Annotated in this window: 44 protein-coding genes and 1 pseudogene (1 of these 45 only partly in view); 27 read left to right on the top strand and 18 right to left on the bottom strand. The window is 44.2% G+C overall.

All coding sequences use genetic code 11. The features are described 5' to 3' along the window. Both PY364_RS21400 and ltrA read right to left on the bottom strand, forming a co-directional pair. A pseudogene (locus PY364_RS21400) lies at nucleotides 1–21 on the bottom strand (IS5 family transposase); it reaches 1,474 nt to the left of the window's first position. Nucleotides 22–520: 499 nt separating this feature from the next. Then, complete coding sequence (gene ltrA / locus PY364_RS21405; protein ID WP_275526082.1) at nucleotides 521–2,317, bottom strand: group II intron reverse transcriptase/maturase; 1,797 nt, start codon at nucleotides 2,315–2,317, stop codon at nucleotides 521–523. Nucleotides 2,318–3,692: 1,375 nt separating this feature from the next. Here ltrA and PY364_RS21410 point away from each other — a divergent pair. The 7 genes from PY364_RS21410 to PY364_RS21440 all read left to right on the top strand — a co-directional run bounded on the left by PY364_RS21410 (nucleotide 3,693) and on the right by PY364_RS21440 (nucleotide 11,081). Then, nucleotides 3,693–3,884, top strand: coding sequence for a hypothetical protein (locus tag PY364_RS21410; protein ID WP_275526084.1), 192 nt, complete (start codon nucleotides 3,693–3,695; stop codon nucleotides 3,882–3,884). Between the two features lie 203 nt (nucleotides 3,885–4,087). Next, nucleotides 4,088–4,489 carry a mobilization protein gene (locus PY364_RS21415; RefSeq protein WP_275526086.1) on the top strand — a complete coding sequence of 134 codons (402 nt, stop codon included), beginning with the start codon at nucleotides 4,088–4,090 and terminating at the stop codon, nucleotides 4,487–4,489. A gap of 50 nt (nucleotides 4,490–4,539) precedes the next feature. Then, nucleotides 4,540–6,303, top strand: a complete 1,764-nt coding sequence (locus PY364_RS21420) for a relaxase/mobilization nuclease domain-containing protein (RefSeq protein ID WP_275526088.1) — start codon at nucleotides 4,540–4,542, stop codon at nucleotides 6,301–6,303. 137 nt (nucleotides 6,304–6,440) lie between these two features. Continuing rightward, a complete protein-coding gene (locus tag PY364_RS21425; protein ID WP_275526090.1) occupies nucleotides 6,441–8,039 on the top strand; it encodes a BRO family protein in 1,599 nt (532 codons plus the stop codon). A 78-nt stretch (nucleotides 8,040–8,117) separates the two neighbouring features. Beyond that, nucleotides 8,118–10,187: an ATP-dependent DNA helicase RecG gene (gene recG, locus PY364_RS21430; protein WP_275526157.1), complete on the top strand. Its 2,070-nt coding sequence runs from the start codon at nucleotides 8,118–8,120 to the stop codon at nucleotides 10,185–10,187. Nucleotides 10,188–10,344: 157 nt separating this feature from the next. Next, nucleotides 10,345–10,761: a XisH family protein gene (locus PY364_RS21435; RefSeq protein WP_275526092.1), complete on the top strand. Its 417-nt coding sequence runs from the start codon at nucleotides 10,345–10,347 to the stop codon at nucleotides 10,759–10,761. Next, complete coding sequence (locus PY364_RS21440; RefSeq protein ID WP_275526094.1) at nucleotides 10,749–11,081, top strand: XisI protein; 333 nt, start codon at nucleotides 10,749–10,751, stop codon at nucleotides 11,079–11,081. The genes PY364_RS21435 and PY364_RS21440 overlap by 13 nt, the downstream gene beginning before the upstream one ends. Before the next feature lie 124 nt (nucleotides 11,082–11,205). Here the strand turns inward: PY364_RS21440 and PY364_RS21445 are convergent, their stop codons facing one another. Together PY364_RS21445 and PY364_RS21450 are read right to left on the bottom strand one after the other, a co-directional pair. Continuing rightward, on the bottom strand, nucleotides 11,206–12,252 hold the full coding sequence (locus PY364_RS21445) for a Fic family protein (protein ID WP_275526096.1): 1,047 nt from the start codon (nucleotides 12,250–12,252) through the stop codon (nucleotides 11,206–11,208). Nucleotides 12,253–12,578: 326 nt separating this feature from the next. Then, nucleotides 12,579–13,592, bottom strand: a complete 1,014-nt coding sequence (locus PY364_RS21450) for a hypothetical protein (RefSeq protein ID WP_275526098.1) — start codon at nucleotides 13,590–13,592, stop codon at nucleotides 12,579–12,581. 65 nt (nucleotides 13,593–13,657) lie between these two features. On the opposite strand from PY364_RS21450, the gene PY364_RS21455 reads away from it, so the two are divergent. Beyond that, a complete protein-coding gene (locus PY364_RS21455; protein ID WP_275526100.1) occupies nucleotides 13,658–13,840 on the top strand; it encodes a hypothetical protein in 183 nt (60 codons plus the stop codon). Beyond that, nucleotides 13,840–14,484 carry a siphovirus Gp157 family protein gene (locus tag PY364_RS21460; RefSeq protein WP_275526102.1) on the top strand — a complete coding sequence of 215 codons (645 nt, stop codon included), beginning with the start codon at nucleotides 13,840–13,842 and terminating at the stop codon, nucleotides 14,482–14,484. The genes PY364_RS21455 and PY364_RS21460 overlap by 1 nt, the downstream gene beginning before the upstream one ends. Nucleotides 14,485–14,553: 69 nt before the next feature. Here the strand turns inward: PY364_RS21460 and PY364_RS21465 are convergent, their stop codons facing one another. Next, nucleotides 14,554–14,766 carry a hypothetical protein gene (locus PY364_RS21465; RefSeq protein ID WP_275526104.1) on the bottom strand — a complete coding sequence of 71 codons (213 nt, stop codon included), beginning with the start codon at nucleotides 14,764–14,766 and terminating at the stop codon, nucleotides 14,554–14,556. A gap of 473 nt (nucleotides 14,767–15,239) precedes the next feature. Between PY364_RS21465 and PY364_RS21470 the strand changes: the two genes are divergently transcribed. Together PY364_RS21470 and PY364_RS21475 are read left to right on the top strand one after the other, a co-directional pair. Further along, nucleotides 15,240–18,761 carry a hypothetical protein gene (locus PY364_RS21470; protein ID WP_275526106.1) on the top strand — a complete coding sequence of 1,174 codons (3,522 nt, stop codon included), beginning with the start codon at nucleotides 15,240–15,242 and terminating at the stop codon, nucleotides 18,759–18,761. Nucleotides 18,762–18,961: 200 nt separating this feature from the next. Beyond that, the gene (locus PY364_RS21475; RefSeq protein ID WP_275526107.1) at nucleotides 18,962–19,216 is read left to right on the top strand and encodes a DUF4926 domain-containing protein; all 255 of its coding nucleotides are present in this window, start codon (nucleotides 18,962–18,964) and stop codon (nucleotides 19,214–19,216) included. A 186-nt stretch (nucleotides 19,217–19,402) separates the two neighbouring features. Here the strand turns inward: PY364_RS21475 and PY364_RS21480 are convergent, their stop codons facing one another. The 4 genes from PY364_RS21480 to PY364_RS21495 all read right to left on the bottom strand — a co-directional run bounded on the left by PY364_RS21480 (nucleotide 19,403) and on the right by PY364_RS21495 (nucleotide 20,920). After that, nucleotides 19,403–19,648, bottom strand: a complete 246-nt coding sequence (locus PY364_RS21480) for a hypothetical protein (protein WP_275526109.1) — start codon at nucleotides 19,646–19,648, stop codon at nucleotides 19,403–19,405. A gap of 79 nt (nucleotides 19,649–19,727) precedes the next feature. Continuing rightward, the gene (locus tag PY364_RS21485) at nucleotides 19,728–20,273 is read right to left on the bottom strand and encodes a hypothetical protein (protein ID WP_275526111.1); all 546 of its coding nucleotides are present in this window, start codon (nucleotides 20,271–20,273) and stop codon (nucleotides 19,728–19,730) included. Between the two features lie 2 nt (nucleotides 20,274–20,275). Beyond that, nucleotides 20,276–20,710 carry a hypothetical protein gene (locus PY364_RS21490; protein WP_272035423.1) on the bottom strand — a complete coding sequence of 145 codons (435 nt, stop codon included), beginning with the start codon at nucleotides 20,708–20,710 and terminating at the stop codon, nucleotides 20,276–20,278. Nucleotides 20,711–20,725: 15 nt separating this feature from the next. Further along, nucleotides 20,726–20,920 carry a hypothetical protein gene (locus PY364_RS21495; RefSeq protein ID WP_272035421.1) on the bottom strand — a complete coding sequence of 65 codons (195 nt, stop codon included), beginning with the start codon at nucleotides 20,918–20,920 and terminating at the stop codon, nucleotides 20,726–20,728. Nucleotides 20,921–21,406: 486 nt separating this feature from the next. On the opposite strand from PY364_RS21495, the gene PY364_RS21500 reads away from it, so the two are divergent. The 15 genes from PY364_RS21500 (at nucleotide 21,407) to PY364_RS21570 (ending at nucleotide 45,928) form a co-directional block, all read left to right on the top strand. Continuing rightward, nucleotides 21,407–23,857 (top strand): hypothetical protein, encoded by a 2,451-nt coding sequence (locus PY364_RS21500; RefSeq protein ID WP_275526113.1) that lies wholly within the window; start codon nucleotides 21,407–21,409, stop codon nucleotides 23,855–23,857. A gap of 253 nt (nucleotides 23,858–24,110) precedes the next feature. Continuing rightward, a complete protein-coding gene (locus PY364_RS21505; RefSeq protein WP_275526115.1) occupies nucleotides 24,111–24,734 on the top strand; it encodes a hypothetical protein in 624 nt (207 codons plus the stop codon). A gap of 337 nt (nucleotides 24,735–25,071) precedes the next feature. After that, nucleotides 25,072–28,275 (top strand): hypothetical protein, encoded by a 3,204-nt coding sequence (locus tag PY364_RS21510; protein WP_275526117.1) that lies wholly within the window; start codon nucleotides 25,072–25,074, stop codon nucleotides 28,273–28,275. Between the two features lie 78 nt (nucleotides 28,276–28,353). Continuing rightward, entirely contained in the window at nucleotides 28,354–29,349 is a 996-nt protein-coding gene (locus PY364_RS21515; protein WP_275526119.1) for a hypothetical protein, read from the top strand. A gap of 23 nt (nucleotides 29,350–29,372) precedes the next feature. Beyond that, nucleotides 29,373–30,458 carry a hypothetical protein gene (locus PY364_RS21520; protein ID WP_275526121.1) on the top strand — a complete coding sequence of 362 codons (1,086 nt, stop codon included), beginning with the start codon at nucleotides 29,373–29,375 and terminating at the stop codon, nucleotides 30,456–30,458. A 57-nt stretch (nucleotides 30,459–30,515) separates the two neighbouring features. Then, on the top strand, nucleotides 30,516–31,229 hold the full coding sequence (locus PY364_RS21525) for a hypothetical protein (RefSeq protein ID WP_275526123.1): 714 nt from the start codon (nucleotides 30,516–30,518) through the stop codon (nucleotides 31,227–31,229). A gap of 209 nt (nucleotides 31,230–31,438) precedes the next feature. Continuing rightward, complete coding sequence (locus tag PY364_RS21530) at nucleotides 31,439–33,499, top strand: hypothetical protein (protein ID WP_275526125.1); 2,061 nt, start codon at nucleotides 31,439–31,441, stop codon at nucleotides 33,497–33,499. A 68-nt stretch (nucleotides 33,500–33,567) separates the two neighbouring features. Then, nucleotides 33,568–34,314, top strand: a complete 747-nt coding sequence (locus tag PY364_RS21535; RefSeq protein WP_275526127.1) for a hypothetical protein — start codon at nucleotides 33,568–33,570, stop codon at nucleotides 34,312–34,314. A 382-nt stretch (nucleotides 34,315–34,696) separates the two neighbouring features. After that, on the top strand, nucleotides 34,697–37,060 hold the full coding sequence (locus PY364_RS21540) for an ATP-binding protein (protein WP_275526129.1): 2,364 nt from the start codon (nucleotides 34,697–34,699) through the stop codon (nucleotides 37,058–37,060). A gap of 200 nt (nucleotides 37,061–37,260) precedes the next feature. Further along, a complete protein-coding gene (locus tag PY364_RS21545; RefSeq protein ID WP_275526131.1) occupies nucleotides 37,261–38,016 on the top strand; it encodes a ParA family protein in 756 nt (251 codons plus the stop codon). Beyond that, complete coding sequence (locus PY364_RS21550; protein ID WP_275526133.1) at nucleotides 38,013–38,954, top strand: ParB/RepB/Spo0J family partition protein; 942 nt, start codon at nucleotides 38,013–38,015, stop codon at nucleotides 38,952–38,954. The genes PY364_RS21545 and PY364_RS21550 overlap by 4 nt, the downstream gene beginning before the upstream one ends. A gap of 155 nt (nucleotides 38,955–39,109) precedes the next feature. Next, entirely contained in the window at nucleotides 39,110–39,373 is a 264-nt protein-coding gene (locus PY364_RS21555; RefSeq protein ID WP_275526135.1) for an HNH endonuclease, read from the top strand. 66 nt (nucleotides 39,374–39,439) lie between these two features. Beyond that, nucleotides 39,440–40,141, top strand: coding sequence for a hypothetical protein (locus PY364_RS21560; RefSeq protein WP_275526137.1), 702 nt, complete (start codon nucleotides 39,440–39,442; stop codon nucleotides 40,139–40,141). Continuing rightward, the gene (locus tag PY364_RS21565) at nucleotides 40,138–40,899 is read left to right on the top strand and encodes a DUF1822 family protein (RefSeq protein WP_275526139.1); all 762 of its coding nucleotides are present in this window, start codon (nucleotides 40,138–40,140) and stop codon (nucleotides 40,897–40,899) included. Before PY364_RS21560 ends, PY364_RS21565 begins: the two co-directional genes overlap by 4 nt. Nucleotides 40,900–40,957: 58 nt before the next feature. Further along, a complete protein-coding gene (locus tag PY364_RS21570) occupies nucleotides 40,958–45,928 on the top strand; it encodes a CHAT domain-containing protein (RefSeq protein WP_275526141.1) in 4,971 nt (1,656 codons plus the stop codon). Between the two features lie 95 nt (nucleotides 45,929–46,023). Here PY364_RS21570 and PY364_RS21575 read toward each other — a convergent pair whose 3' ends face one another. The 4 genes from PY364_RS21575 to PY364_RS21590 all read right to left on the bottom strand — a co-directional run bounded on the left by PY364_RS21575 (nucleotide 46,024) and on the right by PY364_RS21590 (nucleotide 48,123). Then, a complete protein-coding gene (locus tag PY364_RS21575) occupies nucleotides 46,024–46,290 on the bottom strand; it encodes a type II toxin-antitoxin system ParD family antitoxin (RefSeq protein ID WP_275526143.1) in 267 nt (88 codons plus the stop codon). Nucleotides 46,291–46,376: 86 nt separating this feature from the next. Then, nucleotides 46,377–46,712, bottom strand: a complete 336-nt coding sequence (locus PY364_RS21580) for a XisI protein (RefSeq protein WP_272035051.1) — start codon at nucleotides 46,710–46,712, stop codon at nucleotides 46,377–46,379. Continuing rightward, nucleotides 46,700–47,113 carry a XisH family protein gene (locus PY364_RS21585; protein WP_272035049.1) on the bottom strand — a complete coding sequence of 138 codons (414 nt, stop codon included), beginning with the start codon at nucleotides 47,111–47,113 and terminating at the stop codon, nucleotides 46,700–46,702. Before PY364_RS21585 ends, PY364_RS21580 begins: the two co-directional genes overlap by 13 nt. Nucleotides 47,114–47,148: 35 nt before the next feature. Then, complete coding sequence (locus PY364_RS21590) at nucleotides 47,149–48,123, bottom strand: tyrosine-type recombinase/integrase (RefSeq protein ID WP_275526145.1); 975 nt, start codon at nucleotides 48,121–48,123, stop codon at nucleotides 47,149–47,151. Between the two features lie 738 nt (nucleotides 48,124–48,861). On the opposite strand from PY364_RS21590, the gene PY364_RS21595 reads away from it, so the two are divergent. Further along, the gene (locus PY364_RS21595; protein WP_275526147.1) at nucleotides 48,862–49,059 is read left to right on the top strand and encodes a hypothetical protein; all 198 of its coding nucleotides are present in this window, start codon (nucleotides 48,862–48,864) and stop codon (nucleotides 49,057–49,059) included. A 577-nt stretch (nucleotides 49,060–49,636) separates the two neighbouring features. On the opposite strand, the gene PY364_RS21600 is transcribed toward PY364_RS21595, so the two are convergent. The 5 genes from PY364_RS21600 to PY364_RS21620 form a co-directional block, all read right to left on the bottom strand. Continuing rightward, nucleotides 49,637–51,622 carry a DUF3987 domain-containing protein gene (locus PY364_RS21600; protein ID WP_275526149.1) on the bottom strand — a complete coding sequence of 662 codons (1,986 nt, stop codon included), beginning with the start codon at nucleotides 51,620–51,622 and terminating at the stop codon, nucleotides 49,637–49,639. After that, nucleotides 51,592–52,674: a bifunctional DNA primase/polymerase gene (locus tag PY364_RS21605; protein WP_275526151.1), complete on the bottom strand. Its 1,083-nt coding sequence runs from the start codon at nucleotides 52,672–52,674 to the stop codon at nucleotides 51,592–51,594. Before PY364_RS21605 ends, PY364_RS21600 begins: the two co-directional genes overlap by 31 nt. A gap of 357 nt (nucleotides 52,675–53,031) precedes the next feature. Beyond that, nucleotides 53,032–53,361, bottom strand: coding sequence for a hypothetical protein (locus tag PY364_RS21610; RefSeq protein WP_272035037.1), 330 nt, complete (start codon nucleotides 53,359–53,361; stop codon nucleotides 53,032–53,034). After that, complete coding sequence (locus tag PY364_RS21615) at nucleotides 53,358–53,594, bottom strand: hypothetical protein (protein WP_275526153.1); 237 nt, start codon at nucleotides 53,592–53,594, stop codon at nucleotides 53,358–53,360. Before PY364_RS21615 ends, PY364_RS21610 begins: the two co-directional genes overlap by 4 nt. 531 nt (nucleotides 53,595–54,125) lie before the next feature. Continuing rightward, nucleotides 54,126–54,953, bottom strand: a complete 828-nt coding sequence (locus PY364_RS21620; protein ID WP_275526155.1) for a glycosyltransferase family A protein — start codon at nucleotides 54,951–54,953, stop codon at nucleotides 54,126–54,128. Nucleotides 54,954–55,253: the final 300 nt, after the last annotated feature.

A 55,253-nucleotide genomic window follows, 5' to 3' on the forward strand; every position in this document is an offset into this window, starting at 1 on the left:
AAGCTCAGCTTTTCTATACACGCTCGCAGGTGGTGATGCACGGGTTTTGAGTCATTATACCTGTTTTTCTTGCACCCTTAGTACTTTTTTGGTCGGAAAATCCATACACTGTTTACTTTTCTCACTGATTCAGCAAGCCCTACTTAGCTTGATTGACGCACTGAGAGTAGGTCGAGTGCGGGAGCAACCTTTGGCAGAAGGCGAACTTAAAAACAGGCTCCTCACTGTATGAACCCGCAGATATCTATGCTGGAAACAGTCGTACCCAATGTAATAGAACACCAACAGGCTTGGTGGATGGCTGCAAGAGCAACTGGAGCGCACAAGCCAACTGAACTACAACTCTTGCTATAAAATGGCTACCGCCCTTGTTCCGAAGATTGATACGAATAGCTGCATAGCGAATAACTGGGTTAGAGTCGATTAAGGAGTTACCCCCTTAACCTCTCCTTCAAAACCGTGCTTGTAACTTTCGCTACACACGGCTCCTTGATAATTCCACCCTTGTTATGGGTACGAGTTATAACGGTTTGTCATCATGGTTTTCGCACCTTTCAATCCTACCTACACGGTCTTTATCAGTAGAGCCGTTAGTCCGGTTCTGATAAGTGTCAATGTTAGGGCTGACCTTGGGGTAACTTGACCCGTCTTTAGCCGTTTTTGAGTCGTGGCAGTGTCTGTGTAGAAGTTGAAGGTTATCGTAGGTATCTTTACCGCCTATACTTTTTGGTTTAATATGGTCAACTTCTACAATATCTGCACTGGTAAAGTACAGACCACAGTGAGAACAAATACCCTTTTGTTGCTTGATTAATTCTGATACTCGTTTAGGAGTATCTGGGTATTCTCCCCTTCGCTTACTCCAGTAAGACCAGTCACCATTGTAAGGACTAGCTTCGCCTTTCACCTTTGTGTGCCGTACAATTGCCGTGTCAGCGTGAAGGGTTAATGTTATCCCGTCTTCGGTTCTGAAACACCATTTGCGGTTGCCTACTGGTCGCCAGTATTTATCCACGTTGATGTCCCCTTTTCCCCTCGATTTTGCCCAAGCTCTTAATTTTTGCCACGTTAGGCTATCAACCTTCTCAAAGGTTGCCTTGCTAACTTTAGTTGAGTAATAGTTTGACCATCCCCTAATAATTGGATTGAGCTTGCTAATTAAAGCAGCTTGAGGGGCGGTTTTGTGGGTGTCTATTACCTCAGCAATCTTGGCTAGATGCACCTTTATTTTGGCTTTCGAGGGTGTAATTAGTGTGTTAAAACTGAGCGGTATTCCTTTTGTATTTTTGGCACATCGATATGTGCCAGTTTTAAATTGCTGTACATGGAACCCTAAGAACTCAAACCCGACATTACCTTCAATCTCAATGAAGGTGTGGGTTAATTTTGTTTTACTTGGCTTTAATTCCAATCCCATATCACTTAACCAGTCTGCAATTATCTCTTTACACTTCATAACTACACTCAAATTTTCGTGCATAATTACGAAGTCGTCAGCATAGCGAATTAGGCTAAGGGCTTGGCGATTATCTCGTTTAGTTCCTTTTAGTGTTTCCGCGTACTTTTTTACTCTTTCTTCCATACCATGTAGGGCAATGTTCGCCAGTAGCGGAGATATTACCCCGCCTTGTGGTGTACCCTCAAAAGTAGGGAATAATGAATCCTGCTCACAGTACCCTGCTTTTAGCCATGTCCTAATTTGACGGCTCAAGGTAGGGTATGTGTGTATTTTTGTGAGTAATGCTTTATGGTCTATACGGTCGAAGCATTTAGCAATATCAGCATCCAGCACATATTTTGCTTTTTGTTTGATACCGTCAAATATTGCCTCAATCGCATCGTGACAGGAACGCCCTGGTCTGAAGCCGTAAGAATTAGGCTCAAATTTTGCCTCCCACTCAGGCTCAAGCGCAGATTTTACTAACGCTTGCAAAGCGCGGTCTTCCATTGTAGGTATTCCCAGAGGTCGCTTTTCATCACTACCGGGTTTTGGAATCATTACCCGTCTAGTGGGTTTGGACTTCCCGGTAACTCTCAACCGTTTAACCAGTTTTACCCGTTGCCTGGGTGTTAGGGATTTTACCCCATCAACCCCAGCAGTATTCTTTCCTTGGTTATCTTGGGTAACTCTACGTACCGCTATACACTTTGCAGACCAAGACCTAATTAGGGTCTTTTGAAGTTTGCGAACTGCTTTAACGTCACCTCGTTCACTCGCTTGGAATATTCTCTTTTGCAACTTGAAAGTTACCCGTTCTAGCTTGCGCCAGTTGATATCTTTCCATTCCACCGTCAGATTTTTCTGCGTATTAGACATATATATTGCTACTTGGATTATTCCTTTGAAATTACCGAGTATCTGTCAGCATATCTCTACCATTACAGTAGAGCATTCGCTTCTGATACCATCCCGCTCTTAACTATCATTCGTTTAGCTACTTACTGGATTTCGACCTCTCCAGAGGTAGTTAAGAGTTACTTCGTTCCGATTACACATTTGATTGAGTCTTTAGCGCGATGCTCTCCACCGGGTTTATGGGCGGTGCTTATAAGTCGGAGCTACAACCGCTTATGCCCTATCCTTGCCTTTTGGCTTGGTGTTTATCAAGTCTTTACCGTACTTTTTTTTTCAGCGGGTTTATTCTTGATTCAGTCTTTTACACCATCAAAAGTTACGATGGTTCAAACGCATCTTTGCTTACGCTACGCATGGACTCTTGCTAGACAGGTTTCTGGGTTGACTCCCGAAAGTTCTGCCGTTTAACCCCGCTTTAGCCTAGTGGTTGCTACCCAGTAAACTAGGGGTTATGCTTTCACCTCTGCACTTGAGGGGTAGGACTTGACTCACGGAGCCTCACCTACAAATGTAATCAGTTGTCACTAACTGCCTGAGCAGCTAGGCTAACCGTCCCATAAGGGTTTGAATCCTTATTTTAGGTTAAACGAATCGCACGGGGCAATCTTTTAGGCAATCTTAACAGTCTATTCGATTAATTCGGCTTACTCAAGACAGTCTATTCAATTAGTTCGGCTTGCTCAAAACAGTCTATTCAATTAGTTCGGCTCAGCGAGAGATTGAGAGCAAATTATCAATCTTGAGCCTGTTTTGAATCAATTGCAATTTCCATTGCTTCAATTCAGGATTGCAGAGTTTGTTGTAAAAATCTTAAATAATTCTTAAGCGTACCAGGACGTGAAAAAACCTCAAAATTCACTTTTTTGGAGTGAGTTTTTTTGAGTTTTTCTGCATAAATTTGAGTTTTTTTGAATAAATTTGTGCAAGCTGCAAATTGAAGTGTTCGCTGTTTTTGGCTTAATTAGCAACAAAAAACTCATAAAAACTCAAATTTATGCAAATTTATGCAAATTTATGCAAGGTAGAAAGCTTGCACAAAAAGCAGAGATGGATGGTAGCAAGCAATGTTTTTGTGATCACAAATCTGACTGTTAAGTGCGGAAAGAAAAATAATGCACCCTCCTTTTACGGAAGCCTAACCGCAAGGTCGGGTTTAATACTTTTTTAAGCTTTAATGACAACTGTAACTGTTTGTACTACAAGTTAACTGAATATTGTCTCGACACAATAATGCTCCGTTTTTTGGCATAAAGCGATGCCTGCGGCTGGCTACGCCTACGCGTAGTCGGCTCCGACTGCACAAAAATTACCATTCTGACCCCGGCATAGATAATGTATGCTCGCATTATCGGCTCGCGCAACATTGAGCGGTGGGACAGTTGTTGCCATACCCATAGATCATCTCAACTTGGGACAGTGCGGTGAGTGTACTGACTTCAAAGAGAGCTACTACGAATCGACTTCCCGCGATCGCAAGAGCCTCGCGCATAGAACCCACCACTACCACCAGCTTTTTGCTCGCTTGTGACTACCATCGCCGGAGTCAGAGGGCACGCGATCGCACCTCAATGAACAATTTATACAATTAAAGGAAATTATCGTAGTCAATCTCTACTTTAATAAACCCTAATAGCCCTCTCCAATTGGGGGGGATAAAATCACCAGAATAGCGGGGTTCAATTACAGTTGTTAACTTGTATATTTACAAACAGTGATTACCGATTAAAAGCTATGAAAAATTTACCGAAAGTCAGACCCAGAGAGCAGCTATCAAGCCATATCCACATCCGCTTGACTGACTCCGATTACAGCCAAATTCAAACACTAGCTCACCAAGTAAACTTGAGTATGAGCGACTTCATGCGTCGTGCAGCTTTGAGGAGAACTATGCCACACCCTCTATCTGTATTTGATTTGAAAGCCTATCAAGTTTTATGCCAAATTAATGCTCAACTTAAAATGGCAGCAAACAACCTCAATCAGATGAAGAAAGCTTGCAATAGTGCTCTGGTATTGGGAGAACCCGTTATTGTTAATAGAGGACTCTTAGAAAATGTACAGCAACTTATTCGAGAGAACCAAACTGCAATTAAAACAATAGTTGCCAACCTCACCAATTCTACAGTCCGCTAATTCTTAATAAACCTCAGCAATTGATGTAATAAATCTACTGTGAAACGGCTATGATTGGCAAACAAATCAAAGGTACAGGCTTTCGTGGCTGTCTGAACTATGTGCTCGGCAAAAAAGATGCCGATTTAATTGGTGGTACTATGTGTGGACAAACACCTGAAGAACTTGCTGCTGAATTTGCCATTGCCAGACAACTAAGACCTAACCTGAAAATAGCAGTATTTCATGCTACTTTATCTGTCGATTCTACCCAGAAACTAGAAGTAGATGTTGACAATGACCAGCGCTGGCTGGCAATTGCAGCTAACTACATGAAAGCGATGGAATTTGACAATAATCAGTATGCAGTTGTCAAACACAGCGATACAAACCATGACCACATTCACATCGTTGCCAGTCGCATTCGCCTAGATGGAAGTGTCGTTGATGATAGCTGGGATTATTACAGAAGCCAAGAAGTAATCCGCCAGTTAGAAAGAGACTACAATTTAGAAGCTGTTACACCTAGTTGGGAAACATATAAGCGAGCTCCGACTACTGGAGAACACAGGTACTTACAAAGCAAGGGAAACAAGAGTGTCAGAGTGCAATTACAAGACCTAATTGATGAAGTCACCCAAGATCAGCCAACTATGCCAGAATTTGTTGAACGGTTGCAGCAACAAAGCGTAGAGGTGCAAGTAAAAACAACTCAAAGTGAACTAAGTCAAGGCATTTCTTACAAAATAGATGGAGTTGCTTTTAGCGGTACTCAATTAGGGAAAGCCTACACTTTTTCTGGATTGCAGAAGTATCGAAATGTTAGCTATGATCAAGGGCGAGATAACGCCCTAATTGATGCTTTAATGCAGCCACAACACTTAGAAATGGCTGGGGATGAAAAACAGGCAAATGAGTTAGAGTCGTTACAATCTGAGGTAGAAGCAACTGTACCTAAAATTCTGGCAACAGCAAATGAATTAGAGTTGCCACAATCTGAGATAGAAGTCACCGTACCTGTAATCCCTGCAACACCAAATAAATTAGAGTTACAACTATCAATGCTGCCAGAACAAAAGTCTCAGAAACAACAGAAGCAAGAAGAACATAAACCCCACCAATCATGGGGAAATGAAATTGCCCCAATCGTACTCGCTCTACTTGATTCTTATCAAGCAGATAGCCTTGAAAGTAACAACAAACGCTATCAAATCGATCGGCTTCCCGAAAGTTGCGATGTTGTAGTTCAGCGTGTAGATACCCTTGAACCCGTACCGAATTGTACACAGGTACTCGGTTTTAATTACTCCAAAAAAGGACTAAAAGTTTGGCACAACCTGCTAACTCAAGAGGATGTAGAACACTTTCAGGCCGTTGACCAGCAGTTGTCCGACAACCAGCAACAACTACAACAGCAACAAACACCGCAACAGCAAATTTTAGAAGCTCAACAAGAAAACCTACAAAACCGCACCATAGCTGAAGAGATCGTTCCCATTGCCGGAGCAGCATTAGAACACACACTACTTACTACTAAAACACCAGCACCAGCAATAGATTGGAACCAGTATCGCATTAGCTGGAATCGTCAAGAGCTAGAACTTGCCATAACCGTTTCTGACGGTAGAGGCGAGATTCTTCGAGCCAGTTTTGAAGACGACGGAACCTATCACTTACCAGCTTGCTCCGTTACACCAGAAGATGTGAAAAACTTTCAAACTTTGCGCCAAGAATTGCAGGAACAATTGCCCTACAAAGCACCTCAACTACAAAAAAGTTTATCCAACCAGCTACAGCGACAACCGCCTAGCCGCAAACAAATTGAACTCGACTGAACTTATCCCCCCAATTGGAGCGCTCCGATTTTACTGTTAAGATTCACTCTCTTAGCGGTAGGCAAAAGTCCATTTAATATTTTACAATCGTCGAAAGTTACCAACCATTATTCCACTTTACGCTGCAAAATCTTACCATGAAACTAGAAGAAATCACACCAATAATCACCCCCTACCGCTCCCTCCAAATTGGCGAATCTTTAATCGAAATTCTCAAACTAGAAGACGAATATTGCCTATCTCAGACTCAAGCAGAAAGAGCCATTGGCAAACAAGATAACTCTACTTTAAGATACCAGCTCGAACGAGCGCAACTGTGGAAATCACCTTGGAATAACTCTCTCAAAGTTAAAAAACAAGCCCCCAACGGCAAACTCGATCAAATCCGTACCATTCATCCCATCCCTCTCGAAATGGTCTATTTATATTGGCAGCTTCAAGCCCAAACCCGGCCCCAAGCTAAAGCCCTAATTGAAACACTCGGAGAAAATGGTCTTGAACAGTTTAAACAAATTGTTGATAGTGCTTTCAGGAGTTCTGAGCAATCACAACCCTCTATTTCCTACCAAATTAATCCGCCATTGAAGCCAGAAAATATCACGCCAACACACTCGCAAACGGAAACCAAAATCCAAACACAGCAACCAGTGGCTTTCACAAATATAGACTATACAGAGGAAATTCCTTGTGGTAAATTACTCAAGTTCAACAACTTTGAGATAGAAGTCTTCAAGTTCCATAACATCTACTGCCTTTCTCAAAAAGAAGTGTTTAAGACCATCGACAAATCACCTGCGGGAGCCGACATAGAATATTGCCTCCGACGATTTAAACTTTGGCACTCAACCTTACCAGAATTCATTATTATCAAAAAACTCTGTTGTCCGCCTCCTAAATATTTTTTAATCAATTTCCGCTTAGAAGCTGAACGCAACAATCGCATAAAACCTGTTCCTTTAAACATGGCTTACCTTTACTGGAAGGTTCAAGCTATTAACGGTCAGTTTCCAGCTATCGAACTAATAGAAGCTTTAGGAGATAATGGTTTAGAACGACTCATGGAATTAGCTGATGCTACTTTTAATGCCACTGTTGAAACCAAAGTAAAGAACGCCTTAACTCCCCAATCTAGCTATTCAGAAATAGTCACATTATCAGCCATTGACAAACCTGAATATCCGACCGTTCAACAAACAAGCCAAACTCAGGAAATCCATGAATGGCAGCAATTTAAGTTTGAAGGAAAACAAGTGCGGATGGTAGGAACACCGGATACCCCTTCATGGATAGCTCAAGATGTTTGTGATGTCTTAGGGATTGCTGAAGCCAGATCCTCAATGCGGGATTTTGATGAAGATGAGAGAGGCGTGCATACTATGCACATCACCGAAATCACTGGAAAACAACGGTTACAGCCAATGCTAACTGTTACCGAACCTGGAATGTACAGATTGCTCTTAAAATCTCGCAAGCCAATAGCAAAGCGCTTTAAGAGGTGGGTGTTTCACGAAGTGCTACCAGCTATTCGTAAAACAGGCTACTATAGTACCGATCGCTCCCGCGACAATTCTGAATTCTCTGAACTTGAACAGGACTTAGAGAGAGCAAAGCATGAAATCAAACAATATCAAGCAGAAAGCTACAAATTGAGACTGTCAATCGAGCGAACCAAATTTTCTTTTAACCATTTAGTTCAAGAAACAACCCACGTTTTCTCTCTCTTAAATAGCCTATGAGATATTGAGGGTAATTGTAAAAACCGCTGTCCATGTCCGTGAGGGAGCCGCTTTCAGCGGCTTAGTAGAGCTCACTCAATCCATCAGGAAATGAACCTAGCTCTCACCCTAAAACACCTTCCTGGTCTTAGTCCAACTGAAGTTGAAAAACTGAACCAAATTGGAATTCGCACCATTAGCGACTTACTCTACTATTTTCCCACAAAGCATCTCACCTATAAACGCACTCGCATTACTGAAGCAGTAGCAGGAAGTTACGTAACAATTGCAGGCAAAATTGTCAGTCACAGCATCTTCAACTGCCGAAACAACCCCAAACTCACTTTACAAAAGTGGATAATCCGTGATAAAACGGGTCGAATCACCTGCACTCAATTCTACCACCATAGCTATTACCAATCCCTGGCATGGCGTTCCGAGCAAATCGAACTTTACACCTCTGGTTCAATTGTAGTAGTGACTGGCCTCGTTAAAGAAGACAGCTATGGCAAAAACATCAACAATCCCGCTGTTCAAGTATTAAGTCTAAGTGATGCTAAAGCCAGCACAACTTCCATTGTACCTGTCTATAAACAATGCAAAGGGATTGCGTCAGAAACAATCGGAAAATGTACCCGCATAGCAATTAACTGCGTTGGTGAAATTACCGATCCGCTACCCAAAAAACTTCGCGCGAGTTTACAACTTACCCATTTGAAGGAAGCGATCGCATATATCCACTTCCCCCCTGACCATGAGGCGTTAGAAAGGGCAAGGCGGCGCTTAGCCTTCGATGAATTTTTCTACTTGCAACTGGGACTATTGCAGCGCCGATATGCCTTGCAGCAACAGCCGGGATGCCCCTTGGCTGCAACAGTCGAATTGCTAGGCAATTTCTACAAAACGTTACCTTTTGCCCTCACCAAAGCGCAGGAACGAGCCATTCTTGAGATTTTAACAGACATGGAACGCCCTGTACCCATGAATCGCCTGCTGCAAGGGGATGTGGGTGCTGGCAAAACTGTCGTAGCCACAGTTGCTATGCTGGCTGCCGTTGAATCCGGCTATCAAGCAGCACTCATGGCACCAACAGAAGTTTTAGCCCAGCAGCACTACCGCAAAATTAGGCAGTGGTTAGAACCATTGGGGGTAGAAGTCGCCCTACTCACTGGTTCCACTCGGACTCAACAACGCCAATACCAACTGAGGCAATTAGAATTAGGGCAAATTTCCTTGCTAATTGGTACTCATGCACTGATTCAAGACACTGTGAACTTTAAGAAACTGGGAATGGTTGCGATTGATGAACAACACCGATTTGGTGTCCAGCAGCGGCTCAAATTGCAGCAAAAAGGCGTTAGCCCTCACATCCTGACAATGACAGCTACACCCATTCCCAGAACTTTAGCACTGACACTACACGGCGATTTAGACATCAGCTTGCTCAATGAACTACCACCGGGGAGACAGCCAATTCAAACTCGGCTATTTACAAGTAGAACTCGCCGTCAAGCAGATCAGATAATTCGGCAACAACTCCAACTCGGCCATCAAGCTTATATCATTCTCCCTCTTGTCGAAGAATCTCAAAAGCTTGACCTCAAAGCAGCCATTGAAGAACACCGACAATTGAGTGAAAATGTCTTTCCTGATGTTAATATCGGGCTACTGCACGGCCGCATGAGTTCAGCAGAGAAAGAAACAGCGATCGCCAATTTTAACGCCAATCACACTCAAATTCTAGTATCCACCACCGTCGTTGAAGTAGGAGTTGATATTCCCAACGCCACCGTTATCTTAATCGAACACGCGGAACGATTTGGTCTGTCGCAATTGCACCAACTCAGAGGTCGAGTAGGACGAGATACTGCACAATCTTACTGCTTACTGATGAGTGATTCCAAGTCTAGCAATTCCAGAGAGCGACTTACGGTGATGGAGACTTCGCAAGACGGCTTTTTCCTAGCTGAAATGGATTTGAGATTGCGAGGCCCTGGTCAAGTGCTGGGTACTCAGCAAACCGGTCTTCCTAAATTTGCTACTTTGGATTTAGTCAAAGACCAAGCAATACTAGAACAAGCTAGGAAGGCAGCACAATTAGTTACTAAAAAAGACCCCACTTTGAAACGATGGCCTGAACTCTCGAAAGAATTGTTCCGGCGACAATAGGTTATTAAGGCGAGGGGGGGAGGGGGAGAATTTAACTCTGACTTCCTACTCCCTTCTCCGCCCTCACCTTCGCCTTCCCCTTCCTTTTTTAGATGAATAGCGTATATACTTAAAATACAACTATCCAAGATATTAAACACCATGAGTCAGTACAGCCATGCCTGCTAAAGATGCTTTTCACGAAGTCGTTAAAATTGCTCTCCAGAAAGATGGATGGCAGATTACTCACGATCCTTACACTTTACAAGCAGGAACTCTCGAACTTTACATTGACTTAGGTGCAGAAAAAGTAGTTGCAGCCCAAAAAGATGGACAGAAAATTGCCGTTGAAATTAAAAGCTTTATTGGCCCATCCAAAATCTCCGAATTTTACACAGCTTTAGGACAATTTATTAGTTATCGAGCAGCTTTGCAACAACAAGAATCTGACCGCATTTTATACCTGGCAGTACCCAGCAATGTCTACGATAGTTTTTTCACAATGGGCTTTATTCAGTCTTTACTTAAACAAAATCAAGTCCATATAGTTATTTATAATACAGCGGAGGAGGCGATCGCACAATGGCAAATGTAGACCTTTATAGGCAGCACATTCAAAATTTACTCTCTCAACACGCCAGTCTGGTTTGGGATGAGCGAATTCAGGCTCAAACTATCTTTGATACCGAACACGATCATTATCAATTAGTATATGTAGGCTGGCGCAATCAGCAGCGAATTTATGGCCCAGTTTTACACCTAGATATTATCGACAATAAAATTTGGATTCAGCAGGATGGAACCGAGGTAGGTATTGCCAATGAACTCGTAGAATTAGGAGTTCCTAAACAAGACATTATACTAGGTTTTGACCCCCCTAATATGCGACAATTCAGTGAATTTGCCATCGGATAAATCAGGTTTAATTTTTAAAATAATTAGCTTTTAAAAAAGCTACTTCTTTTAACATTCAATCTCTTTTATCAGTTGGCATAATTTTAACAACTGGCTGTTAAGTTTTTCCCACTCCCACTCCCCGCTATTGCTTTCGCCAACGTGCATCAACCCCTCGTCCCTGACATTGCAAACGTCCAGCATCCCTCTCCCGTCGTAATAGACGACGAATCAAATCAATTCCCACTGTCGGACACCGTTCCTGCAATTCCCTAACAGAAAATTCTTGAGGCAAATTGTTAATCGCATCCAATACAATTGCCGTTTTAGTTCCTTTTGCAGAAGTAACATATCCCACCCGTTGCTCAAATTCTCGATAGGCTGATAGCAGCATAACCCCCAAAAAATACTCCCACCAAGGTAATAAATTATGCTGCCCTTCATGCCATCCCTGGGAAGATTGATAAAGCGTATCGTAATAGCTTTCCTTCGTTCTCTCCACAATCCGTTCCAAACTAATAAATCGCCCCACCTCATAACCGGCTTTGTATAGCAGCAACAAAGTGAGTAACCTTGCCATTCGCCCGTTTCCATCTAAAAATGGATGAATACACAAAAAATCCAAAATATAAGTTGGAATCAGCAATAAAGGTTCTATCTCACCAGATTCCCAGAGGTGATTAAACCGTTCTTGCAAACGTTCCATTGCTGCGGGAGTAGCATAAGCTGGAGTAGGTCGAAACCTCACCAATTTAGTCCCATCAGGATAAGTAGCGCTAATTTCATTATCCACACTTTTCCAGCGTCCACCTGTATTAACAGCAAATTGGTAAAGGTCCCGGTGCAGTTGTAAAATGACTCCTGTACTAAAAGGAATATGAGTATAACTGGTGTGAATTGTAGTTAGCACATCCCGATAACCCGCAATTTCTTGTTCAGAACGATCGCGCGGTGTTGTTTTTTCGGCTACTAACTTCTTGATTCGTTCCAGGGGCACTGTAATACCTTCAATGCGGTTAGAAGATTCGGTACTCTGAATAACCGCCGCTTGGCGCAAAGTGCCTAAAACTTGTGGGGCCTGTTCTTTAAATAACTGTTGCTTTCCCTTGTACTCTCCAATTAGGCGAATTGTTTGAAGCAACCGTTGGTTAAGGGGTTGCTTTTCTATTAAACCTTCTTCAAATGATTGCATATTAATTTCACCTTTTTGTGATAATTATACTGCATAAAAAAGCTTGTCGAAGGGGAAGGGGAAGGGGAAGGAGAGAATTTAACGCTTATCGCAACCAAGGCGGTTAGGACACTCGCTCATTGATGAAACTCGCTTATTCTATTCACTTCTTTGTAATTTTGAGAATAAGGGGATGGTTGCTGAATCCAAGTGAACTAAGGAAGGATAAATTTGCGCTTTTCTTTGTTCAATAAAAGCTAACAATAACCTGGATTTTTTCGTTCCTTTACCTTCCTAAGTAATCTGCTTTTTCTACCCTTCCCCTTCCCCTTCCCCTTCCCCTTCCTTCAGCTTAAATAGCTAAGGCGATAATTAGTTTTAGCCATCTTCCTAGCTTCTGCTGTTGTCCAAGGTTTAACCGGAAGCAAATCAGGTTCAGATTCTAACAGCTTATAGGAAAAGAGATCGCCCGTTACTTCAGCAATGACAAAAGCAATAAACTTGCAACAGCTTAACGGCGCTTGTACTACCTGCTTCTCAGTAAACCTAACCACAATCCAATTCCACTCTAAAAATAATTGATTGCGGCGGATATCGGCCTCAGTATCACAACAGTGAGTCGGCTGCTTAGACTTGCCCGCATAAGGTTCATCAATCTCCACATCAATTCCTATCCCCGATGGAGTGTGAATTACAATAAAATCTGCTGAATAGCTTCTTCGAGATGACGGAATTTTAAACTCCGCTGCCTGTACAACTCCCTTAAAATACCGCTGCAAATATTGCAAAAAGCGTTCTTCACTTACCCCTTGTCGAGCTTGAGAACTGCCAATATAACTAACCCGAATTGACATCAAATCCTTGAGCAATCTATTTCTAGAATCAAAGTCAACTTTTACACTTTTTAAAACTGTATTCAACCCTTCTTTTTCCTGCTTAAAACTAGACAATTCTGGCTGTTTTTTTGATAATATCTCTTGTTGCTTATACTCCAAAACCTGCTGCTTATATCTAGATAATAGTTTTTGACGGCAACTAAACACATAACTATAAGCAGCCGCAATTAAACATGAATAAGCCGCTACTACCAACAGCATTTCCCACCATAGCCAACCCCAGGATATAGCAATCAGCGGGAGAGCGATCGCACCATAGAGCCAAGACACCCAAATTAACCACAGTAGCTTGACAGGTAACACTACAGGCGGTTGAGGCGGAGTCAGCAAAACAACAGGTTGTCGGAATTGTTGAGGTTCTTCAACTTGGGATGAGGTAGCACCACTAGAATTTACCTCGGACAAAGGATATTGATGGCAGAACTGCATTACTATTTTGGGGTAAAAAACTATGGGGTAATTCATCTCTTTAAATCCTCTTTTTTTAAGAGCGCTATCGCGCTATTTGTCAGAAAATATTTTTGACCTGTATGCCCAAACCACAAGCATCAAATTCCCAAAAAACAACTGATTTTCCACCAGTTATCAAGATTAAAAACTACAAACAAGATAGGCATCTTGCTCTTGAATCTGACCCAGAAACAATAGCTGCACTTACTCAAATTGAAGCTCGACATGATTACTACCACACCTGCATCAACGGAGGATATTGATGAATCTCGCTACCCAATCTCTCGCTCAAACCTCCCTAGCTGCTGCTCAACTTTGGCATCAACTAGAATCAATAGAAACTCCTGAAGAAATTGACCAACTATTGCAATCCCTTTGGCAAACCCAAGAAAGCCAAGAACTTGCTGTTGACACCCACGCCGACTTAGCTGACCAAATTGATGCCGAAATTGCTGCAATCAAGGCTCGGATGCAGTATTTGATAGAACTGCATTCCACAGCTATCAACAAACTCCAGGGGTGGAGAGAACGCTTAGACAAAACCGTTCTCTACTTCAACGAGTGCGGCGTGTTAACTTCAGAAATTATCGGTAAACACCACCGCATTACTGTGAAGGAAAATCCCCCTACCTGTGAAGTTTTAGTTGATGCTTCTCAACTACCAGAGCCCTATCGCCGCACCGAGACAAAAATTGTAATCTCGGCTGACAAAAAAGCGATAGCAGATGCTTGGAAACAAGGACTGCCTGTAGATGGCACTAGGGTTTTCCGTAAACGCCGAGTTGTTTATAGCCTACTTAAAGGCAGTAACTTGAACGCCTACCCAGCTAATTTAAACTCCCAGTTGCCAGCCGCAGCATCGACCACTCAACCAAAAGCGCAACGCCAAAAGCGCCACTCCCCTTAGATAGGAAAATGGGAAGTTAGGAGGACACAGAAATTTCATTCGCTGCGCCTTTTTCTTCCCTTTCCTCAGCTAAACCTCGCTCCAATAGCTCAAATCATCAAGCTCCTCTTCTGTTGCACCAAAAGTATTAATCCACCTCATAGCTCGCTCAAATAAGTGGCTATTTAACCGCCGCTTATCGGCATCAGACTGAGGCGGATTAGACCCCTGCCAACAATTATCACCCAGCTCAATTTTATCAAGGCATTGAGGGGACTGTGATTCAAATTTATTCTCTTGCATTCTTTAACCCTACCTAATTGTTACCTTCAGTTTAACCCACTTTATAGGGAGTGGGGGAGAATTTGATGCTTACTTCCTAAGCTGTACGGCATTAAAATGGGGTATTTTTTAATGCCAGATAAAAACTCGTCTAATCCTCTCCATTTCTCCCACTCCGCCACTTTCCCCACTCCCACTCCCCCTCCAATTGAGCGGGTAACTATCCCTCAATCATCGGATGTCTTTTCACCTCCAAACTTGTACAAAAGAAATTGAGTGTACGGGCAAAAAGACATAAATTTACCTACTCTAACTCATGGTTTCACGCTTCCATTGATTAACCATCCCTCTTTTCTCACTTTGAGCAGAGAAAAAGATTTATCCTTGTGGCCTCTCGATTTTAGCCACTATTCCCCCCTCCCCATTATTCCGGTACAACCGGAATTGATATCAATCATCACCACTAACTTTTCAGGTTTCAGGAGATACTCATAATGACCAAAAAGCATTCTCAATCACTAGAGCCTACCTGCCAGTATACTGAGCTTCTAGCAGGAGTTGGGCTAAAAATCCCTGTCTTTGATATGTCCTTAGAAAACGGCAAAGAAAAAGGGCGCTACCAAATAGAACCGGAAATCCTCCGAAATTCAATGCTTGAACTACTCTTTCAACCCGAAGAATTAGCAACACTAACCATCGTCAAACCCGACCCAGATGATAGCAGCCTTGACCCTCTCAAAAACATCGACTTTGGAGACGGTATTGCTAGAAGAGTTGCCTTTAGTTCTGGCAAAAATGTGTACTTTGCTGACAAAGAACTCTCCGCCAAACTGTTAAGCGTATTCACAACTCAACCAGACCACTCCTGTCGCTACGGCTCCCTGCTAGTCAGCAGTTGCACTCAAGGAGTCCAGTTGTTAGACTGCTCTGTTAGTGGTGAAACATTGCGAGTCAAAATTGTTGATTCCCAAAGTGACGACCCTTCTGAAAAAGCTTTAGCTCAACGATATCAAACCGGAGACTGTCACGGCAAGATTTCACCAACATTAGCCCAACAATTAGATGCCATTCACAACCGCCCTTTTCAATTTCGATTTGCTTGGCTTTCAGACTGGGAACAAGAGAATTGTGTGACTCCCCAAATTAACTTCCTTGCTAAAGGAACGCTACTTCCCGATGACCAATTAACTGATAAATTAGGCTATGATATCATTATGGATCGCTCTTCCATCAAAGGAGTTGCCGCATTGCAATTAGCTGAATTGATTCCTTGTGGAGATTACGAATTTCCCAAAGCGGTACTAGGAAACCGAGGTAATGCCAAAGTAACTGAATACGAAAATTCCTGGCAATTTTCGATTTGGTACTCCGAAGCAGCTATTCAGACTGACATCGCCACCCCCACCAAACTTGAAGCCCACAAGTTAGCTGACTTGCAAAACAATCGGTTGCAACTTGCTAAATACTTAGTAGAGCAACATGACAAGAAAGTGGCTTTTCAATCTAACATTCACGAAGACAACAACGGATTAGAAGATGAAACCGATGAAAAAGCTCAACGCAATGAATATCGACTCATCTCTATTTTGAGAAACGACAAACTTGGTCAACTCCTTGACTTTCCCAAAGTCGTCGATTTCATGCAAGAACAACTAGCTAAAAAGTGGCGAGACTTAGCAATTAAAGGAGCAATTCATCATGGTTCAGCAATGGCTCAACCCTGTGAAGATTTACAGCCGGGGACAATTGTTGCTCCCCACTTGAAAAACGGCACAGAAGTTATCGTTACCCGATACCCAATTGTCAGTAAAGATAACATTCGCCGCTACACAGTAGACAACAAAAGCCATCCCGAATTAATGCAGTACAAAGGATGCGCCTTCATTCGTCCCGACCAAGCTATGCAGCACCACCAGTGTGATTTTGATGGAGATCAATTAGTAATTACTCCCGCTTCAAAACTCCCCAATATTGCCTCTGAAACCAGACACGCTAATGAAGAAAACGAGTACGAAGCTATTTCCAAGCGCAGCAAAATTGATTACACCAAAGCTACTGATGAAGAGGGCAACCGTAAGTATACCAAACTGCGGCAAATTGCCGTAGCGATCGCACACAACAAAATCGGCTGGGTTGCTACCTTAATTGGACGAGTACAGTCTTCTGTACCCCAACCAAAACAACCTACAAACTTATTTAACCACAAGAAGCAGAAACTACTCGGTCAACTGTTTGATGCCCTACAAATTGAAGTGGACAGCCCCAAAAGCGCTACTCGCACAGAAGACTACCACCCCAATTTGCTAAATCTTGCTAAGGAATGGTCGAACGAATACCCCTCTTACTTGTTTGACTTCAAAGACGACCCCCGGCTTTACAAAACAGTACCACTGCCCGCAGAAGACAATGCTGCTATCAGTTGCATCGCTCGCAGTGCGGTTAACCCTGAGTGGGAACCCACCCGCTTAACCAGCCGCCACCGCGACGAATTTCGCTACCTGTTCCCTTCTCCTAAAGATTTAGATGAGAGAGAAGATTGGGAGAAATACTACGTGACATGGGCCAAAGATACTAAAGAACGATATCGAGAACGGATGGCAGAAATCTATGAGCAACAAGGCGATGACCTCAAAGCTATTAGAGAAGCTGTTGGCAAATTGTATGAGAGTTTAAGAACCGACGTAGCTGACGCATTTCCTCACCCCAAAGAGCGGATGTTAGCTGCTAGCGCATTGTGGCACGTAGAAACTACAAATCCCAATTTAGACGTGCCTCGCAAAGCTTGTCTTGAACTGTCGCACCAACTGAAAATTGAGTTCCACCTCGAATCTGACTATGAGCGCCTACATGAAGCTCTGCCCAAGGATACTTACATTTTGAGCGTCCCCTTTCAAAAAGTAGTAACAGATGGAAACGGTCAAATTAAAAGGGATAGCAAGAGACAGCCAATTGCCATTGACTTAGCTGGTGAATGGAAGGAAAAGCTAGACAATAAAGGCATTAAATACGAAGCTACTTTACACCCCAGCTTGCCGATGGTTAACTTTGCCTTGCTAGACCCCAATGAAAAATTGGTAGAAGTCCTAGCTCAGGAATTTGGCAACAATGAAAATGACATCGACTCTCTCAATTTAACTTACCGAGATCGCTTGGGTCGAACCCAAATTGCCAGTTCGCGCATTGTAGCCCCTGCCAGCTACAATTGGGTTGAATCTAAAGACAGCCAAACCCCCAAAGCTGCATTGGTTCTTAACTTGTTCTCCGATGAAATTTGCCAGCAATTGCAGACTTTTCAGTTTGAAACTGTTGAACTAATTGGTCAAAAGTACAACGATTTCAAAGATGTTGATTTTAGCACCGAGAAGTGGAAGGGAAAAAGATTGAGTTTTGAAGTCGATGCTTTTAAAAGCGACACTGGTAATTACCGAGATGGCAGCCCAATTGTCAAGCTCAACGACCGTCAACTAGCCATGTTTTCGCCTAATTCTCCTAAACTACCTATTGGTGCAACCTTTGAAGCAACTATCGAATCTTCACCCAAAAGCAGTGCTCTCATTTTAAACATCGAGCCGGCATCGGTGAGGTTAATTGAAGAAGCGGCTGAAGTGGAAATTCTGTCAGTAAAAGGCAAATCTGCGCCCAATAGAGAGGGCTTCGGCGAAGACATTCGACCGGGGAAATCGCTATCTCACAGTTCCCAACAGCAACAGTCCCAACCTCAACAAAAAACTTGCGATTCCGCAACTATTTCTGAATTAATGCAAGCTGCGATTGGCAATGCCTATCAGAAAACAGGCGCTATTGAATTTCCAGTTGGTTCTTGGGGTGTATTCGTCAACAGCAAAACCCAAAAATGTACCGTTGAGGATGAAAGTGGCGCTATTATTTTTGCTGCTGATTTGAAAAGTGAGCGAATTATCAAAGGATTATCTGAAGAGAACAGCGCTAAGTTTCTCGCAGAAATCTTAGAAAACCCTAGTCCTAAACGTCATTCGTCTGTTGCTGTCCAACTTTAAATGATGGGGAGTAGAGAAAGAGGTATAGCCGAGATTAACGTCAGTTGGACGCGATCGCGCTTGGTAAGAGTCCCAGTATACTACGTCTGCTAGGATACGAAGAGAGCGATCGCGTCGAACTTTTCATCGCCGTTCAAAAAAGGGTGAAAATTTCCCCAGATTAACAAATTGTTATCCGATCAAAAAGTGAGGCGAAAACAATGAAAATAATTAAAGATTTAGATATTGTTGCTTTAACAGAAGACGTAGAAGCAACCCATTTTGAAACCAAAGAAATCATTAAACTATCTAAAGGACAAGTAGGAACAGTGGTGATGGAATTTGACGGCAGTGCCTTTGAAGTAGAATTTTCTCATCAAGATGGCAGAACTTATGCAATGGAGACGATTTCCACCAGAATGTTAATGCTTTTACATTATGAATTAGTAGAATCTGTAAGTGCGCGATCGCGATGAATTTTGCCACTCACCAATAATCTTGATAAACCCGCCCCCACCCAAATGTGAAACTTGCTACAAAAATACACGCGATCGCCTTTCTGGAGGGAGAGGGCGATAGAGTAGAGCTACTTTCTTCGGCAGAATGGCAATATTCACAAAGAAAACTAGCTCTACTTCTTACTAAATTTGGAGTGGCACGGTTTATGGACATGAGGCTGCTATAACTTTAGCGTTAATTAAGGTAAAAATTCGATCCAGTTCTAGTAAACTTGCTAGTTCTATAACCTCTCCTGAAGTTAAAATATTAGCCTTTTTCCCCTCTACCAGTTCTTCTAATCTAGCTTGCAGATTTTCGGTAAATTTGAATAAGTAAAGATTTCTGACCTTCTCAATCGAAATATCACTATCAATCCAGTAGGAAGGTTGTACCATAAGTTCAGCTATCATGGTGATTCAATTACTCAATTACTACATGGATAGTCTTGATTCTATCATAAAACCAGCCCCTCCACTTTAACCATAGATGTCATGCGCTGACTAACTCTCCACTTACAATATTTAAACAAGTCGGGCTTTCATCCATAAAATTAAGGTATAATTTTTCTCCTTCAACAGCAGTTTGGGTAATCAAATCTTTTCCGTACCTCCAGAGTTCTTTGCCTGACTCGGTTATAGCAGTTACATCCACTTCTTGAACAATCAATACAATGCCCCGCTCTTTGAGGTGTAAAAAATAATAAAAAAGGGAATCTAAGGGAATTTGAAAAGCTATTTGGCGAGTGTTAATGTTAACACCTGTTACTTCCTGGTTATAACCGAATAGGATGAGATCCCACTCTGGCTGGATTAATACATGGGGTTTCAATCCATGCCCTTCAGAGCATATACCAATGCAGAAAGGTTTACTGTTATCAGATTGAAAGTGGACTTTTGCTAAATAAAACTCTAAGTTATGCTCGGCAATTTCTCCTAGTAATAAACTTTCTGGGTTGCCTTCGAGTATTTTTACCAGTTCGGCTTTATTTGCTAATGATTGAAGAGAGATTTGGTTGCTTCCGAAGGTGATAAACATAGTTATGACTCTTTGCCAAATAAGATAATTGTAATCAGTTTGTTACTATCCCAAACGGTCTTCATTTTTAATGCACCTATTGGCCCCATCAGTAATGATTCTTTGATAATACGACCATTAACTTGAATGGAGGCAATATTGGTGCGATCGTGGAAGATACAGTACAAGTGAGCGCTCAGATAAGCTCTGGTATCTGAAGTGTCTCCCAAACCAATTGCGCCGAGTTGCCTCCTCATGGCTTGGCTTCTATCAATGGTAGCGCGATCGCCTGTTGCTTTGCCTAAAGGGTATAAAATTTTTCTACCTAGCTTAACAGTCCCAGTTAGGGTAAGAATAGTTAACACATTGGCAGTTAGATCGTTACTTAAAAAAGTTAATAAAAACTTAGGCTTATGAGGTTGCATCGATCGCTGCACTATGCTTGTAAGCGTATCCAAATATCTCGTAAATCTTCAGGGGTTAGACGTTCCATAATTTTGTTCTAGCGTTTCTGTCCATCCTTGGCTTGAATCTCTTTGCCATAGATAGGGATGTAGAATTTGGTTGACATTCTCTTGTGCTGTCTTAGGGTCTTGTGCCAGAAGTACCTGACGACGCTTAATTTTGGCAACTGCTAGATATTGGGAGTTAGGTGAATGTTCTGACATAGTACACTTGATAGTAGGAGCAATATTAACTTTGATACCGACTATTTACTAATATTTTAGCATAATAGTAAGTACGAAAGAACCGGCAAGGTTTCTTGCAGCATCAGTAGTAGCTTTTCCCATAATTCTACCTTCTTTGGGTTGAGAGCCTTAACATGAGTGAGAATGCGATCGCTTCTCTACCTTCTCTTCTGTTTCCCCTCCCCCCCCCAATTGGATCGATCCAATTGAACCAGTAAAAAACACCTGTTGTCAGGAAGCCAGAACTCATGGAAATAATTTAGGTTTGAAAAAGGAAGGGAAGGGGAGGGGAGTGGGGAATGGGGAGTGGGGAGTGGGGGAGAATGGGAGAATTTGACACTTACTTCCTACGAATGCTTGTCTAACTGTACGGCAAAGCCTTCCCACTCACCCCCTCTCCCTCTCCCCCTCTCTCCCCTACTCCCCCTCTCCCCATTCCCCTTCCCCTACAAATGGAGGAATTAAATGGTTACTTACGCCCACAAAAAAAAGTCAAACCAATACATCACGGCTGACACAGAACAGGGAGAGAAAATACTAAAGTACCTTAAAAGTCGGTGTGAAAAGGCTTTAAATTACTGCCAAGAACAAGGCCTGACTGCTGTTGAAGATTTTGCCGAAGCGGTCGAAGAATTGACTGAAGCTGACGGCAAACCTGGTATCAGCGTTAAAGTCACACAAGGTGGCTTCGTCCTCTCCCTCACAGACAGACCTGAATATGGCTCTACCACTGGCAAATACATGATGGAACACCTGGGAGAACCAGATGACAACCGATTCACCACCACCGGCATTAAAGCCACCCTCACCCCAGAAAAGAGTAAATTTCAGAGGAAAAATAAGCCTTCAGACTTAGACGAACTACTCTCCGAAATTGAGGAAACTGATTCAGTACCCAAGCAAGCGTCAAAAGCTAATTCTAACGCTAAGAATAAACGAGAATTAGACGAATTCGATGAAGACACTGACCTTCTAGATGAAATTAGTAGTGGCGAACCAAGAATCAAAACTAAAGCTAAAGCTCAAACCAAAAACAACAGCGATTGGGAAATAGCGGACAGCCGTCATTCTAAGTCCCAGGCTAAATCTCAAATTACTGAAGTCGAAGTTGACGAAGAGTTTGTGGTAGATGACCTTGAGGAAGAGGATAAAGAACGTACACCCAAAACTAAATCTCAGGTTAAGCCTAAAACTAAAAATGTAGAAAAATTTGTCAACGCTGAAATTGATGAAGAGGAAGAACTTGCACTCCCGCAACAAGTTAAACCAAAATTCCACCAAGATGAAGAAGAATTTGCAGGTGAAACTGAATCCCACAACCAATTTCGTAGTAAAAAACTTAATCAAAACCAGTTTGAGACAGTTGATAGCATCGACGACCTACTTGAGGACACCCTAACCAAAAGTCCTACAACACAATCCTTGCCATCCGATGCCAATCCCAGAACCCAACGCCGCAAGAAATCAAACGAATTGGATATTGATAGCCTGCTCAAAACAGGCGCACAAACCAGCGAGAGAATAGCCACTTCAGGAAATGAGATAAACGGTACAACCATCTCTGGACTGAGTGCTCAAGCTGCATTTCTAGCCACCCTTGTAGGCATTGATGCAGCACAAAAAGTTGTTGGTGCAGCCAGGGAAGCTGGACAAGAACGCCAAGTTGCTCAACTCATCAAAAGGCTTAAATCTCAAAGCCAGCGTGCCGATCGGCTAACTGAACGAGCCAATCATTTACCAGCAGTCATTGATGAACAAGAAGCACCTACTGATGAACAAGAATCAGAAAATACACCCCTACCTCCTCTCTCCAAAGAAGAACATCAACTCGAAAATCAAGCTTTATCTCAAACTGAAACTGAAACTTCTGAATCAGTTGGAGCAATCTTAACCAAAGCCGTTAATCATGTCACCCACAAACTTAAAACCATCCCCCAACCGGATGATGAAGGTAAAAAACTTAACCCAATTGAGATTAATCCTCATGCTAGTTTTGAAGAACAACTCAAACAAATTAATCAAGCCCTCGACCGCTTAGAAAAACGACTGGATACCCTAGAAAGCCGCATCGAAACTTTAGAAAAAGCACTTCAACAGCACTCTTTGAGCCAAACACCGCCTCCTGCGGAAGTTATGCCAGAAGAAAATAACGATGATTTTGCCAAACCTGCTAACGGAGGAAAACACTCACTTTCCCCAGAAAACGAGAGGGTGGACGCAAGGGCACCTGCTTTTGCTCAAGGTCGAAACCCATTAGCTAAAGAAAATTCTACCCCTGAAACCGAGCGACTTCCCTCAACTGATGAAGCACTGATTGCTGAAGCACTGGTACAAATTTATCACGCTGCTGTTGAAGAAGCTGCTCAATATGAAGGCGATCGCTCTCAAGCTACCCCAGCAGCAGCTAATGGTGGTGTTGACCTGGGAAATACCAAACTTTACGTCTTTCTTGAAGGTGAATTGACTACTGTCACCCTGGAAACCAAAGATAGCTTTGAAGTCTTCAACGCTACCTCAGATAAAACGGGAAAATGGAACGTTAGCGCTGACAAACTGACTCCTAAAGACAAACAAGAAATTTTGAAATTACCTCACAGCTTAGAAGAGTTCCAACAAGTCAGTAACCAAGAACACCTCGCTCTGCTAGTAGCCGAAAGGGGCAAAGATGCCATCAGTTTAACTGACTCTCAAGGCAACAAATTCGAGTTTGAAGCCGGAGAGGGAATCGTGACTGGCTATACAGAACACGGCGAAGTAATTTATGAAGCCATCCTTCAACCACACCAGGTAGAGGTACTACAATGCGACATCCCCGCCAACGAACTAGAAAGTTGGTTAGAACAAAGACTTCAGCAAACGCAGACTTCTAACTCCCATCAAGAAACTCACAAAGCTAATCGAGAAGTTCAAATCTAGAGAAGTCTAGGATGCTATTTCAATACGGTTCATTTAAGGCTGACAGCATGAGTGGTGATGCGAACTTGTGAGCCTTAACTGAACCGTAATTGATGCTATTTACCTTCTACTTTATACTTCCTCAACGACAACCCCCTCCCAATGGATCGATCCACTTTAGTCACTCAAAAATACCGACTTTGGTGATGTCAAAGCTTGGCGGCAAAACTTAGAGTAGTAATAAGGAAAATAACTACACTATAGAGAGGTTTGCATGACTATTCGTTCCTCATCCCGCTATTTATTCCCAACTGCAAAAGGCTCACAAAGCCCCGCCTTTCAATTTCTGAAACAACACAAAATCAACCCAGGCGACCTCCTATTTATCGGGATTTGCCTAGCCTCACTTGTCTATTTTACTATCCATGACCCGCTCTTAATTGCGACTTTAGGCTGCTCCAGTATTGTGTTTTTAAGTTTATGGCACATCACTAGAGCTATTCCCCTTGTAGAGCGATATATCGGCTGCAAAATCCGCTTTTGGCACATTGCCACTGCCATTATCACCTCCACTGCACTTTGCTCCGTACTCGATTCCCCAGCCAACGCCATCTTCCTCTCCGGCTTAGAAGAATTTATGAAAGAACTCGCAGAAGGAGCCTCTTCAGCAGGAGGGGAAGCTATTGATCCCGAAGTCATTGAACTGATTTTCAACTTAATTCGCGGAGCCTTCCTTTTATTAGTAGCAGCCGCGTCTCTTTTTGCTTACAACCAAGCGCAACAAGGCAATGACTGGCGACCAATTGTCACCCAAGTTGCCTTAGCTTTTGCCATTGTAATTGCCATTGACGTAATAACTTTCCTCTTCGTTGGCAATGGTGGTGGCGGGGGTGCTTAGGAAAGACGGGGAAGGGGAAGGACAAATTTTCACTTTGTTGAGTTAAACCTTCTTCTCTTACTTATCAAAAATTAGGTCGCAGACTTGAGAAGAACGAGATTTTACTCAACTTTTTCCACCCTGACTCTTCTTTTAATTAGGAACACTGAATACTAGCTGTTAATAGCTAACAATCCCCTTTGTTTTTTCTTCCCTTCCCCCTCTCCTTCTCATTCCCAACACAAATTAGTAGCGAGTAGCGATCAAAGCTAATAACAACCTGGCTTTACCTTCTTCCCCTTCTCCCTCCCCTTATTCAACCTAGCTTCCCCTTCCCCTTCCCCTTCCCCCTATTACTATGCTCAAAGATCCCGATAAAGACTTTATTTCCGTCAACAAAATTCTTGGTAAACAAGCCAGCATTGGCATCATTCCAGCGGAACAGCTAATTCCCTGGATGGTAATCACCGTAATTTCCTACATCCTCACCAACGGCTTATTCAGCTTAGGAATGCCTTGTTTTTTCATCACTACTTTCTGGCTAATTGTAAGCTGGTGGCTCCTCACAGGTAACAAACCTCACCTTTTTGTAGATAGGTTTAGAACTCCACCTGGAAAAGAGTGGTACAACGGCAATCTTTTATACCTTTCTCCCCTTACAAAAAACCGACCCGACCCGATTCGCCACCGAATCAGTGATTCACAAGTCCGAGTCAAACTTAAACCCAAACTTGCTCCCAATCAACAAGGAGGTAATAGCCGACTTATGCCTTTCCAAAACTACCAAAACCTATTGTGTTTAGTCACTATCAAAAAGGATGGTCGAGAAGTTTCTGGTTACTTACTGAATGAAGGCAGTCAATACCAAATTGTATTCGGATTCGAGACGGCTGGCTTTCACAACATCCTCTACCGCCAGGAAGTAAACAACGCAGCTACCGCCTTAGAAGAGGGACTAAAAGACATTCCCAGTGGTGAAAAAATCACCTTTCACACCGGCTGCTACAGCAGCGATTGCGTTCGCCAACAACAACTAACTGAATTAGCTGATAACTGCCACCTCAAACCCATTTCTGTACTCCTTCGGAACGAACAGAAACGCACTCAAGAACTCAACTTAGCGGGCACCCGACAAGTGTGGAACCAAACTATTTTCTGCACTTGGACATTCAACACTCAATCTGGCTCCAAATCTAACGACCCTCTAAGTAAATTCATCAATGGAGTTATCAACACAGCCCACAGCATTGCTGCACAATTTACAGGCAACGAACGCATCTACTCTGAACGCTTTTACAAACAACTGCTACTCGACGCTTTCGAGCAAGGCTACATCCAATGGGAACTCTTACTAAACACCAAAATCGGACTGGAAATTCAACCCATGAATGCCCAAACGCTGTGGGGCTGGCTGTGGCAAAAATTCAACAGCGCACCCCTACCCCCTATCCCCCAACTTCTCACCTTAAAAGAAACCGCATCCGACTACAAACTCACTGAAACCATCAACAGTCACAAACACGCCTGCACCATTTTAATTGAAGGTATGAGCGGTCGTTCGAGCTGCCCAGAACACAGAAGAGCTAGCGATTGTATTTGGCTCCCCGGCAGAAATACAGAATGCGGCGTACTCACAATGGAAGACAGTCCCGGCGGGTGGATTAACACCAGAGAGCAACTACAATGGCTCTGGAAAATTATGAGCAACAGCTACGTTCGCGACACCGAAGCCGTTGTCGAAATTAGCGCCGCTCCTAACTTTATCATTCAAGACAACTTAGCAAGACAAGCCAAACAATCTAAAAGTGCTAAAAAACGCGCTTTAGAAAAAGGTCAAGGTCGCGATGTAGGAGCAGAAGTTAAACAGGAAGAATCCTTTGAAGCCCAGAAAAAAATGTACAAAGGTGCAAGAGCAATTCACGCTGCTGTCACCTTCCTAGTCTACCGACCAACACCCGAACAACTAACACACGCTTGCCAAATGCTCTCGCACAGCTTTGGCTCTGCCAAAGTATTAAGAGAGCGCAACATTGCTTGGCAAATTTGGCTAGAAACTTTGCCCATTACTGTAAGTTGGCTATTGCACAGCAGTTCCCTCATTAACGAACGTCGGCTCACCTTTGATACCGAAAGTGTCCCCGGTATTTTACCTTTAACCGCTGTGAGAGACATCGACTCAACAGGAGTGGAATTCATCACCAAAGGCGGCAAACCTGCGTGCATTGACCTCATGCACAACCAAACCAGCCGCGCCGTTATTACAGGTCAATCCGGTTGCGGTAAAAGCGTTGTAGCATGGCGATTTGCCGTCGATGCCTTAGCCGCTAATATCCCAGTCGTAGGTATGGATATCTCAGCCGGAAGTGGCAGCACCTTTGAGACAGCAGTAAAACTGTTAGGCGACGATGGAGCCTACTACGACATCACCAAATGTAGCTCAAATTTACTCGAAATACCCGATTTGAGAAGGTTCGACAGAGAAGAGCGATCGCGACGATTAGACCAATGGAAAGAGTTTATCAGAAAAGCGCTAACTATTATCAGCATGGGCAAAGTCCACGACCCCAAATTAGCACAGCGAGTCGATGCCATTTTGCTCCTCACTCTGAAAAAGTTTCTGGAAGACCCAGAAATCATCGAACGCTACAATACTGCCTTTGAAAAAGGCTGGAAATCTCCCGAATGGCAAGAAATGCCAACCCTTACAAACCTCCTAAAATTCTGCACAAAAGAGCAACTAAACCTGCAAAACTTTACCGACTTAGACCGCATTGCCATCAACCAAATTATCACTCAATCCAAGGCCTTACTAGCCTCACCTTTAGGGAAAGCCATTGGCAGACCCAGTACATTTTCACCCGAACCCGCTGTCAAGTTTTTTGCCCTTAGTGGTCTGGGTAACGAACAAGACCAATACCTAATGGCAATTAACGCCCATGCTGCTTGCATTCGCAACGCACTTTCTCACCCTAAAAGCCTATTTATCGGAGACGAACTTTCGATTTTGTTTAAGAAAGACGGATTTGCTGAAGTAGTAGGCGAACTCTGTGCAGTGGGTAGAAAAAATGGCATTTCAGTGCTCTTGCTCTCCCAAGATATCGACAGCATTTGCGACTGTAGTGCGGGAGCTATGATTATGCAAAACATGGTGTATCGAATTACAGGAAGGCTAACATCAAATGGCGCTACTTCTTGGGTCAAACGTTTGGGATATCCGGCTGAAATTATTAGCCAAAATGCCACAGAAGCTTTCCTTCCCAGAGCGGCAGACCTTTATTCCAATTGGTTAATTGAAAAAGGAGGTCGTTTCTGGCAAAGCCGATATTATCCCGGTGAAATGATATTAGCAAGTGTGGCTAACAATCAAGCTGAATTGATGGCTCGCACTCGAGTGATGGCTCAATATCCCAATACGTTAAAAGGGCAATTGCTAGCACTCAAACAATTTACAGCAGAATATGTACAAGCCATTAAAGAAGGGCGTTCCTTAGCCAATATTGGCAAGAATACAGTCACCGATATCAACGAACACAAATCCCCTCAAGACCTCATCGCTAGCTAAAACATTTTGGGGATTGAAGAGAGAGCAAATTACTAACTCCCACTGCTTGAATTCTGCATACCTAACGGAGAACAACCGATGAAATCACCAAAATTACTTATCAAACTTGGCCTCACCATTCCGGCAATTGGGCTGAGCTTAATACTCAATTCTGTTGAAGCAAAAGCTCAAACCTCTGACAGCAATACGACTGCTCTACAGCTTCCCAACTCAAACAACTCGTCAAACAGCACTTTCAATAGTGGAAGCTTCACAGTTCCCAATCAACAAATAGAAAACCAAATCCAACAATCAGCCAATAACTTCTTGAGCAACCAGACAGAAATAGGAGGTTTACAAAGCACAATTAGCGACATCACAGGGGAAATTTCAGATACCGTCTCTACCATCTCCAACAGCATCTCAGGAATCTGGGACAGCTTGTTAAACAAAGTCGAAAACTTCAGCAGTGAAATAGAATCAACCCTTTCTTCATTCCTGGGAGAACTCAAAGTTCCCGACTTGAAAGAAGCAGAAAGAAGCATAATGGATGGCAATGCTGATGACAGTCAAGGGACAAAACTATCTGCTGCTTTAGAGAAGAAACCGCAAGATTCTTACAGCCTCAAAGAGAACAACGCAGAGTTAGCAGAAAGAGAAAGTGCTGTCAGTGAAGCCAATAAAGCCACTCTCAGTAAAGATGCTCAACAAAAGCAAGCGACTCTGAAAGAAATTGTCCAACAAAACGTAGAGCAAACTGGTCAAATTAGCCAAAATTCAATGGAATTGGGTGCTGATTCAGAAGGTCAAGATGTCACTCAGAACATTATGAGAAATATATCTCAACAAAGTGCGATCGCAGCTCAACAAGCAGCCTTATCAGCAGAAAATCAAAGTGCCTTAGTTATGCAGGGCCAGCAAGCTCAAATTGACCGCAGTCTTGCCAACATTCTCAACGCTCAACAGGCAGAAGAACTTAACGAAATTAACACAGCCCAGAGACGGCAGGATGCTGCGGCTGCTACCGCTTCTTCTACTCAAGCTGGACTGTTTCAAATGCCAGGAGGCATCGCTATAGGGGCAAACGAAGACTGAAATCACAGCAAGGAGATACCGCAATGTTCATACAATTTATTGCCCAAACTAGCACAGCAGGACAAGCCCTGGACACTCTATCTGATGCCATAGAAGTCTCTCAAAAAACTGTCGAATCATGGAATTTAGTTTGGTTTAACACCTTCAACACTCAAGAATCCTCTCTCTGGATTGCCTTAGTTAAACTCGGACTAATTCTGGCCGGAATGTCTGTTACTTACCTCGCTGTCACTACCGGGAAAGAAATCATCGAAAAACAGTCTTGGTCAGAGTTAGTAGCCATGTTTATCTGGCCGCTTGTGATTGTAGTATTTCTCAGTAACAACGGCAAAGTCTTAGCTGAAAGCATCAAATTTATTAAAGCTGTAGGCAGCACTCAAGTTCAAGAAATTATGAAGATTCAAGTCGGAGAAATGACCTTCAGAACTGCCCTGAGCGACGTTAACCTCACCAGTGCTGGCAAAGAAGAGATTGAGAAACTCTATAGCGAATGCCAGGGCAAAGTTGGAGAGGCTTTAGTCCAATGCTGGAACAGCAAAAAAGAGCCTGCTCAACAAATCCTCCAGGCAGCCGAACAGCAAAATGGAGGCCCCCTCAAAAGCTTGCAGCGGTTTGTTGAAAACTTAGGCAATGTTGCCAATCTTCAAGATATAGGAAATGGCGATTTTGCAGGGCAAGTTTTTAGGTCTACTGTCTTACCTATCATTCGCTTAATTCTTAGAGCAGTACAGTGGGCCTTTGTCAACATTTTAGAAGCAGCATTGCTGCTAACAGCTCTATTCGGACCGATGGCAATGGGTTTATCACTATTGCCGCTGCAAGGAAAACCCATCTGGGCTTGGTTAATCGGATTTATGTCGTTATTTGGAGTGCAATTAGGCTACAACATTGTCGTTGGATTAGTCGCTGTAGTCATTGTCAAATCCGATGCAGAGTTAGTTACAGACATCGCCTTTTTATTATTTTTAGCTGTGTTTTCTCCTATTCTTGCAGTGTTAATTGCCAAAGGTGGAGGAACCGCTTTGTACAGTGCGATCGCTAATAGCACTAAACAGCTTACAGACATTGCCAGTAACGCGATTGGTCTTGTTGCCGGAAAACTCCTTTAGGACTGAATTCGTCCACCCAAATTTGTTCAAATTCACCACTACTCAACATTAGAATTTATGAATGTCAAACTTAAGCAATCTCAACCCTTACTTCCCGAATCTAAAAACACCTTAGCCTTGTGTTTTATCCTGCTAACCAGCTTTGTTTTTTTACTAACAATTGCTGTTTTAGTTAACACAGTTAGTTTGAGAGCTTTATCTCAAAAAAAAGTTACATTTGTTCAGCTCAAAGACGGAACCGCCGCCCGAATTGCAGAACAAGATGAGTTTTACAGAGAGCCTAAAACCATCCAAACTTTCGTGTCAAGTTGGGTGAATTTAACCTGGGCTTGGTCAGGCAAAATTCCCGGCACAAATGACCCCGACCCCGGCATTAAAGTTAAAGGGAGTACCAAAGTTCCTACAACTGCTTGGATGGGTTCATTGATGATGGAATCAGAGTTTGGCAAAGCTTCCCTTGTCGAACTTGCCCCACTCGTTCCCAACACCATCTATTCAGGAAAAACCCGCTCTGGAGTCTATATCTCTCACATAGGAGAACCCAGAGAAATAAAAAGAGGAGTTTGGGAAATAGATGTAATTGCTACTCGCGTAGTGCTAGAGCAAGGCATTGGAGAAAGCCGAGAACAGTTTAATCGAACCTTCACCGTCAAAGCTGTAGAAATTCCCAAATCGCCTCTCCAAGAAAACGCTAATGAATTAGAGAAAACTATTCACTCTTTGAGAGCAGCCGGATTAGAAATTTCCCGAATTGTTGAATTTAAACCTTAGAGGGGGGAGGAGGAGGGGGAAGGGGAAGGAGTACCGCCCCTACAAAAACCGATTTGTTTGTACTTCACTTACCTGACAAGTGCTGTATATGAACTTCAAGCGGTTGTATTTTAACAACAAAGAAGTCCTAATTTTCTGCTCTTTCTCACTCCCATCCAAACCAATCATTTGTTAATTAACCATCGTAATAAGCAACAACAGAGGTAGCCATGAGTAATAGACAAGAATTTTCAAACAATTCTCATCCAACCAAGTTGACAGCAGCAGAACTTGAGCAAAAAAATTCACACCCTCTTGATAGCCAAAGTATCCTTAATAGCAATAGTAGCAAGATGTCAGAAGATAACTTTTCCCCTTACCCTTCCAAAAAAGATAATTTCCCCCCTCCCAAAGAAGATAACTTCTCCCCTTCCCTTCCCAAAGAAGATAACTTTGTTCCTCCCCCTTCCCCTTCCCCTTCCCCCTCGAAAGAAGATGACATTGACGAGAACTTCATTGCTAACTTTGACCCCAATGCACCCCTAACATTGGAAACTCAATATCAACTCGCTCAAGATGAGGAAAAACCACTGACGAAGCCTGTTTCCGAAAAAGGCGTTCCTAGAACAGTGACAATCCTACTATTGACTGGGGGGATACTATTGCTAGGAATGCTGATTTGGCAATTCATCAAGCCTAAATCACCTCGCGACTCAATCGCACAATCAACCCCAAAAGAAAGCCCTTCTCCCACCATTAAAGATGAAAAGCCGGAGTTGCTGGCTAAATTAGCTTACCAAGACCAACAAAAATTGTTAGCCTCAAAACCTCAAAAAACTGCAAAACCCAAAACAGAACCACCATCTAAACCATCAAGAACTCCACGAGAGCCGCGTCCAGTCGCTACCCGTCCAACAGCACCACCCCCTATTCCCCGAAGCGAACCCCTCGCACCCAGAACAGTAGTGCGGACAGTAACAGTACCCGCACCCTCAAGAACAGTTGCACCGCCACCAACCCCCATAGCTAAACCGCTAACGCCCTCACCTCCAATGAAGACTCCGACTGAAGAAAAAATCGACCCGTTTGAGCGGTGGAACCAACTCGCCCAACTCGGACAAGTCAGGGGGAATTTTGACCCTAACCGAATCGCTGTTGCCGTGAGTGCAACACCAAGCACTCCAGCGACAACAAGTGCTACCGCTGCTGGTACGAACCCAATTCCAACAACTGAATTTCTAACTGTCAATATCGGCAACCAAAAGTCGCAATCCTCATACATTCCTCAACAGCCAATCCCACAAGAACTATATAACCAGCCAAGTAACGCCACCTGGGAAAAGCTACACCCGGAATTTTCTACAGGAGAGGACAACCTCGACACCACCGACAACTCCCAAAACCCCACTAACCAATTAACTCCGGCTGCCCTTTCCGAAAAAACAAGTTCCGATGCTACCGATAACCCAGTCGAGACTACCTTGCCTGAGAAAGAATTTCAAACCCTTTCCCCAGAAGCTGCGCCAGAGGCTTCTGCCTTCACAACTTCCTCAACTCTGGAACAAGTAAACTCCCCAGGGGCAAAAGGCATTCTTAACCGCACGCCCCAAACGGAGTCAATGGAGCAGACAGTTCAAGTAGCACTCGGAACCAATATTTCTGGCGTAGTTTCGGTTCCACTGCTGTGGGATGAAGGCTCAGGTAAACAGCTAGGAGATAAATTTGCCATCACCCTTACAGCCGACGTAACGGCAACTGACGGCTCTATTGCCTTTCCTGCGGGTACAGTTGTCATTGCCAAAGCCAGTACCGTAAGCGTTGGCAATCGCATGGTTCAAGCTAGTGCTGTGGCGCTCGTCTACTCTGATAGAAACGGTCAAATCCAACAGCAGCCCATTCCAGAAGGCGCAATTTTGATTGCAGGAGAGGGCGGAGAACCGCTAATTGCTTCCGGTTACTTCGACCCAGGTTCCGATATTGCGGGACAGGATATCCTCACCGCAGTGCTGTCGGGAGTTGGACGAGTCGGGCAAGTGTTCGCAGAGCCTAAAGTTAGGAACTCTAGCAGTATTAGCGGTGGGTTTGGAAGTAGTACAACTACCGTTGAAAGCCGAGACCCCCAAATTTGGTCAGCCGTCCTCGATGGCTTCTTCAGCCCCTTGGCAAAACGGATGGAAAGCCGCTCAGATAGAGCAACCCAAGAACTGTTAAACCGCCCTAATGTAGCTGTGGTTAACAAGGGAACTCCCGTTTCTATTACCATCAACAGCTTTCTCCACATCAACCGATAACCAAGCCGTCGTGAGCGGGGGAGTGGGGAGTGGGGGAATAGCTTTCTGAACATCAATCGATAACAATTATGAATACTACAATGCTCAAACCATCAATCAAAACTCTCAGTTTTTCAATTCTTGCAGCAGCGATCGCTGCTTTTTGCTACCCGGATTGTGCTTTTTCTCAATCAAGAGTAACAGGCTATCAAACTGTGAGTAGAGACGTTGCTACCAATAGTGCCGTTGATGTAGAAGTCTACCCCGGTCGTGCCACTGCGATCGACTATAGTTCGACTGACGAAGCGATCGCCTATGTTTTAATTGCTGACCCCTCAAAAGTAGTTTTCAGCACCGACGCGCCTATGGCAAGCAGTCGAGCCAAAACTGTTTTCTTGCGTCCCATTCAAGCACTCAATTTTCCGGGAGCTACCACAACTACCATTACCAACCTCTCAATCAAAACTGTAGATTCAAAAGGGAAACAGCGACTTTACAACTTCAACATCGTTCCTGCCAATAAAAAACCAGAACACTTAGGAATTCGCATCACTCCCCTCTCGCCTAAAATGTCGCCAACTTTGAACTTGGCTAGAGGCCGCACACCCACAGCCTCAGATGTCGAAAAAGGGTTGTTGATTGCTATTCAAAAAGGCTACACGGCAGCTAACGACCCAGTAGTCTACAGCGTGCGACAATTTTTAGCTCTAGTAAGAAATCAGAATCTATCAGTGGTCGATGCTGCTGCACGAGCCGGAGTAGACTTGTCAGTGATTGTCGAACTCGGCAAAATTGCCCTTGAAGAACCAAGAGTTCCAGTCGGCATTCGCCAATAGCTTTTTAAAGGGGAGTGGGGAATGGGGAGTGGGGAGTGGGGGAGAAGCGTTGTTCTTTATTACGAATTCGACCTTACAATTTTTATGAACCACAGCAACCACCTTGGTGGTTAAGAGGCAGGGCTGTTTCATTCTCAGGTTTAATTTGCGATGCCAGAGGCTGGCGGAGCCGAAGCTGTGTTTCCAAAGCCTCTGGCAGTAAGCTTTCACAGGAGTTTTTAAGAATGGATGCCTTCAGACTAGGAAGTATAGGCTAAAACCCTTGATTCGCAATGGCTGTCTTCCATTGCAAAATCTGAGAATGAAATAGCCCTGCCATTCCCCCCTCTCCCTCTCTCCCTCTCTCCCCAATCCCCAATCCCCACTCCCCATTCCCCTCCCCATGTCTCTTCAGAAAAAGCCGACTCTACCCCTACGCTTTGTGCTTACAGTTCCTTTCGCTATCGTGATTTCGGCTTTACTTGGACTGGCGGGATGGCTTTCCTTTCAAACAGGGCGGCAGACAATGAATGACTTAGTTGCACAGCTATTATTTGAGGCAACCAGCCACATCTCTCTCCACCTTGATAATTACTTAAACGAAGGGGTTGGGAAAGGAGTTTCAAAAACAACGGCTCGCGCTCAGTCGAGCCGAACGTCTTACCCTCAACCTCAAGTCAATTTTCCTGAAAAAACTCCCGAATTCAACTTGCCCGATTTCCGCATTAGCCCTAACAGCCACACCTTCTTAATCAACCGAAATGGAAAACTTTTAGCTTTTCGTTCTGCCCATTCAACATCCGCCCCTTATCGCCTTGAGTCTGACTTGTCCCAAGTTAATATACCTGCCCTAGTAACACTTTCAACAGACTATTTACTCTCTGACTTTGGCAACTTAGCTACTATTAATACCCAGAATCTTGACTTTACAAAGAATGGTTCTAAATACTTGCTGCACGTTCGAGCGTTTGAACACAAGAGCGGACAGAAATTGCTGATTGTGGCTGTTACCCCTGAAAGTGACTTTATGGCTCAGGTTAATGCGCTAAACCGTAACACTGTCTACCTGGTCATACTGGTACTCTTAATCTCCATCTCGCTTTTGCTGTTTACTTCCTTTAAAATAGAACGGCGACTGCAAGGATTCATTAGGGCGACTGAGGCAATAGCTGAGGGTGACTTTGAGGATGAAGTTCCACACAGCGGTATTGCCGAACTTGAAGCTCTCGCCCGAGCTTTCAATTCTATGAGCTATCAGTTAAAAGAATCACGCCAGCAATTAGAACAATATTCTGGTGACTTAAAGCGACAAGTTGCACAGAAAACAAAAGAACTCGAAACGGCTAAAGTTGCCGCCGAAAGTGCTAACCGTGCTAAAAGTACCTTTCTGGCTTCCATGAGCCATGAACTGAGAACGCCACTTAATGCCATTATTGGCTTTGCCCAACTCCTTTCACGTACACCTGGGACTGTACCTGAACAGCAATCGAGTTTACAGATAATTAATCGCAGTGGTGAGCATTTGCTCAAGCTGATTAATGATGTCCTATCTCTTTCTAAAATTGAAGCGGGTCAAGCAACCATCAATGAAAACTCTTTCGACCTTTTTAATTTGCTTGATGACATCGAACAGATGTTTCGCTTCAAAGCCTCTTCCAAAGGTTTGCAACTTGTCTTTCGCCGGGATTCAACAGTGCCGAGGTATGTGCGAACTGATGAAAGCAAGCTGCGGCAAGTTTTGATTAATCTTTTGGGGAATGCTGTTAAGTTTACGGCAGTGGGTCGGGTTAACCTGACTGTAAAAAGCCTTAAGCCTGTGTCTAAAAAGCCGACATCTAAGTTCTTTCTCCAGTTCTCTATCAAGGATACAGGGCAGGGTATTGCGTCTGAAGAAATTACCAGTTTATTCAAGCCGTTCGTGCAAACTGAAACTGGGAGGAAATCGCAAACGGGAACGGGGTTGGGATTGCCAATCAGTCGTTCTTTTGTGCGACTTATGGGGGGCGATATTAAGGTTAAAAGCTCTTTGGGGAAGGGAACGGTTTTTAGTTTTTACATTAAAGTCAGCAGTGCCACTGAGAGCGAAATTCAAAGCAGCCAGCCGCAAAAACGAGTTAAGGGGTTGGCATCTAACCAACAAAAGTATCGCATTTTGGTGGTGGATGATGAGTCGGCAAATCGGTTGCTATTAACTCAGATATTGACTGCGGCTGGCTTTCAAGTGTGGTGCGCGGATAACGGAACCCTGGCTGTTAAATTGTGGCGAAAGTACAAGCCGCATTTAATTTGGATGGATTTGAGGATGCCGCTTCTAGACGGTTTTCAAGCTGTTCAAAAAATTAGAGCTTTGCCTGACGGCTGTAATACTAAGATTATTGCTTTGAGTGCTAATGCTTTTGTTCAAACCCAAGAACGAGCTACTTCGGCCGGGTTTGATGATTTTGTTGCTAAACCGTTCCGAGACAGCGTGATTTTTGAGAAGATGGCGCTTCATTTGGGAGTTCGCTATGTGTATCAAGAGGAGTCGCCGGTGTTCCCACTGCGGGATGAGGTTGCCGTAAAACTTACTTCTGAATCGCTATCTGTGTTGCCGAGGGAGTTGCTAACGAAGCTCTACAAAGCCGCTGCCATCGGCGATGAGCAACTCACTCGGCATTTAATTAGCCAGATTCCCCAGTCGGAGCAGTCGATCGCGCGAGCTTTGACTACATTGGTTGATAATATGAGCTTAGATATTATTAGCGATTTGACTCAACACTACCTTTGAACGCAAACTGCTATCCGCTAAACACGCTCACATCACTGGACAACCAGTACATTTTTTATCCACCGAATCGGCGATTAAAGGCGTAGCGATCGCAAGTTAGCACTCTCAATTTCTCAAAGTTCTTTCAAGAATTAGTCTACATTAAGCCGCAGTCCACTAATATTGTTGAATCAACACGTTTATTGCGTGCGTAAAAGCAGATGAGCAAAATTATTGCACTTTTCAATCAGTCAGGCGGTGTCTCCAAAACCAGTTTGACAATGAATTTAGGCTACCATTTGGCGCGACGGAAGCAAAAAGTCTTGTTAGTAGATATGGACCCCCAAGCCTCACTTACCGCCTTTATGGGGTTGGAGCCATCAGATTTAAAGGAGACTGTGTACGAGTCCATTATGAACGCTTCAGAACCAGCGTTCCATAAAAACATTCACAACATGGACTTGCTTCCTTCTAATATTAATTTGAGCGGAGCAGAACTGGAACTGGTGGTGGCTGACATGAGAGATAGTCGGCTAAAAGAAGTCCTTGACCCCTTACAATCGCACTATGACTTCATCTTGATAGATTGCCCTCCCTCCCTCGGTATCCTATCCTATATCAGTCTAGTTGCCTCCACTCACGTCTTAATCCCGATTCAAACTGAATATAAAGCTCTCAAAGGAACTGAATTGCTGTTGCAAACTATTGGTCGCGTTAGGGCGCGTGCCAATCGAAAATTGCAGATTGCTGGAGTGATTCCGACGCTGTACGATCCTCGTACTGTACAGGCTTTTCAAAGTTTGCAATCAATTACTACTTCTCTGGAGAAGATTGGTAAGATTTACCCCCCTGTGCCTCGGACTGTGGCTTTTGCCGATGCGTCGCAGCAGCACGTACCTCTGGCCGTGTACAATCCAAAACATCCAGCCGCCACCGTACTCGATACTATTGCACAAGGACTTTTAGATTTGCGATGAATCAAAAGCGCGACAGTCAGCCTTATCAAATCAAAGGGGTTGAGGCTCTATTAGGAACCAGCGACAGCGAAGATGCCGCATCCTCCCTTGTCTCAATACACAGAATTGTCTTGCCAGCGCAGCAACCCCGTCGCTATTTCGAGCCGACAGCTATGCAAGAACTGGTGGAGTCAGTCAAGCAGTTAGGAATTCTGCAACCGCTCCTAGTACGCCCCATAGATGGCAATAAGTACGAATTGGTAGCGGGAGAACGGCGCTATCGAGCCGCTTCATCGTTAGGCTTGACTGAAGTTCCTGTTGTGATTCGGGAACTGACAGACACAGAGGCGCTGCAAATTGCACTGCTGGAGAACTTGCAGCGGGAAGATTTGAATGCGATCGAGGAAACTGAGGGGATTCTGCAATTGCTGGCAATGAAATTGAACTCTACCCCCGAATCAGTTATTGCTTTGCTCGGAGCGGCCGCACACCCGGAACGTACATCTGTGGATAACGTTATCCACAGCCCGGATTGGCAAATAGTTAGCGAGATATTTACGCTCGTGGGGAAGTACAACCCTGAGAGTTTCCGAACCAATCGCCTCCCCTTGCTGAACCTACCAGATGATGTGATGGGAGCGCTGCGGAAAGGACGGATTGAGTACACCAAAGCCAGAGCGATCGCGCGAGTCAAGAATAGCTCCGAGCGCTCTCAATTACTAGAAGAGGCGATCGCTCTCGAGCTTTCCCTGACCCAAATCAAACAGCGCATTGCCGATTTGAAAGCAAAAAGTACAGGAGAGGTGGCTCCACCCAATCACTCGCTTAAAAGTCGCGTAGATGCAGCTTATGCCAGAGTAAAAAAGTCAAAGGTTTGGGATGACCCCAAAAAGCAAAAGAAACTAGAGAAGCTGTTAGCTGAAATGGAAGCATTGGTGGGTGAGGAATTAGAAAAATGAAGCGGATTTTAAAGTAAAGCTACTCAAATTTACATTGGGTTTATGAGTGCAGTTGGAAGACATAGGAGCCATCTGGTTCATATCGCTGCGTAAATTTTTAACAGGGGGCTGATAAGTAAATGAACACCGAATAGCCATGAGGCTCCCAAAGTTCTATGTCCCCTGCTTCAAGACGCAGCAAAACGCGCCAACTCCTACAACTGTATGGAAATCACTGCCACTGGTGCAACAAACCGATGCAGAAATCAGAAAGAACCATCGAACACTTACTCCCTAAAAGCCGAGGCGGGTCTAACGCACTCTCCAACCTGCGTTTAGCCTGCTTCAGTTGCAATAATTCGCGTGGAAATAGCCTTTTCCCGCCTCCCGGCAAGAACTTACACATATCTAGAACTCAACCATATGAGAAAATAGGTTAGGATTTTCGCACGAGCGCGAATTTTCATAGCTAATCAACAAACTAAATTGCTCCTCAAAAAAGCTGCATGGATGACCTAGATGGACGGTTAAGTGTTCTAATTGCAGAGATACGTCAAAATCCAGCTAACAGTAGAAAATGGCGAACAGCCATAAACAAGCTGTTATTGCAAATTCAACAACTACCAGGACTCAAAAAATCAGCTCATCAAAATTATCCTCAAGCCCTCAACCTTACTTTACAATGGGTTAGTCGCGAGATTGCTAATTTTGAGCCACGCCCACCTTCTGTTTCCACAAGTTTTGTGAACTGGATAAATGGGCATCTGAAATGGCGGATTAAGGATTTGGATGTTGTTGACAAAAAGGCTCCAATTACAATTAGTTTAGACGCTCCGATCGCGACGGATGTAGGGGAAACAACTCGGCTCGATCTATTACCAGACCTTACGCTCGGTGGGCTGGATGGCATGATTGAAAGCGCTCAGAAAGAAACTACTCAGCGAATAGGAGTTGAACTAGAACGATATATCGAGCAAGATCCAGAACAGAAACTAAGAAATAGCTACCCTCGCTCTCACCCGAAATGCAATTGTCAATTCCTCAGCATGAGAAGGTTGTTAAAAGACCCTCCTGACAGATTTCAAGCCTTAGCAAACGAGTTAAACGTCAATTACACGACTCTTAATTCTCACTGGGGGCGAAAATGCGAACCGTTATTGCAAGAAATAGCCCGCAGTCTCGGATATAAACAGGAACCCAAACCATGAATATTGCAGAAGTGCCTCGGTTAACAGTACCGATAGAATTAAAAGCTCACGAAATGGCGCAAAAGCTCGCAGCCGTTCAAAGTACAGTTCAAAAAGGAAAACGAGTTTACTTGAATGCGCTGGCAGTTTACGCCGTTCGCAGCTATTTACAATGGCTGCACATAGAAACCGATTTGGAGGGGTCTGATAGCTTCAATCCAGTCAAAGTTGCGATCGCAAATATCGCCGATCTGGTAATTCGTGAGATTGGTTCTTTAGAATGTCGCCCAGTTTTACCCGGAGAAACAGCTATTTTCTTGCCAGACGAAGTAAAAGAGAATCGGATTGGATATGTGGGGGTACAGTTTAGCGATCGCCTGGACTCCGTGCAACTATTGGGATTTGCTCCGAGTGCAGACAGCTTAAATCCACCGCAACAACTAGCGATCGCAGAACTGATGCCGATTGACGCTTTAATTGAACAGATTACTCGTTTAGAGGAAGCGATCGCCTTCTTAGAAACAGACGATCCAGTGGCGATACAGGTACGAGCTCAGATAGAAACTCAATCCCTGAGCAATATTGTTGCCCAATTCGAGCGTATTTATCGAACTTGCGAGGAGTACGAGTGGCGATACGCAGGGGGAGAGATGTTAGCGGGGAGTACCGCAGGAGGGGAGTTTACTCGTGAAAGTACCGATAGCGGCGACACCGATCTACAAGATTTAGCCGAAGCACTGCTGGAGAAGTTCGCAGAAATATGGAGGGATGCTGCGTAATTTCGGAGCGGATGGCTGATGTGTATATGTAGTCTCTGCTTCGTAACCTGTAAAGAATATGGCAAAAGGATTCGGCCCGAAGAAAGCTCCCCAAGCGACAAAACGCCAGACAGCTTATTTCAAGCTGATTCAAGCGCTTCTCCAATGTCCTCGCGGTAAGGAACTCAAGATTTTAAGGAAGCACCCGGACTTGGTGGATGTTGGTTTAGTGGAAATGATGGAAATGGTAGCTACAATTCTGGTAGCAAAAAAGGAGTTTTCTGGTGCTGAATTTTTAATTAATTTGGCTGATTTTTTAACTAAAAACCTGGGAAAATTAAACCTGGAAACAATCAGGAATCTTTACACAACAGCAGATAGCTCACCAGTAACAGACTCTTTTGTTAAAGCTCCGGCTTTCTTGTGGGAAGTATTGCGGACAATTTTGCTAAACCCAAGTGACCAACGAACTGCTTATCAGATACTAGCAATTCACTCAGACAAACTGAATGAATATTTTCTGCTGCAATTTCGCCTCTGGATAGATTGTACGCTTCTAAAGTGCGAGCCAAAAATAAAAAAAGGAATTGCGTTATTTATTGTGGTTTTTAGCGAGAACCTCTGGGAGTTTCGACTGGGCAATAGGGCAATTAACCTGGAAATTGCGATCGCAGGTTTAGAAGGATGTGCCAAAATTTTAACTCGTGAGATTTTACCAGAAATGTGGGCACGAACTCAAGAAATTTTAGCTCCAGCATACCGCAACCGGATTTTGGGCGATCGCTCCGAAAACGTTGAAAAAGCCCTGACAGCTTGCACTAATGCTTTGCAAATTTACACTCGCGACACTTCTCTCCAACAGTGGGCGATGGTGCAAAATAATCTCGGTAATATTTACAGTCACAGAATTGTCGGAGATGAAGCTGAGAATTTGGAAAAGGCGATCGCCTGTTTTGAAGAAACCTTGCCAGTGGTTAGCCGCGATCGAGAGCCTCAACTTTGGGGAACGCTGCAAAATAACCTCGCAGTTGCTTACACCCGCCGAGTTGAAGGCGATCGCCCACAAAATTTTGAGCAAGCGATCGCGTGTTATCAAGTTGCCTTAAAAGTTCGCACTGATGCCGATTGGGCTAGTAGCCAATTTCACCTCGGTCTTGCCTATAGCGAAAGGATTTTAGGGAACAAAATCCAGAACCAGGAACGGGCGATCGCAGCCTATCAAGCAGCCTTACAAATTTATGCCCCCGAAACCTATCCAGAAAGATGGGCTAAAACTCAGTTAAATTTGGGTTTAGCTTACCGCAAGTTGGCACAATTTGCTAATGCTTTAACCTGTTTTCAAGCAGCCTTAAAAGTCTTTACACCTGCTTCATTCCCTAGAGAGCGCATCGAAACCGGACTTGAGTTGGCAAAGGTAGCATTTGCTACTGGCAAAAAGGCAGAAGCTTTTGAATGTTTTGAGATTGTAATTGAAGCTGTAGAAATGCTCAGCTTTTGGGGTGATTCTGAATCTTTACATCAAGAAATTCCTGCAATTTCTGCTTACACACAAATAGTAGGGCTTTGCATGAACTGTGGAGAACTAGAAAAAGCTAGAGAATATGCTGAACGCTCAAGTTCTCCTGTTATTTTAGACCTACTAGAAAATGTTCAGTTCCAGCAAATAACTTCTATTTCACAGTTTCTTATTCAAGTCTTAGATACCGTTGCCAAAAGCGAAAATAATCCGGAAGCTTTGTACCAGCTTCTTGAAGCAAACCTCGATAGGCTGGACAACAGTTTTGTAGAACTATTAAATCTAATAAAGTTTGATCTATCGAAATTAGGACCACAGGAAGCAATCTATTTAGCGTCAAGAGTTCTCAACTTTAGCAGCCTGATTGAAGATTTCCCCAAAGGCAATGCAGAAAACAACCGGAAGATTGCTAAGACAGGCTACGAAGTTGCTGCTACTGTTTTTACCGAAGAAGACTTCCCCGAAGAATGGAATTTTATTCAACATAAAATTCTCCCTAATTTACCCTTTGAATTATTGCAACTTATTTCCGGAAATCCAGGTAAAATTAGAATTGATACCTTACTTGAACATGAGCGAGAGCAAGTTGAGAAGTATTTTGTTAAAATAGCGCAAAAACTTATATCGTTTAAAGCTAACCCAGAACCCATAGACAAAATTTTCATCAAGTGGGTACAGAAAATATTGCTTGATGCTAACCAAGAGCAACTTGACGAAATTTTTGTTAAGGAGATGCCAGATGAAGACGATGCTATGCTATCTGAACTCCCACCTGAAGAAAGAGAAGAAATTGCTTCTGGTATTTTTGTTTTAAGTTTGCACATCCACGAATTAAAAAAAGGGAATGAGGCTAATAATTTAGAAATTGCGATCGCAGGTTACGAAATTGCTGCCACTGTCTTAACCTACGAAGCTTTTCCAGAACAATGGGCAGCTTGTGAGATGTTTCTAGGTAATGCTTATCACCGCCGCTTTAAAGGAGATTGGGCCGAAAATCAAGAACGAGCGATCGCTCACTGCCAAAATGCCCTACAAATATATACCCGCCAAGCATTTCCGATACAGTGGGCAACAATTCAAAATACTTTGGCTCTTGCCTATGGCAACCGAATCAGGGGAGATCAGTTAGAGAATGCAGAATTAGCGATCGCAGCAGGCGTTGCTGCAATGGAAATTCGCACCCGCGAAGCAGATCCGGAAGGATGGACTCAAGTCCAAAACAATTTGGGTCTTATTTACCGCGATCGCATCTGCGGCGACAAGGCGGAAAACTTGGAACAAGCGATCGCTTGTTATCAAAACGCCCTGTTATTCCGCACCCGCGAAGAATCCCCGGAACTTTGGGCACAAACTCAAATGAATCTGGCCTCTGCTTACCGCCACCGACTTCATGGCGATCGAGCAGAAAATGTTGAAAAGGCGATCGCAGCTAACAAAGAAGCATTGCAAGTTTATACTCAAGACGAGTTTCCCACAGGTTGGGCCGGAGTAAAAATGAATCTGGCTAATGCTTATTTGCATCGACTTAAGGGCGATCCAAATGAGAATTTAGAAATGGCTATTGCCGCCCATCAAGCAGCTTTACAAATCTTTAACCAGGATGATTTTCCTAGAGAGTGGGCTATGACTCAAATGAATTTGGGCAATGGCTACCTCAGCCTTGAGCGAAACTTTGAGGCGATCGCCTGTTATCGATCAGCAATGGAAGTCTTCACTCCAACTGCTTTCCCAGTTGATTGCCTGAAGGCTGGCACAACTCTAGGAAATGTGTCATTTGTAGCTGGAGATTGGCAGTTAGCCATTGAGGGATACAGTATCGCGATCGAAGCCGTAGAAACCAGCCGTACTTGGGCAAGTTCTGAATTTCGCCGCCAAGAAATTTTAGCAGAAGCGATCAACATTTATGCAAACATCGTGCAAGCTTGTATCAATAATAAGCAGTTAGATAAAGCCCTTGAATATGTAGAGCGATCGCGCTCTAAACGCCTTGTAGACTTGATGGCAAGCAATGATCTCTACTCAAGTGCAGAAATTCCTGCTGAAATTCAACAGTATTTACAAGATTTTGAACGCCTACAGCAGCAAATTGACAAAGAACGAGGGCGCAATCAACCTAGCAACGACTTTGATAATAGCAAACTTAATAACAGCCGTGCAGCCCTAGCAGCTTACAATCAAACAATAGCTGATCTGGAAGCTGATAAACTCCTAATTTGGGAACAACTTCGCCGCTTAGATCCGGTGCTGGCTGGTCAAATTCGAGTTAATCCTCTCAAATTCCCATCCATCCAGAAGCTTATTGACAAACCCACCACTGCAATTATTAGCTTTTACACCACTGTTAGCGACACCTTTATCTTCGTCGTGCGGCAAAGCGAGATTACCCTGCAAAGCTGTGCTAGTTTAGGATTTGAGGCTTTGCACGGATGGATTTCCCAAAATTGGTTAGGACAATATGTTAACGATAAAGTTTCTTGGAAAAAACAGTTAGTTGAGAGCCTAACTGAACTGGCAAAACAGTTAAATTTGAGCGATCTAATCTTATGGCATTTAGAAGGAATTTCTGAACTGATTATAGTTCCTCATTATGCCCTTCACCACATCCCCTTCGCTGCACTACCCATCGGAGACAACCGATATTTAGGAGACAAATTTCTCATTCGTTACGCACCTAGTTGTCAAGTCCTAGAATTCTGCCAGCAACGCCCTTCATTAGGCGATAACCTAAACTGTGGCACTATTGAAGATGCGACGGGCGACTTGCCTTGCGCCAGCTTTGAAGGAGAGCAACTGGCAGTTCTTTATAGTATCCCAGACGATCGACGCTTAAAAGGTCGCCATCAAGCTACAGTTAGTAACTATCGAGAACTCGCCCGAACCGTCCAAATCCTCCACTCTAGCCACCACGCCCAGTCGCGCTTGGACAATCCCTTAGAATCGACATTAATTTTAGGAGATGGCTGCATTACTTTAGGTCAGCTAATGACTCCCGCATGGCGTTTCCCTCAGTTGTCGGATGTATTTCTTTCCTGCTGCGAAACTGGATTGGGATTGAGTGAAATTACTGGCGATATCCTTACTTTTTCTACGGCTTTCTTGTCCGCGGGAGCCAGAAGTGTTATCAGTACACTTTGGGCTGTCGATGATTTAGCTACGGCGCTATTCTCGATTTTTTACTATCAAGAGTGGCAGCAGGGAAAGAATCGCCCAGAGGCCATTAGACAAGCTCAAGTTAAGTTGCGATCGCTTACTGGCGATACCCTAGCTGCTAGTTATAAAGCCCAACTCACAGAACTTTTGAAACATAAACTTAAAGAAACCGATGTACTCCGCAAAAAAACCAAGGCAAAACGAGATGCTTGTTCTGTAGATTCCCTAGATTATCAGCAATGGGATGAAGAATGCAAAAAGTATGATCAAATTGGCGGACAAATTTATCGATCTCTCCAAAATTTAGATAAATCTTGGAGAGAATTAAAGCCTTTCTGTCATCCTTTTTACTGGGCTGCTTTTACCTGCACTGGGGTTAGGTAAAGCTGGCTAGTGGATCTCGCTACGGGGAATGCCAGAAACACAAAATACCACCGCTGTCACCGTCACCATCTCTATCACTCCTCAAATATTACTCATCAATCAGCCAGATCGCGACGTTGTTGAAGCTTCTGTTCCAGTTGGGAGAAAACCGTCTCCCCATCAACAACCTCATCCCGAACGGAGGCTTCAACGCCGATCGCAATTTCCCTTCTCAACTCTTCAAACCGACCTTTGTAAATGCCTGAACGTTCTTCTAACAGCCTGATACCTGCCCAAATCACTTCTTCAGCATTCGCATACTTACCGCTTTCTACCTGAGTTTGAATAAACTGCGAAATTTCTGAATTTAACGATACATTCATTGAAGTAAACCTACGTATTGAGGGCGATCGCATCAACTATATTGGTATTTTAAAAAATGGAAATTAGGTAAGCGTTCGCGCATTTCTCAAGCAACTCCATACCCTGTATATGGACGCTTGTAGGGTGGATGCAACCCAAGTATAATGTCTTCTTTAGCAACGCCGATTTCCACCAATTCTTGACCGATGTCGATGTCAGTTGCATTGTGCTGAAGCCAGATTTTTTCATCTTTGATATCGAAGTGCAGAACTGTGTAATAAATTCGCTCTAGTCCTTTCCAACCCACTCGCATGAGTTGATAGCGATCGCGTACAGGATCGAAAAACAGCTCGTTTTCTACATCTTCGTTGCGGGATTTAAATTGACTGTGCTTGAATAATAGGGTTTGGATGCAAGACCGATAACGCTCTAATTTATCCATTGGATGACCTCCTCGGTTATGGGTTCGTAAACAATAAGTAAGAGTTGATGTCGGGCGATCGCTATTTTAGCAAAACGACTTTGAAAGAAGGTTTGATAGGTTTCACGGGGAACTGCCAGATAGAGCAGGCGATCGGGTTCATTGACTTCTAGCATAATTCGGTAGTTCAAGAATTGTCCTAAAGCCGTATGAAAATCACTGATAGCAGATGTACCGATAAAGCTTTTGATTTCAACGGCAATTTTTTCCTCTCCGCGTTCGGCAGCAATCAATCGTTCCGCGCCTAGGTCGATCTTGACGGTAATTTCTTCCAATTCCAGTTCTAACGGATCGTCAGTAACTGTCCATCGTTCTTTTTCTAATCCGCGTCTGACTGCATCATGAAAGAGGTCTTTAGCCATTGTTGTTTCTATAATTAAGTAAGAATATGCAATACTTAGCGCACCAAACCAGCCAGCAGCCCTGACGCTTCTCGCTGCAAACTCTGCCGATTATCATCGTAGCAATTAAGGACATTCGAGCTGGTATGGCGGCTCAACTTCTGCGCCATTCGCATATTGCCGTTGCTTGTATCTAACAACGTCGTAATTGCAGCATGGCGTATTCTGTGCGGGCTAATTCTTTTAGGAATTCCCGCAGCAGAGCAAGTTGAGAAAACTAACTTGTAAATAGCATATCCGCTCAACCTCAACCCGTATTCCCGCTTTGTCAAAGCAATAAACAAAGGATCGAGGGGCGACACAGAACCCCGCACCCTCAGCCAATCAGTAATCGCATCTGCTGTCGCGCCGTGCAAGTCAATTAGCTGCGCCTGAGTTCCCCTGCCTTTGCCGTAAATATTTAGAGTTCGGGCACTCGGCTCAAAATCGCCTATATTAGCTGCGCTGATTTCCCCCCGGCGCAACGCATTGTCCCACAGCAGCCGGAGAACTGCATAGTCCCGCTTTCCCTGAACCGTATTCCGATCGGGAATTTCCAACACTGACTGCATCGCCATCACATTCTCAGAAGCAACTCGACCAAATCCTGTAGTATCCCGGTAAGGAACCACCTTCTCTCCTTCAACATCTACCAAACTCCACTCACACTCGCCCACCTTGCGAGCAAAATTCACCAAACTTTTAATCGCCGCCAGCCGCCGATTAATCGTCGCTTCCTTAAGTCCCTTGTCAATCAGCTTGGCTTTATATTTGAGCACCACTGCCACAGCGGCGAAGCGGTTCAGCCGTAGGAACTCGCGCACTAAGGCCGGATGTGGTGACTGCCCCGTCATTGTCATAAAAAAATCAAACAAATCTTTCTCATAAGCCCCCCTGGTGTTGACAGAGCGCTTAGCAGCTAACAGCTCTGCCACTAGGTCGCGCGTCGAAGCTATCTCTCCAAAGGAATTAGCAGCGTGTTCTAAATCCATAGCCGGCCCCATAATCTGTCTTTCCAGACCAGATTACCCTCATTCGGGGTGCAAATAGCACAAGATTCAATCTTGAAAGACAACTTGAATACGTGCAGAAAATTTGGTTGGTGCGCTGTAAAATTACTCACTTTCAATTTTGAGTGTCAACACTATTTAGAACTAAAATTTATTGACGATTCGACGATTCTCCTGAACTTCCCTGTTTGTAAGGGTTTCAGCTTCTAAGATCCATTGACGATTTTTGACATTGTTTTTGACGATTCTCTCCAAACACTCTCCAACTGTGGGTTTGGGGAATAGCCACTTTGTTTTTGACGATTCTGACGATGGGTTGATCGACCTGTCGCGATCATCAATGACGACTTGCGCCCTCACATTAGCCGGTTGCCACTGCTATCTGATTGACAATCGTCAATGACGATTCTGAATTGTCAAAGCTGTTATTGACGATTGAAGTGGTTATGGAGTAAGAGTTTCAAGCTATCGTCAAATCGTCAACGCTATTTTTAAGCTTTCGCAAAAAGGGAGCTATAGACATTCGCGATCGCACTCGGGAGTCACTAACTTCCCTGTAGCATTTTGAACCAGCATCCGACAAACCTTGCCTTTTGGGGACTTGATACCTCACGAGAGTCCTAACGATACGGTCATGACAAATTTTCTTTGACGATTTGACGATTCTTTTAAACCTTCCTATTTGTAAAGCTTTCAGCTTCTAACTTTTATTGACGATTTTTGACATTGTTTTTGACGATTCTCCCCAAACGCTTTTTCAGTATGGATTTGGGGGAGGTATTGCAAGTTATTGACGATTATGCCGATTGCTTACCAAGCCGCCCTATCAAGTTGGCAGGTTCGGGTATTGTCGTTGTTGTCACCGCCGCGATGCCGGAGGCCGGCGGCTATGCCATCGCGGGAGCCGGCTACTCGTGACTCTCTTGGGGTGTGGCTGGGGAATCGTCAATGACGATTCGCTATCGTCATTGCTATTATTGACAGTAAAGATGCTTGCTGTGTAAGGATTTCAAGCTATCGTCAAATCGTCAATGTAATTTTTAAAGACTTGGGTAAATTTAGATGCCGGATGGTTTGTCGCGATCGTCCACAACCAGCTTGCCAAGGTCCTGCCAGTAATGTAAAAAAAAGAATCGTCATTGACAATTCTGAATAGTCAAAACTGTTAATGACGATTAAAGTGCTTACAGGTAAGAGTTTGCGGGAATCGTCAAATCGTCAACACAAAATTTGGTCTTCTGCGAGTTTTCTACAACTATGACGATTGCTTGACAAGTCCGGCTTGGCGAACTGGCAGTTTGTAGGTCGCCACTGTTACCAGTACCCTTGCCTGCGGGCGATCGTAAATTTCTTGGGAGATACTGAGGAATTGTCAATGAGGATAGCCAATCGTCAAAGCTGTCATAGACGCGAAAAATGATTGCGGTGTAAGAGTTTCAAACTATCGTCAAATTGTCAATGCAGTTTTTAAACACTGACCTTAGCCAGCGAAATATCAACTTAGAATCCGCCACTTGAAAGACTTGCCGACCTTTTTCGTTTCACCGAGATTCATTGAAACCATAAGGTTGAAGACCGCAGCCGTAAAGTCGGTGTTAGACATCTGGCGGAGTTTAGCTGCTACAACGAGTTCGCGACAGTTACGGTATGCTTCGCGGGTGCTGATCCAACCTTCAGCAGCCGTGTCCCGCAACTCTTCTGATTTCTGAATCAGTTTCTGGATGACCGGACCTGTATCGTCCTCATCTTGCTGCTGCCCTTTGTAAAGCACTTCAGCCTGGTTGATGTAGAAGTAGCTGGCGGCGATCGCCTTTTGAATGATGTCGGCCTCAATCTCGGTAGGGATTTCAATTTCAAAAGGCTGGTCGGAATGTTCCCCGCCTGAGAGTTTCCACTCTTCTTTTAACTGCAAGTAAGTTTTGAGGGTGCCGTCCGGGTTTTTCAACTTGCAGATTTCGTGCAAGCAGTGCAGGATGAGAGCAATCCGCAGGCAGTACCCGCTCCACTTGGACATGGCTAGCTGGAAGCCTTCATTCAGTTCAGCTTCTTCGCGCTCAACCATCGGGTTGAAGAAATGCTGTTCGTAGTAGTCGGCTGCCGAGTCGCTCAGGTGGTAAGTAATGGGAAAACCCTGGTAAACAGTGCGGTTCGTTTCATCTCTGAGCACTTCGCCTGTCTCCTCATTTTGAATAGGACGATAGTGCATTTTGAGGACGGAAAGTTTGCGGTAGATATCTTTGAGGAAGGTGTCGATATGGGGGTAGGGCAGTCGCGTCCGCCGTCGCTTGGGCATTTCTGCTAAGCAGATTACCCACCGGGCCATCCAACCGCTGGATATTTTGCGCGGTGTCAGTTCTTCATCGAGGGTTTTGCGTTGGATGGTGCCGGTAATGGGGACGCACGACCTCTCCACCTCGACTCGGCGATCGCGATCGATGAGGATGACTTTGGGACCGCCGCCGTTGTTGAGGGTGAGGTAAAAGGCTTCGTCGTCCCCTTTGCCAGCCCGATATTTATTGAGGGCTTTGAAGAAGCCGTCGATTTCGTCGCGGTGGACGAGGAAACCGCGTGGATTTTCGTTGATGGTGCGGATTAGGGCTTCTACGGTGATGTGTTCGACCCAATACTCGCGGGGGACGGGTGGGGGTGGGATTTCAAGGGGCAGACCATCAGGGTCTCGATTTTGCTGGGTGGCTTTTTCTACTTCTCTGTAGCTTTTGAGAGCAATGCGGTATTCGCTGTTGGCATCCTGCTGCAAGAGCCGGATGGGGTTGACCATAACTTCTTGAGTTTGACTTTTGAGCTTTCCCGACCGGGCTGTGTTGATTGTCCAGAGCACGCAGGACTTTTGTTTGAATCCAGACCAAGCGACAACTTCAGCGGCGGTGCCGATCGCGCAGCCGAAGGTTGACCAACCTACTGTCATCAGGTGTTCGGCGCTGGTGGGCATGGCAGCAGCAACTTGTGCCAGGATGCAGGCAATTTCTGGTGGTAAAATTTGGTGCAAGTCGAGACTCTGCTTGCGCTTGCTAATTAAATCTTCAATCAGGGTTTTTTCGCTTTCGATTTCTGCGAACTGTTGTTCTTGTAGCCGGGTTAAAGCGATTTGTTCGACGTATTTGGGGTCTAGTTCCAGTGCTTGAGCAATTTCGGCGCACTTGGCTTTTCGTTCTGATAAGGGAATGTTCTCCCGTTCTAGGATCTGGTCAATATATTTGAGGAGCAGGTTTTCTTTCTGTTTACTGTCTGAAGGGTTCGATTGAGGGTCTGGGCCCTGAGCCGGCCCTTGGGTCACGCCGAAGTCAGGCGGGTGAGAATTATCTGCAATCAGACCGAAGTTTTGTGAGGCGATCTCTGGCTTTATACGATCTGTTTGTAACTTTTGAGAGTTTAGCTGTTGCTGTGTCTCGGTGGGTGAGGCTCTGGGGCGCTTGTCGATACCCCATTCTCCTAAAATCCTATCTTTAATGTGAGGGGGCATTTTGCCTGGAAGGTTTCAAGGTCCAGCCGGTAAATTTTTTTCCAGCAATTTTCAGAGTCTCCACTGCGATATTCGGTGGCGGTTTGGCAAGCGGAGGGGTTGATGGTTTTGAGGATGCGTTGCCATTTGTGCGGATCGAGGCTACTGTCTTCCATTTGCCCCCAGGCGTACTCGGCTAAGATTTCAGTCGTGCCGGAGTAGGGGATGTTTTCGCGATGGCAGAATTCTTCCCAGCCGTAGCATTCGGAGATGAGAGCGGTCAGGGCATCGGAGCGATCGCCCCTTTTGGCACCTCCTGTGAGAATTTCAAGGGCGCGGGGGGAGATGAGGTCTTCTAGGCGAATTGCGCCGGGGCTGTAAGTGGTGGTTGCGGGGCGCGGGTTGGTTGGTGCAGGGGATTGTTGATGCCGGGTCGGGTAAATACCAACGTCTTCGGGTTTGGCGACGGTGGGTGGATATGCAACAAAATACTCCCAGTGGTACGGGATGCCGTTCGTGCCGACAGTCGGGGGCAGCAGGGTGTGGCCGCCGTTTCTCGCCAGCAGTTCCCCCATTCGAGTGCCGCCTGAATCTAAGCTGAAAGCTGTCCAGTTTGGTTCTTCGGTGAAGGCGAGGATAACTCGGTAGCCGCCGGAGGGAGTGCGGAATCGAGGGGCTTCTTTGAGGAGGGGGTAATTGTTGAGCCATTTTTCCAGCCGCGCCTCGAAAATTAATGGCGAGGAGAAGACTTTTTCTTTGCGATCGAGGTCGATAAATCCGATGTAGTGTCCCTGGGCGTTGGGGCCGCCGCCAAGGGTGCCGATGCCTGGAGTTCTTTCAAACCACTTTGTCAAGTCCGCTTGAGTTGGCAGTTGGTTCTGATAGGTTTTCCAACTGAGTTTGACTGCTTTGCCGTTGCGGTTGATCCAAGCAGGCGCTTTACCGCCTTGAACGCCGCAGTCCCTTTCGCATTCTGTAGGGCATTCTGGCAGTGCGGGTCGGCCGAGAACATCGTTTAGCCATTCAATGGTTTGGGCGATCGTCTGGGGAGGCTGGTTAGATGCACTGTTCATCGATGCTGCCCCCGATTGACTGATGGGGCTGGGATCTTAAAAACTGGCTGAAGTCCCAAACCCATGTAAGTAGAATCTGCCGCCAAGCTAACCTCCTCACTTTTGATGCCCTAGCTGAAGCTTTAACTAGAGCTTAGTATATCGTAACTACGATATAATTAATTGCTTAGTTACGATAGTTAAAAAACTATAGAGAGCAGGCAACAATCAGACTACTTATATAAGTATTCAGTAAATAAGTGCGGTTTAGTCAAGAGATAGTAAGGTTTCCTCGACCTGTCTAGTTATGGATCTATGTCGTAAGTACGGAAAGCTTAAGGGATTTTGGGAACGCTTGAAATCGGATGGGATGGCTATCTACTTTGTCAGCGAATAAATTTGCGGGTTGAGAGATACTACCTGCACCAACAGACCCATTGCTGCTAAAACTAGGCAAACCGTGTTCCAGCGGGCTGTCTCTGGTTTTTCTAAGACTTGGGTAACGGTAGTAGTATAGCGGCTAGGGTTGATGTCAGAACGTCCCTCTTTAAGAGCCCCGTAAGCCTTAGCCAACTGGTAAGTTGTCCAATTCATATCTTTGAGCCGCTGTTCCATGATGGCTTTAATGGCGGAAGGGTCAAGATTCGCCAGTTGGCTGAGGGTCAGAATGTTTTTTGGATCGATTTCAACTGTGGTAAGTGCGTTCACCTTAGCTTCTCCTGTAAGACTGTCACCGTGAGTTCAAGAATTTCCGATACTGTATCCAGCATCTGCTGCCTTGAAGGGGTAGAGTACCTTCCGCCCCACTGCGGCGCGTACAGCCACAGTCGCGGTTTCAGGCGGGGTAGTCTGTGGATAAGTTGTCCAAAGTAGACACCACTCGTTGACCAGAGCGCCGATGCAATAATATTTTGCTCGATCCCAGTCTTCATCGAAACCATCAGTACGGACTCCTGCGAATGGCGAGTTTACCTGGCAGCTAGATTTGCACTTTCTAGCAGATTAACCTTTTCTGGCACGAGGGGAGCATGCCACTCAAGGAATAGAAAGCAAAAAGTTCATTTAGAGCATCACGAGAGTGCCCACCCTCTCCCCTTAGATGTAGTTTCTTTTACAACATTTAAAACAATAGTTCTGAACAGTTTTGAGTGACTAAACTAAAAAACCAGGGTTTTACACTTCCAAGATGAACGAAAGAATAAGGGCTTCAGCGAAAATCTCCGAACTATTGTTAAAAATAGTCTTTATGATTGTTTAAATTAGGCTAAGCTTCCGTTCTATTTTGAGAGCGGTGTTTGCTTATGTAAACACATTTTCATTATATACCAAATTTATAAAATTAGCTAAAAACTCAATAATTAATTTTAGATTCGACAATTAAAGTAGTGAAATATTACTACTTGGAAAATTGCGTTCAACGATCGTTCCTTGCTCTTTGGGCAAAGCAACAGGCGAAGGAAATTATAAATTGATTATTCCTCGCAAAACCCTGGTATTTTTTGACCCTTTTGATGCTTTTCATGATAAAGACTTATCAACTGAATTAGTTTCGTTTGCATCTCGAGATTTTGTAAAACACTGTACTGCTCTACTTGACCAAAAAGCTGTGATAATTCAAAAGCCCATTCTCCATAATGTGAACGACCAATAATTCCTTCTGAAGTTTGAGTATAATTGACTAAGATAAGAGGATTCAGCAAAAATTTTTCCGTTCCCCACCGACTCAAACACTGAACGAAATATTCGTAATCTGCAAAGATCCGATAGTTAGGATTCCACCGAGGTGCATCATCGAGAACATGACAGAAACCATTACTATCAAAAATATCTCGCTGACCGAGCAATGATACAGCCGTTGTATCTGAAGCAGGAGAAATAAAAGGCTTTCCTTGTCTAACAGTTTGACCGTTCCTGACGATATCTCTGCGACAAAATTGTTGTTGGAGCGTACATTTAATCTGAGGATGGTCTTGAAAGAATTTAAGAACTTCTGATACAAATTGAGGTGAGAGATTATTGTCGTCATCTAAATAAGCTACAACCTGACCTCTAGCCATCTCAAGACCTTTGTTGCGGGCATGGCACAAACTAAAGCCAGTGCTATCATGCTTAATTTCAGTATAAATAATATCAAAGTTTGCTTGAATTTTAGCAACGAAATCTCGGGTAGCTAGATCAAAACCGTCGTTAATAATCACCCATTCAAAGTTATGAGAGGTTTGGGCTAAAATGCTCGGTAAGGCAATATTAGCTAACTTTGATACTCTATAGTGCGTAGCTGTAATCAGAGAGAGTTTCATTACGGTTCAATATCCATCCGTAACTCATAATTTGATCTGGGATATAGGCGCAGAAATAGCGAAGCTGACACCAGCCGCAAAGTAGCACTTCAAACCATTGTGTCAATGTACCGATAAGATTGCCGGGACTGGAAGGATAAACTTGCCACGACTGTGGCTGTGATATTCATTCTTGTGACTTAAGGGAAAAGATTGCCATTTTTTAAGGAAAAGTTTGCCGAGCGTTTAGGCTGGATTACCTAATTTCTGGTATGAGCGATCGCATAACTACACATCAGTTCTAAGCATAACCTTGCCGAA

This window comes from Kamptonema sp. UHCC 0994 (genome assembly GCF_029167235.1).
Classification (GTDB): Bacteria; Cyanobacteriota; Cyanobacteriia; order Cyanobacteriales; family Microcoleaceae; genus Kamptonema.

Bases quoted from the DNA above. Each gene is read 5' to 3' on its own strand.
- PY364_RS21425 (WP_275526090.1), top strand. From the start codon at position 6,441: ATGAAACTAGAAGAAATCACACCAATAATCACCCCCTACCGCTCCCTC.
- PY364_RS21560 (WP_275526137.1), top strand. From the start codon at position 39,440: ATGGATGACCTAGATGGACGGTTAAGTGTTCTAATTGCAGAGATACGT.
- PY364_RS21420 (WP_275526088.1), top strand. From the start codon at position 4,540: ATGATTGGCAAACAAATCAAAGGTACAGGCTTTCGTGGCTGTCTGAAC.
- PY364_RS21575 (WP_275526143.1), bottom strand. From the start codon at position 46,290: ATGAATGTATCGTTAAATTCAGAAATTTCGCAGTTTATTCAAACTCAG.
- PY364_RS21540 (WP_275526129.1), top strand. From the start codon at position 34,697: ATGTCTCTTCAGAAAAAGCCGACTCTACCCCTACGCTTTGTGCTTACA.
- PY364_RS21520 (WP_275526121.1), top strand. From the start codon at position 29,373: ATGTTCATACAATTTATTGCCCAAACTAGCACAGCAGGACAAGCCCTG.
- PY364_RS21545 (WP_275526131.1), top strand. From the start codon at position 37,261: ATGAGCAAAATTATTGCACTTTTCAATCAGTCAGGCGGTGTCTCCAAA.
- PY364_RS21415 (WP_275526086.1), top strand. From the start codon at position 4,088: ATGAAAAATTTACCGAAAGTCAGACCCAGAGAGCAGCTATCAAGCCAT.
- PY364_RS21465 (WP_275526104.1), bottom strand. From the start codon at position 14,766: ATGCAAGAGAATAAATTTGAATCACAGTCCCCTCAATGCCTTGATAAA.
- PY364_RS21570 (WP_275526141.1), top strand. From the start codon at position 40,958: ATGGCAAAAGGATTCGGCCCGAAGAAAGCTCCCCAAGCGACAAAACGC.
- PY364_RS21455 (WP_275526100.1), top strand. From the start codon at position 13,658: ATGCCCAAACCACAAGCATCAAATTCCCAAAAAACAACTGATTTTCCA.
- PY364_RS21550 (WP_275526133.1), top strand. From the start codon at position 38,013: ATGAATCAAAAGCGCGACAGTCAGCCTTATCAAATCAAAGGGGTTGAG.
- PY364_RS21495 (WP_272035421.1), bottom strand. From the start codon at position 20,920: ATGTCAGAACATTCACCTAACTCCCAATATCTAGCAGTTGCCAAAATT.
- PY364_RS21505 (WP_275526115.1), top strand. From the start codon at position 24,111: ATGACTATTCGTTCCTCATCCCGCTATTTATTCCCAACTGCAAAAGGC.
- PY364_RS21555 (WP_275526135.1), top strand. From the start codon at position 39,110: ATGTCCCCTGCTTCAAGACGCAGCAAAACGCGCCAACTCCTACAACTG.
- PY364_RS21600 (WP_275526149.1), bottom strand. From the start codon at position 51,622: ATGCCCCCTCACATTAAAGATAGGATTTTAGGAGAATGGGGTATCGAC.
- PY364_RS21620 (WP_275526155.1), bottom strand. From the start codon at position 54,953: ATGAAACTCTCTCTGATTACAGCTACGCACTATAGAGTATCAAAGTTA.
- PY364_RS21605 (WP_275526151.1), bottom strand. From the start codon at position 52,674: ATGAACAGTGCATCTAACCAGCCTCCCCAGACGATCGCCCAAACCATT.
- PY364_RS21580 (WP_272035051.1), bottom strand. From the start codon at position 46,712: ATGGATAAATTAGAGCGTTATCGGTCTTGCATCCAAACCCTATTATTC.
- PY364_RS21585 (WP_272035049.1), bottom strand. From the start codon at position 47,113: ATGGCTAAAGACCTCTTTCATGATGCAGTCAGACGCGGATTAGAAAAA.
- ltrA (WP_275526082.1), bottom strand. From the start codon at position 2,317: ATGTCTAATACGCAGAAAAATCTGACGGTGGAATGGAAAGATATCAAC.
- PY364_RS21565 (WP_275526139.1), top strand. From the start codon at position 40,138: ATGAATATTGCAGAAGTGCCTCGGTTAACAGTACCGATAGAATTAAAA.
- PY364_RS21445 (WP_275526096.1), bottom strand. From the start codon at position 12,252: ATGCAATCATTTGAAGAAGGTTTAATAGAAAAGCAACCCCTTAACCAA.
- PY364_RS21615 (WP_275526153.1), bottom strand. From the start codon at position 53,594: ATGGTTTCGATGAAGACTGGGATCGAGCAAAATATTATTGCATCGGCG.
- PY364_RS21440 (WP_275526094.1), top strand. From the start codon at position 10,749: ATGGCAAATGTAGACCTTTATAGGCAGCACATTCAAAATTTACTCTCT.
- PY364_RS21500 (WP_275526113.1), top strand. From the start codon at position 21,407: ATGGTTACTTACGCCCACAAAAAAAAGTCAAACCAATACATCACGGCT.
- PY364_RS21435 (WP_275526092.1), top strand. From the start codon at position 10,345: ATGCCTGCTAAAGATGCTTTTCACGAAGTCGTTAAAATTGCTCTCCAG.
- PY364_RS21410 (WP_275526084.1), top strand. From the start codon at position 3,693: ATGCTCGCATTATCGGCTCGCGCAACATTGAGCGGTGGGACAGTTGTT.
- PY364_RS21450 (WP_275526098.1), bottom strand. From the start codon at position 13,592: ATGAATTACCCCATAGTTTTTTACCCCAAAATAGTAATGCAGTTCTGC.
- PY364_RS21530 (WP_275526125.1), top strand. From the start codon at position 31,439: ATGAGTAATAGACAAGAATTTTCAAACAATTCTCATCCAACCAAGTTG.
- PY364_RS21515 (WP_275526119.1), top strand. From the start codon at position 28,354: ATGAAATCACCAAAATTACTTATCAAACTTGGCCTCACCATTCCGGCA.
- PY364_RS21480 (WP_275526109.1), bottom strand. From the start codon at position 19,648: ATGATAGCTGAACTTATGGTACAACCTTCCTACTGGATTGATAGTGAT.
- PY364_RS21590 (WP_275526145.1), bottom strand. From the start codon at position 48,123: ATGGATTTAGAACACGCTGCTAATTCCTTTGGAGAGATAGCTTCGACG.
- PY364_RS21510 (WP_275526117.1), top strand. From the start codon at position 25,072: ATGCTCAAAGATCCCGATAAAGACTTTATTTCCGTCAACAAAATTCTT.
- PY364_RS21470 (WP_275526106.1), top strand. From the start codon at position 15,240: ATGACCAAAAAGCATTCTCAATCACTAGAGCCTACCTGCCAGTATACT.
- PY364_RS21485 (WP_275526111.1), bottom strand. From the start codon at position 20,273: ATGTTTATCACCTTCGGAAGCAACCAAATCTCTCTTCAATCATTAGCA.
- PY364_RS21525 (WP_275526123.1), top strand. From the start codon at position 30,516: ATGAATGTCAAACTTAAGCAATCTCAACCCTTACTTCCCGAATCTAAA.
- PY364_RS21475 (WP_275526107.1), top strand. From the start codon at position 18,962: ATGAAAATAATTAAAGATTTAGATATTGTTGCTTTAACAGAAGACGTA.
- PY364_RS21535 (WP_275526127.1), top strand. From the start codon at position 33,568: ATGAATACTACAATGCTCAAACCATCAATCAAAACTCTCAGTTTTTCA.
- PY364_RS21460 (WP_275526102.1), top strand. From the start codon at position 13,840: ATGAATCTCGCTACCCAATCTCTCGCTCAAACCTCCCTAGCTGCTGCT.